General features: G+C 69.0%; 50 protein-coding genes, 1 tRNA gene and 2 pseudogenes (1 of these 53 running past the window's edge). 21 read left to right on the top strand and 32 right to left on the bottom strand.

All coding sequences use genetic code 11. From position 1 onward, the window contains the following. Positions 1–113: 113 nt before the first annotated feature. The 4 genes and pseudogenes from KCH87_RS45105 to KCH87_RS45090 all read right to left on the bottom strand — a co-directional run bounded on the left by KCH87_RS45105 (position 114) and on the right by KCH87_RS45090 (position 4724). Positions 114–2366, bottom strand: coding sequence for a restriction endonuclease (locus tag KCH87_RS45105; protein ID WP_210593766.1), 2253 nt, complete (start codon positions 2364–2366; stop codon positions 114–116). Positions 2367–2844: 478 nt separating this feature from the next. Then, positions 2845–3443: pseudogene (locus KCH87_RS50895) on the bottom strand (hypothetical protein). A gap of 263 nt (positions 3444–3706) precedes the next feature. Then, complete coding sequence (locus KCH87_RS45095; protein WP_247197779.1) at positions 3707–4222, bottom strand: hypothetical protein; 516 nt, start codon at positions 4220–4222, stop codon at positions 3707–3709. 331 nt (positions 4223–4553) lie between these two features. Next, on the bottom strand, positions 4554–4724 hold the full coding sequence (locus KCH87_RS45090) for a hypothetical protein (RefSeq protein WP_210593765.1): 171 nt from the start codon (positions 4722–4724) through the stop codon (positions 4554–4556). A 971-nt stretch (positions 4725–5695) separates the two neighbouring features. Between KCH87_RS45090 and KCH87_RS45085 the strand changes: the two genes are divergently transcribed. Then, entirely contained in the window at positions 5696–6757 is a 1062-nt protein-coding gene (locus KCH87_RS45085) for a class I SAM-dependent methyltransferase (protein ID WP_210593764.1), read from the top strand. An 80-nt stretch (positions 6758–6837) separates the two neighbouring features. Here KCH87_RS45085 and KCH87_RS45080 read toward each other — a convergent pair whose 3' ends face one another. Beyond that, complete coding sequence (locus KCH87_RS45080) at positions 6838–7281, bottom strand: peptidoglycan-binding protein (protein WP_210593763.1); 444 nt, start codon at positions 7279–7281, stop codon at positions 6838–6840. A 333-nt stretch (positions 7282–7614) separates the two neighbouring features. Here KCH87_RS45080 and KCH87_RS45075 point away from each other — a divergent pair, with 333 nt between their 5' ends. Then, complete coding sequence (locus KCH87_RS45075) at positions 7615–8412, top strand: peptidoglycan-binding protein (protein ID WP_210593762.1); 798 nt, start codon at positions 7615–7617, stop codon at positions 8410–8412. Beyond that, positions 8409–9323, top strand: coding sequence for an XRE family transcriptional regulator (locus tag KCH87_RS45070; RefSeq protein WP_210593761.1), 915 nt, complete (start codon positions 8409–8411; stop codon positions 9321–9323). The genes KCH87_RS45075 and KCH87_RS45070 overlap by 4 nt, the downstream gene beginning before the upstream one ends. 2 nt (positions 9324–9325) lie before the next feature. Here KCH87_RS45070 and KCH87_RS45065 read toward each other — a convergent pair whose 3' ends face one another. From KCH87_RS45065 to KCH87_RS45050, 4 genes are all read right to left on the bottom strand, one after another. Then, positions 9326–10672 (bottom strand): NAD(P)/FAD-dependent oxidoreductase, encoded by a 1347-nt coding sequence (locus KCH87_RS45065; protein ID WP_210593760.1) that lies wholly within the window; start codon positions 10670–10672, stop codon positions 9326–9328. Positions 10673–10802: 130 nt separating this feature from the next. Beyond that, a complete protein-coding gene (gene sigJ, locus KCH87_RS45060) occupies positions 10803–11750 on the bottom strand; it encodes an RNA polymerase sigma factor SigJ (protein WP_210593759.1) in 948 nt (315 codons plus the stop codon). A gap of 76 nt (positions 11751–11826) precedes the next feature. Further along, positions 11827–12384 (bottom strand): GtrA family protein, encoded by a 558-nt coding sequence (locus tag KCH87_RS45055; RefSeq protein ID WP_247197778.1) that lies wholly within the window; start codon positions 12382–12384, stop codon positions 11827–11829. A gap of 179 nt (positions 12385–12563) precedes the next feature. Then, positions 12564–13070, bottom strand: a complete 507-nt coding sequence (locus tag KCH87_RS45050; protein WP_210593758.1) for a MarR family transcriptional regulator — start codon at positions 13068–13070, stop codon at positions 12564–12566. Between the two features lie 114 nt (positions 13071–13184). Between KCH87_RS45050 and KCH87_RS45045 the strand changes: the two genes are divergently transcribed. The 8 genes from KCH87_RS45045 to KCH87_RS45010 all read left to right on the top strand — a co-directional run bounded on the left by KCH87_RS45045 (position 13185) and on the right by KCH87_RS45010 (position 23356). After that, a complete protein-coding gene (locus KCH87_RS45045; protein WP_210593757.1) occupies positions 13185–13562 on the top strand; it encodes an HGxxPAAW family protein in 378 nt (125 codons plus the stop codon). A gap of 107 nt (positions 13563–13669) precedes the next feature. Further along, positions 13670–14545, top strand: coding sequence for a DUF2797 domain-containing protein (locus tag KCH87_RS45040; protein ID WP_210593756.1), 876 nt, complete (start codon positions 13670–13672; stop codon positions 14543–14545). Positions 14546–14787: 242 nt separating this feature from the next. Continuing rightward, positions 14788–15528, top strand: a complete 741-nt coding sequence (locus KCH87_RS45035) for a response regulator transcription factor (protein ID WP_199820922.1) — start codon at positions 14788–14790, stop codon at positions 15526–15528. Beyond that, the gene (locus KCH87_RS45030) at positions 15525–17159 is read left to right on the top strand and encodes a HAMP domain-containing sensor histidine kinase (protein WP_210593755.1); all 1635 of its coding nucleotides are present in this window, start codon (positions 15525–15527) and stop codon (positions 17157–17159) included. Before KCH87_RS45035 ends, KCH87_RS45030 begins: the two co-directional genes overlap by 4 nt. 14 nt (positions 17160–17173) lie before the next feature. Continuing rightward, on the top strand, positions 17174–18634 hold the full coding sequence (locus tag KCH87_RS45025) for a bifunctional glycosyltransferase family 2/GtrA family protein (RefSeq protein WP_210593754.1): 1461 nt from the start codon (positions 17174–17176) through the stop codon (positions 18632–18634). Then, positions 18631–20832: a glycosyltransferase family 39 protein gene (locus tag KCH87_RS45020; RefSeq protein WP_210593753.1), complete on the top strand. Its 2202-nt coding sequence runs from the start codon at positions 18631–18633 to the stop codon at positions 20830–20832. Before KCH87_RS45025 ends, KCH87_RS45020 begins: the two co-directional genes overlap by 4 nt. Before the next feature lie 95 nt (positions 20833–20927). Next, on the top strand, positions 20928–22442 hold the full coding sequence (locus tag KCH87_RS45015; RefSeq protein WP_210593752.1) for an MFS transporter: 1515 nt from the start codon (positions 20928–20930) through the stop codon (positions 22440–22442). A gap of 119 nt (positions 22443–22561) precedes the next feature. After that, the gene (locus KCH87_RS45010) at positions 22562–23356 is read left to right on the top strand and encodes a TetR/AcrR family transcriptional regulator (protein WP_210593751.1); all 795 of its coding nucleotides are present in this window, start codon (positions 22562–22564) and stop codon (positions 23354–23356) included. On the opposite strand, the gene KCH87_RS45005 is transcribed toward KCH87_RS45010, so the two are convergent. The 4 genes from KCH87_RS45005 to KCH87_RS44990 all read right to left on the bottom strand — a co-directional run bounded on the left by KCH87_RS45005 (position 23353) and on the right by KCH87_RS44990 (position 27895). After that, entirely contained in the window at positions 23353–23832 is a 480-nt protein-coding gene (locus KCH87_RS45005; RefSeq protein WP_210593750.1) for a PPOX class F420-dependent oxidoreductase, read from the bottom strand. The two genes, KCH87_RS45010 and KCH87_RS45005, sit on opposite strands and share 4 nt — an antisense overlap. A 119-nt stretch (positions 23833–23951) precedes the next feature. Further along, positions 23952–24773 (bottom strand): YceI family protein, encoded by an 822-nt coding sequence (locus KCH87_RS45000; protein ID WP_210593749.1) that lies wholly within the window; start codon positions 24771–24773, stop codon positions 23952–23954. 94 nt (positions 24774–24867) lie between these two features. Continuing rightward, the gene (locus tag KCH87_RS44995; RefSeq protein WP_210593748.1) at positions 24868–27372 is read right to left on the bottom strand and encodes an MFS transporter; all 2505 of its coding nucleotides are present in this window, start codon (positions 27370–27372) and stop codon (positions 24868–24870) included. Between the two features lie 13 nt (positions 27373–27385). Then, positions 27386–27895 (bottom strand): MarR family winged helix-turn-helix transcriptional regulator, encoded by a 510-nt coding sequence (locus KCH87_RS44990; protein WP_210593747.1) that lies wholly within the window; start codon positions 27893–27895, stop codon positions 27386–27388. A 196-nt stretch (positions 27896–28091) separates the two neighbouring features. Here KCH87_RS44990 and KCH87_RS44985 point away from each other — a divergent pair, with 196 nt between their 5' ends. Then, positions 28092–28286: a hypothetical protein gene (locus tag KCH87_RS44985; RefSeq protein ID WP_210593746.1), complete on the top strand. Its 195-nt coding sequence runs from the start codon at positions 28092–28094 to the stop codon at positions 28284–28286. 11 nt (positions 28287–28297) lie between these two features. On the opposite strand, the gene KCH87_RS44980 is transcribed toward KCH87_RS44985, so the two are convergent. From KCH87_RS44980 to KCH87_RS44945, 8 genes are all read right to left on the bottom strand, one after another. Continuing rightward, positions 28298–29005: a hypothetical protein gene (locus KCH87_RS44980; RefSeq protein WP_210593745.1), complete on the bottom strand. Its 708-nt coding sequence runs from the start codon at positions 29003–29005 to the stop codon at positions 28298–28300. A 56-nt stretch (positions 29006–29061) separates the two neighbouring features. Further along, positions 29062–29964 (bottom strand): RNA polymerase sigma factor SigF, encoded by a 903-nt coding sequence (locus tag KCH87_RS44975; protein WP_210593744.1) that lies wholly within the window; start codon positions 29962–29964, stop codon positions 29062–29064. Between the two features lie 267 nt (positions 29965–30231). Then, positions 30232–31104 carry an RNA polymerase sigma factor SigF gene (locus KCH87_RS44970; protein WP_247197777.1) on the bottom strand — a complete coding sequence of 291 codons (873 nt, stop codon included), beginning with the start codon at positions 31102–31104 and terminating at the stop codon, positions 30232–30234. Positions 31105–31330: 226 nt separating this feature from the next. Beyond that, positions 31331–31624 carry a Dabb family protein gene (locus tag KCH87_RS44965; protein ID WP_210593742.1) on the bottom strand — a complete coding sequence of 98 codons (294 nt, stop codon included), beginning with the start codon at positions 31622–31624 and terminating at the stop codon, positions 31331–31333. Further along, positions 31621–31800 (bottom strand): hypothetical protein, encoded by a 180-nt coding sequence (locus tag KCH87_RS44960; RefSeq protein WP_210593741.1) that lies wholly within the window; start codon positions 31798–31800, stop codon positions 31621–31623. Before KCH87_RS44960 ends, KCH87_RS44965 begins: the two co-directional genes overlap by 4 nt. A gap of 490 nt (positions 31801–32290) precedes the next feature. Further along, complete coding sequence (locus tag KCH87_RS44955; protein WP_210593740.1) at positions 32291–33661, bottom strand: amidohydrolase family protein; 1371 nt, start codon at positions 33659–33661, stop codon at positions 32291–32293. Positions 33662–33759: 98 nt separating this feature from the next. Beyond that, complete coding sequence (locus tag KCH87_RS44950; RefSeq protein ID WP_247197776.1) at positions 33760–34797, bottom strand: DMT family transporter; 1038 nt, start codon at positions 34795–34797, stop codon at positions 33760–33762. A gap of 112 nt (positions 34798–34909) precedes the next feature. Continuing rightward, entirely contained in the window at positions 34910–35788 is an 879-nt protein-coding gene (locus KCH87_RS44945) for an NAD-dependent epimerase/dehydratase family protein (RefSeq protein ID WP_247197775.1), read from the bottom strand. 145 nt (positions 35789–35933) lie between these two features. On the opposite strand from KCH87_RS44945, the gene KCH87_RS44940 reads away from it, so the two are divergent. Beyond that, positions 35934–36833 (top strand): LysR family transcriptional regulator, encoded by a 900-nt coding sequence (locus KCH87_RS44940; protein ID WP_210593738.1) that lies wholly within the window; start codon positions 35934–35936, stop codon positions 36831–36833. 221 nt (positions 36834–37054) lie between these two features. On the opposite strand, the gene KCH87_RS44935 is transcribed toward KCH87_RS44940, so the two are convergent. From KCH87_RS44935 to KCH87_RS44920, 4 genes are all read right to left on the bottom strand, one after another. Then, positions 37055–37139 (bottom strand) — tRNA-Ser (locus KCH87_RS44935). A gap of 72 nt (positions 37140–37211) precedes the next feature. Beyond that, complete coding sequence (gene tadA, locus KCH87_RS44930) at positions 37212–37643, bottom strand: tRNA adenosine(34) deaminase TadA (RefSeq protein WP_247197774.1); 432 nt, start codon at positions 37641–37643, stop codon at positions 37212–37214. 65 nt (positions 37644–37708) lie between these two features. Next, positions 37709–38251 (bottom strand): hypothetical protein, encoded by a 543-nt coding sequence (locus KCH87_RS44925; RefSeq protein WP_210593777.1) that lies wholly within the window; start codon positions 38249–38251, stop codon positions 37709–37711. Positions 38252–38481: 230 nt separating this feature from the next. Next, a complete protein-coding gene (locus tag KCH87_RS44920) occupies positions 38482–38652 on the bottom strand; it encodes a hypothetical protein (protein ID WP_210593737.1) in 171 nt (56 codons plus the stop codon). Positions 38653–38754: 102 nt separating this feature from the next. On the opposite strand from KCH87_RS44920, the gene upp reads away from it, so the two are divergent. Further along, positions 38755–39390 (top strand): uracil phosphoribosyltransferase, encoded by a 636-nt coding sequence (upp, locus tag KCH87_RS44915; protein ID WP_210593736.1) that lies wholly within the window; start codon positions 38755–38757, stop codon positions 39388–39390. A gap of 43 nt (positions 39391–39433) precedes the next feature. Here upp and KCH87_RS44910 read toward each other — a convergent pair whose 3' ends face one another. Both KCH87_RS44910 and KCH87_RS44905 read right to left on the bottom strand, forming a co-directional pair. Continuing rightward, entirely contained in the window at positions 39434–40072 is a 639-nt protein-coding gene (locus KCH87_RS44910) for a LytR C-terminal domain-containing protein (RefSeq protein WP_247197771.1), read from the bottom strand. 89 nt (positions 40073–40161) lie between these two features. Next, entirely contained in the window at positions 40162–40458 is a 297-nt protein-coding gene (locus KCH87_RS44905) for a type II toxin-antitoxin system VapB family antitoxin (RefSeq protein ID WP_003999914.1), read from the bottom strand. A 132-nt stretch (positions 40459–40590) separates the two neighbouring features. On the opposite strand from KCH87_RS44905, the gene KCH87_RS50890 reads away from it, so the two are divergent. Both KCH87_RS50890 and KCH87_RS50885 read left to right on the top strand, forming a co-directional pair. Next, positions 40591–41004 (top strand): recombinase family protein, encoded by a 414-nt coding sequence (locus KCH87_RS50890; RefSeq protein ID WP_210593735.1) that lies wholly within the window; start codon positions 40591–40593, stop codon positions 41002–41004. A gap of 359 nt (positions 41005–41363) precedes the next feature. Beyond that, a pseudogene (locus KCH87_RS50885) lies at positions 41364–41636 on the top strand (zinc ribbon domain-containing protein); the annotation flags it as partial. A gap of 260 nt (positions 41637–41896) precedes the next feature. On the opposite strand, the gene KCH87_RS50335 reads toward KCH87_RS50885, so the two are convergent. The 5 genes from KCH87_RS50335 to KCH87_RS44875 all read right to left on the bottom strand — a co-directional run bounded on the left by KCH87_RS50335 (position 41897) and on the right by KCH87_RS44875 (position 44483). Beyond that, entirely contained in the window at positions 41897–42025 is a 129-nt protein-coding gene (locus KCH87_RS50335) for a hypothetical protein (RefSeq protein ID WP_282613079.1), read from the bottom strand. Between the two features lie 56 nt (positions 42026–42081). Beyond that, positions 42082–42372: a hypothetical protein gene (locus KCH87_RS44890; RefSeq protein ID WP_210593734.1), complete on the bottom strand. Its 291-nt coding sequence runs from the start codon at positions 42370–42372 to the stop codon at positions 42082–42084. Positions 42373–42377: 5 nt separating this feature from the next. Beyond that, a complete protein-coding gene (locus KCH87_RS44885) occupies positions 42378–43043 on the bottom strand; it encodes an HdeD family acid-resistance protein (RefSeq protein WP_210593733.1) in 666 nt (221 codons plus the stop codon). Between the two features lie 99 nt (positions 43044–43142). Further along, complete coding sequence (locus KCH87_RS44880; RefSeq protein ID WP_210593732.1) at positions 43143–43736, bottom strand: HhH-GPD-type base excision DNA repair protein; 594 nt, start codon at positions 43734–43736, stop codon at positions 43143–43145. A gap of 24 nt (positions 43737–43760) precedes the next feature. Next, complete coding sequence (locus tag KCH87_RS44875; protein WP_210593775.1) at positions 43761–44483, bottom strand: siderophore-interacting protein; 723 nt, start codon at positions 44481–44483, stop codon at positions 43761–43763. Positions 44484–44562: 79 nt separating this feature from the next. On the opposite strand from KCH87_RS44875, the gene KCH87_RS44870 reads away from it, so the two are divergent. The 5 genes from KCH87_RS44870 to KCH87_RS44850 form a co-directional block, all read left to right on the top strand. Next, positions 44563–46746, top strand: coding sequence for a penicillin acylase family protein (locus tag KCH87_RS44870; protein WP_210593731.1), 2184 nt, complete (start codon positions 44563–44565; stop codon positions 46744–46746). Further along, a complete protein-coding gene (locus KCH87_RS44865; RefSeq protein WP_210593730.1) occupies positions 46739–47350 on the top strand; it encodes a GNAT family N-acetyltransferase in 612 nt (203 codons plus the stop codon). The genes KCH87_RS44870 and KCH87_RS44865 overlap by 8 nt, the downstream gene beginning before the upstream one ends. Then, positions 47347–47826, top strand: a complete 480-nt coding sequence (locus tag KCH87_RS44860; protein WP_210593729.1) for a cupin domain-containing protein — start codon at positions 47347–47349, stop codon at positions 47824–47826. The genes KCH87_RS44865 and KCH87_RS44860 overlap by 4 nt, the downstream gene beginning before the upstream one ends. Beyond that, positions 47823–48584, top strand: a complete 762-nt coding sequence (locus tag KCH87_RS44855; protein WP_210593728.1) for an SDR family NAD(P)-dependent oxidoreductase — start codon at positions 47823–47825, stop codon at positions 48582–48584. Before KCH87_RS44860 ends, KCH87_RS44855 begins: the two co-directional genes overlap by 4 nt. A gap of 106 nt (positions 48585–48690) precedes the next feature. Next, a protein-coding gene (locus KCH87_RS44850) for a copper resistance protein CopC (RefSeq protein WP_210593727.1) crosses the window boundary here: on the top strand, positions 48691–49357 show its beginning. It continues 1040 nt past the right edge of the window; the window shows 667 of its 1707 coding nt (coding positions 1–667); the start codon lies at positions 48691–48693; its stop codon lies beyond the right edge, outside the window.

Genomic DNA, 49357 nt, shown 5'->3' with positions numbered 1-49357 from the left:
AACGCCCAATGGGCCCTGCCCAGCAGCGACCGACCCCAGCCCGCTTGACTGGGCCATTAAGACTCCGCCGCCCTCACGCCTACCGCAGCGGTTCAGCCTTCAAGGCCCGTTTCTTATGGTCGGTCCAGCAACCGCGCGAAGAGGATCGCTTCACCTTCATCCGATGTGCCGCCATCCTGACGCCCCTTAGATTTTCCATAACCCAAGGCGCTTGCCGACTCATTTATCTCCTCTTCGAGCGCTTCATTGATCCTTTCCACGAGATCCGTCAAGCCGAAGCTATCGGCAATCTCCCGCATTTCATCTAGGTCGGGTGGGAAAGGATCCCAACTACTGAACTCGTCATCCATGAAACGGGCGAAGCGCTCACTCATTTCCCCGTCCGCTTCAAACATTTCGTCACCACAGTCGCTCAGGTGGCGAAATAGATGCATCCAGTCTTCAGTTCCTCGCAAGCCGCTTCTAAACCACCGATGAAGGGCACCATGCGCCTCGTCCCACAAGGACTCTTTTAGTCCATAGTGGCGGAGCCTCATCAGCAGAGCATTTGCCTCGCTCTTTCCTCCCTTTCCTTCATTCCACCTACTTACGAGGAACTCAACTCCACTCTCAATGCGTTGACGCTGCGAACCGTAAGAATCCACCTCGTCGAGCTGGTAATAGAATCTGAGCCTACGCTCATACTTCCCGAGAGGTTCACCGTAAGAAGCCCCCTCATCGAAAATCCACCTATTCTCCCGTTGTGGAGAAGGGGAATGAAATGTCTGCGACAACTGCGCGATCACCCTCTCTCGCTCGCTCGAAAAGAGTGAAAGTAGTTGCGATTTTTTCGAGCCTGCTTCAGTCGGCGATGCATACCGATACAACGATGACAACTGCTCAAAGAAGACTGCAGACTCAATCACGGTCCTGAAAAGTTCCGCATCTTCACTCAGTGTGAGAATTCCGAACTCTCGCACTGAAGGGTTAGTGTGCCGAATAGTTGTACCAGCAGTCGAGTCAATCTCGATAGAGATGAAAGTACCTTCCAGAACTTCCAAGCAATCACGGAAGCTGGCGCGTGAAGGTTGGAGACCGCAGAATTCGCATAGCGACTCATGCGCTAGCCAAAGAGGATCCAATTCCACATTTCTAGGCAGGGTGCAGAGAACGAGCACCAGCAGCCGCTGTTCCTGGGTTAGGTGACGCTCGAAGGCAAACCGCCAGATTCTCTCAGGGTGATCCAGGCTGACCACGACTCGTTGAGGGTAACCCGGTGACTCCGTATCAAAGGCCCTACCGGTGCAGTACTCAATCATGCGTGGGCTATAGCCGGCATGGTCTAGGATTTCCCTATACCCACCTTGCGCTACCTCGCGCATACAGTTTGGCGACAGGTCAGAATGCCACAAGTGGTTATACAGGATTTGAGCTCGATCCTTCCTGCTATAACCGTCAAGCTCTAGGATGAATTGAAACTTCCTGTCAAGTCCATGCAACCCTTCATACGCCCTACGAGCATCCCTGAGAATGTACTCACGAGTCGTGAGGACTAGCTTCTTCTCCCCACCTTCTGAAACCCTCTCGATAAGATCAGTCAGGCGACGATCCTCATTCTTGGACATCCTCTCGGAAAATGTAATCTGCCCAAGGAAATCATCATAAATGAAGATTTGCTTGGACTCCCTATGTAGCACATGCCAGGCCTCGTTAATGTCTTGTGAAACTTCAATCGGCGTGTAACCCGCCGAAATGTGCTCAGCCAACAACATCTGCGCCAGGGTTGTTTTACCGATACCAGGAGGGCCCGAAATGAGACAAACATTGTGTTCATCTAGCATTCTTCTAGCGACAGAGTACCCAGCGTTCACGACATACCGAGGCATGGCTTTTTCGATACGCACCCGCAGGGCTTCGGCGCGGTTGGCGATGTCTGAATGCACTGCCCAAAAGAGCTGCATGCCAGTGGATACCCAGAGCTTCGCATGGCGCTGCTCAACTTGTTGATGCTGCGTGAGTAGAGCATCTACATCTCTAGCTCCCAGTACCTCTTCAGGACCCGGCATCCACGCAGAGAAAAGCGAATAGATTTTCCACTTCTGGCCGACGCTCAGGTCGAGACTGGTGATGAATTTGTAATGTGCAGGTTTGAGCTTTTTAACCTTCTCAACTTCCTTAGAAGCAGCCGACAGCAACTGAGAGAAAGATGACTTCTGATAATGCTTGCACTGCGCTACGCCGCGCCCCGCTGGACTCCGCCAACGCAAATCAACTCCTCCATCGCGGCCTGGAGAGAATCGCTCGAAATGAGTTCCCAAGTCTGCCGCGAGAAGGTCACCCACAAGCTCTTCGAACTCGACATCAGAGAGAACAGAGAAGTCACGCATGGTCCCATGATGTCTGAGCCCAGGAGTCCACGAAGCAGGTTCGCCTGAAAAATCCTCGGGCGCTTCGATGAGCGTCTCAACGACCTGCACCGGCTGCCGCGTGCATGGCGTATCACCTCGGCGGTCGAGATCCCTGGACGTCACGGGCCAGCGCACCAATCGCTTGCGAGGTCAGCCCAACTACGTAGTGCAGCACTTGGATCTGTACGTCACTTTCGGACGAGCCGCACCGAGTAGGGCGTTGGCCTGCGAGTCCAGCCCATGAAGCGGGGCCTGTTGAGCGTCGGCAAAGCATGGCGGCGCGCACCACAAGCGCACCAGAACGAGGGGGGAACAGCGGGGAATCACGGTGAAAGCCGCCGAGCCCTACGAGGCAGTACCTTAGGCATTCGCGCAGGTCTGCGCCCAAACAGGTCACGAGTGATCGCAGCTTCCCAAGCTGAGGGCGCCGACCATACGCGCAGGCTCCCCTGAAGAGTCAGAGCAAGTCCTTCCAGAAGGGGACCGTCGCTCGCGGGTTCCAGCTCTCGTCGACCTCGCCCCGAGTCTCGTCGAACTCCTGGTGCATGTAGTCGACCAAGTCCAGGCCGTAATAGATGACGTCGGTCTGCCACATGGAGAGCACTGGGTGTCCGAAGCTTCCCCGGCCGGCAGGTATCGGTGGGCATACACAGGCACCAGTACCGGCGCCTCCGCCAGTTGATGCCGCGCCGTTGCCAGTGCCACCGTCCCGTCGGCTGGACGCTCACCCCAGCTCTCGTGCCAGAACCCGTTGTGCTCAACGTCGAATAGAACCCCCTCGACCGGCCCGTCGAGCTGTCGACGCAAGCTGGCCAGGTCGCCGCCCCGCCACTCAGGCCAGGGCCGGGACCAGGTCTGCCCTTCCTCACGAGGGACGTTGATCGGAAGCCCGGCTGCAAGAAACGCTCGGTGATCGTCCGCGAACTCGAAGCCATACTCTTGCTCAATACGCTCAAACTCGGCGTCCGTGAGCCCGGGCTCAAACTCGAAGAGGCCCGTCTCTGCCAGACGGCGCGCGGCCTCCGCACCCAGATGTGCTCCCCTGCTGCTGATCACTGCGGCACGCTAGCGCCAACGGGGCCCGCAGTCACCCGAGTTGCGCGCGGGCCCCGTCTCAGTTTCCGTCTCATTGAGCACGGTTCACGACCGTTCAGGGGAGACCAGACGCCGATGGCGAGTGAGCGCCCAACCGCCCATGAACCCAGGTGAACGCCTCCGCACACACACCGCCACCCCACCACCACAGTTGGAATGCGTGTTGGGAGTGGGCCGGGCTGGATCCAGTAAGCAGGTTCCGCCGAGCCGTACGTCGAGTTCGGCTACTGGACTTGCTTCGACGCGTAGTCGACGAAGTTTCTGATGGCTGCCTTGGCGACGTCGTCCAACTGGTTCCGCTCGCTGTCGTTCGCAGCGCCCGAAACTGAGCGTGTCTTTTCCAGAGCCGCCTCAGCGTGGGCCACGAGAGTGGCGTCGTTCGTGACCAGCTTGAGACGGTAGAACGCCTGCCACGCGGTCGTGCGCAGGCGGTGACCCTCCTGGTACGCCAATCGGTACGCTTCCCCGCCGGGTTCTCGTTGCTTGCTGAAGTAGCGCTCGGCCTGTCCCCACCGGAAGTCCTCCACGGCAGAGGCGAACGCGGTGTACGCGGCGATCCGCTCGTCGCGCAACGTCTGCTGCTTGGCTGCAAGCCGCTGAAAGGGATAGGTGGCAACGGCGCCCAGCAACGTGCCGGCCACGGCCACAACACTGGTCCATATCGGCTCCATGGCCACAGAGGAGCATAAGCGTACCTCTGGTTCGGAGACCTCGTCCTGATCTTCATCGAACGTCCCCATGCGGAAGACCCGTGATCCAGGATGAGCGTGTAGCCGCTTGTCGCATTTGACGGCTCGTAGGAGACGGACAGTAAGCGAGAGGAGTTGCTGTACAGCAACGAAGTACAGCAGCCCGAGCAATCGACCGTGATCAACAGCCAGTCTCAGGGAGCCAACGGCGGCCTCAATGACCGCTAATGACCGATCTCTGTAGAGCTACGGATCAGAAGGTTGCAGGTTCGAATCCTGCCGAGTACACACAGGTCAAAGGCCCCAGATCGCTCCGGGGCCTTTGGTGTTTCAGGGGCTGCTGGCAGATCTGGGTGGTTTCCGAAGCCCGTCCGGGAGGGTCTCAGGACTTCTTCGGGGCTGCGGTCGTGGTGTGACGGTGGAGGAAGTCGACCTCGGTGCGCAGTACTTCGGCGTGGCCGCCGGCGCCGCGGAACAGTTCGGCCCCGGGTGCCTTGCGGGCGACTTCGAGGGCGGGCGGGACGGCGGGACGGGGCGATGCTGTCTGTCTCAAGGACGACCAGCAGGAGCGGGGACCCGCACGGAGGCGGCGCGTCGCACGGGACGGCGCCAGGAGAAGCTGAGCAGCGGGCGGGCGGCGACGCGGTCGTTCCATGGTGTCCCGTCCTTCGAGGGCATGAGCTTCTCCCCGAACGGTCCGTCCGGCGTGGCCCCGTTGGACAGGTTTCCGGGTTCTGCGTGGCCGGGGAGGTAGATCGGCTTGCGGCCGAACAGTGAGCCGGCGGGGTTGAGCAGGGCCGGCCCGAAGAGTTGAAGCCGACCTTGGGGTCGGACATCCGGGCTGCGGCCAGACCGTCGGTGAGCGGGGCCTGGGCGACCGCCGTGACCAGGCGCGTGTCGGCGACAGCGAGCTCAAGGACGTGCATGCCGGCGAAGGACATGCCCCAGGTGATGACCTGGCGCGGGTCGATGTAGGGGCTGTTCGGCGGCCCAGCCGATGACCGTGCTGTAGTCCTCGCGCTCGCGGCGAACGGAGAGTGGTTCGCGCGGCTGTGCGCTGGAGCCGCCGAAGTTGCGGTAGTCGAGGGCGATCGCCATGAAGCGCTCGTCACGGAATCGCTCGGCGAACGGCGCCAGGCCCCCGCCTTGATGGCACCGATGCCGTGACCCATCACCACGGCGGGGTGAGGGCCGCTGCCAACAATTCGTCCGCTCAGCGCGCTGCCGTGCAGATCCCGACGGCGTCGGGTGACGCGATCGAAGCCTGGGTCTACCAGCCCGAGGGGAGCGTCTGTGTCGCCAGGACCTGCGGATCGGCACCGCCGCCGGCGGCCACGGTACGGCCCTTTACGCCTTCGCCCTCGACCTCCAGAACCTGCCAACCTCCTGGCCGACTTCGGCCCCGACATCGGAGCGCACCACTGGTAGAACACCAGGAACGAACACGAGCCCCTTCCGCACCGACATCCACCAGGCCCTGGGCTCCGGCTATCTGCTGACCCAGCGAAGGACGAGGACGCCGTGATGACCACGCCCAGCACGCGAGCCGCCCTGAGAACCAGCTACCAGGCCGACCTCGCCGACGGAACGGCCCGCTTTCTTGAGCCGCGCCGTCCTGACTGCCCCTGGTGCGGCTCAACGACCCTTCAAGTCCATCTGACCAGCCCCGACTTCATTCAGGCCAAGCCCGGTTCGTTCACGCTGGAACGGTGCCGCGACTGTCGGCACATATTTCAGAACCCCCGACTGAACGCCTCCGGCCTTGAGTTCTACTACCGGGACCTCTACGACGGGCTCGGCGCCAAGAGTGTCGAGTTCGGTTTCAGCTTGATGCGCAAGCTCTACCAGCGGCGCGCCCGCATGCTCCAGCCGTACACCACGCCCCGCGCCTGGCTGGATGTCGGCACGGGCTACGGGCATTTCTGCCGCACCGCCAAGGAGATCTGGCCGGAGACCACGTTCGCGGGCCTGGACCTCGGCGACGGCGTGCGAGAAGCCCAACGCCGTGGCTGGATCGACGACGCCCATCAGGGCTCGTTCCCCGACCTCGCCGACACCCTCACCCACCGCTACGACGTGGTGAGCATGCACCACTACCTCGAGCACACCGTCGACCCGCTCGCTGAGATCCGCGCCGCCGTACGTGTCCTCCCGCCCGGGGGACACCTCCTCATAGAAGTGCCCGACCCTGAATGCATCGGGGCCCGCCTCCTCGGCAAGTACTGGTCACAGTGGGTGCAACCCCAGCACCTGCACATGTTCCCCGTCGACAACCTCAAACAGGCCCTCACCGCCAACGGCCTCTCGGTCCTGGCCGTCGAGCACAGACGAGCCGACCTCGGACTGGACTTCCTGCTGGCCGCCAAGAGGCTTCTTTCCACCCTCGCCCAGGATCCTCGCCGTCCCTGGGTGCCCCGCCCACCCACCACAACCGACCACGCACGATGGGCCGCCGCGTTGCTCCTCGCCCTGCCCGCGCTGCCGGCCGGCTTCCTGCTCGACCTGACCGTCCGCCCGCTGCTGCCACGCCACAGCAACGCCTATCGCATCCTCGCCGCGAAGGCCCCTACCGAGCCCACCCGCTAGTGCCGCCCGTTCGTACGCGGCCCGTCCTCTTCGTCGTACGAGAGGACGGGCCGCGGTGGGTTAGTGGGACGGTGGGTCCGTCAGATTGCGTTGGCGAAACGCTTGAACGCGGCCTTGGTCCCGTCGCCGGCGATGCCGTCGAGCGCGCCGTTGTAGTCGTAGTTCCGCAGCAGGCGCTGCAGTGCCGTGATCGTGTTGGGACCGACGATTCCGTCGATGGCGTCGTTGTAGCCCCAGTACTCGGCCAAGCAGCGCTGGAACGCCTTCCAACTGTCGGTGCCGAGGTACCCGTCGATCGGACCGTTGTAGTTCCAGTGCGTCGTCAGCCAGCGCTGAACGTTCCTGGCCTGCGCCCGGGTCAGCCCCAGGTTGACCACCGCGAGCGGTGTGACGGCCTCGGTGCTCGCCGCCTGCTGATGGGCCGGCGCGGGAGCCGCCATGGCCGTGCCCGCGGTTGTCAGGCCGCCGGCGGCGATGCCGACTGCGGCGGTGGCACTGACGAGTGCCTTCGTGAGAGCTCGCATGTTGTTCCCCTCCGTTGACGTGCAATGTGCGATGTGCGATTGACGTGCGATGTACGGAGCCGACCGCACCGGCCGGCTCCGCAACGAGACTGTGGGGTCGGTGTGATGGCTGGCCACAGTTGACGAGGAAGTGACGTCATCCCGGGACGGATCACTCGCTGACCTGCTGGGACGTCGCCGGCTGAGTCGGTGTGGCGGGACGACCGCGAGCGGGGGTGGCCGAATTTGCACCAGGGCGGGGTCGCCGTTCCGGGAGCGCCGTGACGGCTGATGCAGAATGAGGCCGGGACACGGGGGCCGGACCAGCGGTCCCGAACGCGAGTCGGGGGAGACATGTCGCGTTGGAAAGAGTTGCCCGCTGAACTGCACCCAGATATCCACCAGTTGATCGTGCGACTGCGCAAACTGAAGGACCGCTGCGGACTGAGCACGCGTCAACTGGCCACAAAGACCGGGTACAGCGCGAGGTCGTGGCAGCGGTATCTGAACGGCAGGGCACTGCCGCCCAGGGAGGCCGTCGAGACGATGGCCCGCATCGGCGGTGACGATTTGCCCCGGCTGCTGGTGCTGCACGAGATCGCCGCCGAACGCTGGGCGGAGGGACGTGCGGTCAGCAACGGTGCCCCGCAGAGCGGCCCGGCGACGCCGGCACACACGCCCACGGAGCAGCAGCCGGACGGGCGTTACCTGCGGCCCTTGGTCACGGCGGGAGCGGTGGCCCTGGTGCTGTCCGTCTCCGTGGCGCTTGTGCTGGCCGTGCGGCTCGCCGATGCCCGCGCCGAGCTCGCGGACGTCCGCGCCGGTACGGTCGCGGCGACCCCGGCCATCGTGACGGAGTCCTCGGTACCGGTCATCTACACCTGCCGGCTGGAGCAGGGCGACGGCCGCTGGTACGCGGGCCTGAGCCGCACCACGGACGCCATCCTGGCGTACACCTACATGGGGCCTGAAGTGGCCGAGGCGCAGTGCCTGTTGCGCCGGGCGGGCATCTCGCCCGGGGAGATCGACGGCGTCTTCGGCCCGAAGACGCAACGCGCGGTCGAACGTATTCAGACACGGGACGGGCTGGTCGTGGACGGTGTCATCGGACCGCACACCTGGAAGGCCCTACGTGAGGCGGCGCCCAAGTGACCGCGCAGCACACCCGGCTGGTCGCGGTACTGCGGGAGTTGAGGGCCCGTACGGGGCTGAGCCTGGCGGCGCTGTCGGAGCGTACGGCGTACAGCAAGTCCTCGTGGGAGCGCTATCTCAACGGCAAGAGCCTGCCCCCGCGTCAAGCCGTCCAGGAACTGTGCCGGGTCGCGAACGAACCGGAGGGGCGAGCGCTCCGGGCGCTGGCCCTGTGGGAGATCGCCGAGTCGGACTGGAGCGGACGCGCGGCGGTCCTCGCCCCTGCCGCCGCGGCGGTCCCCGTCCCTGCCACCGACGGGCCGCGACCACGACCAGGGCAGCAGCCGCAGCCGCAGCCGCAGGAACCGCCCCAGCCCCCTGAGACCAGGCGGCCGCGCCGCCGCAGGGGGCGACTCATGGTGGCGCTGGTGTCGGCGTACACCGTGATCGTCGGTGGTGTGGCACTGGTGCTCTTCCTGCTGCCGGACCGGAATGCCCCGGAGGACGAATCGCTGTCGGCCTCCGCCCCGTACTCTCTCGCCCCCCAATGCCACGGAGCCTCCTGTGAGGGCCGCGACCCGATGCGCTTGGTCTGCGGCTTCGCTCCCGACAACCTCACCACGTACCGCACCGCGACCGGAGCCCACGTGGAGCTGCGCCACAGCGAGAAGTGCGGCGCGAGTTGGGCTCGGGTGTGGGGGGCCCGGATCGGCGACCGGGTGGAGGTCACGGCAGGCGGCCCGACCCACGACGTAAGCATCGAGGACAGTGCCGACACGGAAACCTACGTCTACACCGAGATGACCGCCGCCCACCCCGGCAGCACCGTACGGGCCTGCTTCCGGCCCGCCTCGGCCGACGGCGAACGGGAGTGCGTCGAGGCCCGCGTGGGCGGGGCGGCCACCACGACCCGGCCGCCCTCACCCCAGTAGCGTCAGGCCGCCGCCTTGACGGCCGAGCCCGCCTGGGACTGCTCCCGCACGACGCGGCGGCGTCGGGTCGGTACCCCGAGGGACGGGTTGGCAACGCCCCAGGCCGCGCCCTTGCAGACCAGTTCCTTGTAGAGGGCGGCGAGCCGTCCTGTCAGGGCCGCCTTGACGGCGCGGTCGTCGGCGGTGACGTACTGGATCAGACCTTCCTTGCGGCCCAGTGAGATGCACTGGTTGAAGTAGCGGAGCGGTGTGTTCGGGATCTTTCCGCCGGTGAGGCGGGCCGCGATGGCGTCGGCGGCCTGCCATGCCATGGGGGTGCCCGTGGCGCACGACATACGCAGCGGCTTGTCGCCGGGGCCCATCGCCATGGCCGCGTCGCCTACGGCGTACACGTCCGGGTGCGAGACCGAGCGCATGGTCCTGTCGACCACGATCTGACCGGTGGCGGTGGTCTCCAGGGTGGTGGCCTGCGCGATCGGGTGGACCGCGAAGCCGGTGGTCCACACGGTGACTGCGGCCGGGATGGACCTGCCGTCGGCGGTGGCGACGCGGTCGGACTCGACCTCCGTGACGGCGGCGTGTTCGTGCGCCGTGATGCCGAGCCTGGCGAAGACGCTGCGCAGGTGGTCGCGGCCCTTGGGCGCGAGCCAGTCGCCGAGGCCGCCGCGGGCGGCGAGGGCGACGTCGAGGTCCGGGCGGGCCTCGGCGATCTCGGTCGCGGCCTCTAGGCCGGTGAGGCCGCCGCCGATCACGACCACGTGCCGTCCGGCGTCCAGCCGGGCCAGGCGCTCGCGCAGCCGGAGCGCGCCGGGGCGACTGGCGATCTGGTCGGCGAACTCGGCGGTGCCGGGGACACCTTGGCTGTTCCAGCCGCTGCCGAGGGCGTACACGAGGGTGTCGTATTCCAGCTCCTCGGCTACCAACTCCTGGGCCTCCAGGTCCCCGGCCTCCAGGTCCCCGGCCTCCAGGTCCCCGGCCTCCAGCTCCCCGGCCTCCAGGCCCCCGGCCTCCAGGCCCCCGGCCTCCAGCCCCTCGGCCTTCCGTCGCCCGGCCTCCCCTCCCCCGGCGGCGCGCGCGCCGATCACGGTCACGGACCTGCGGTCGACGTCGACAGTGGTCACCCTCGCGAGTTTCAGTTCGACGCCGGTGTCCGCGAACATCTCGCTGAAGGGCCGGGGCCTGAGGTCCTGCCCGACCGCCACCTGGTGCATCCGGACGCGCTCGACGAAGTCGGGCTCGGCGTTGACGAGGGTGATGGCGACGTCCTCGCGGTGCAGCCGCTTGGCGAGGCGCCCGGCGGCGACGGCTCCGGAGTATCCGGCTCCGAGGACGATGATGCGGTGCTGCATGTCCTTGCTCCCTCTTGTCTGCTCTTCCGCCTTGTCTGCTCTTCCGCGGGTTCGCCACTTGAACCGGGCAGCCCGTCGTTTCCTGACAGGAGCAGGATGTGAAGCACCTCACATCAGGGTGGAGCCGACGTCAGAAGGCCTTGAACAGGGGTTCTCCGTGGTCCGCCGCCGCCTCCCACCGCCGGTTCGCGCGGTCGAGCTTGTCGGGGTTGACCTGGTTGCGGAACCCGGCGATGCCCTCGGCGGTGACCGCCAGGCACATGACGCCGATGACCCGGCCCTCGATGACCGCCACGACGGCGGGGTCACCGTTGGCGGTCGTGGCGTAGACCTCGGGTGAGCCGCCGACGATGGCGCGCTTGGCCTTGCTCGGTTTGAACAGGCCCCGCATGAACTTCGCCACCGCAAGGGCGCCTTCGCACGCCTTGGCGCGGGCCGGGACCTTCCCGCCGCCGTCGCCGATCGCGACGGCGTCATCGGTGAGCAGCCGCACGAGAAGTTCGGTCCGACCGCTGGTGGCGGCCGCGAGGAACTCCTCGATGACCCGCCGGGCGGCGGCCTCGTCGATCTCCTTGCGGGCCTTGCCGTCCGCGACGTGCTTCTTGGCGCGGTGGAAGATCTGCTGGCTGGCGGCCTCGGTGAGGTCGAGGATCTCGGCGATCTCCCGGTGCGGGTAGTCGAAGGCCTCCCGCAGCACGTACACCGCCCGCTCGTTGGGGGAGAGACGCTCCAGCAGGGTGAGGACCGCGAACGAGACCGATTCGCGCTGCTCGGCGGTGTCGGCCGGGCCGAGCATCGGGTCTCCGGTGAGCAGCGGCTCGGGGAGCCATTGGCCCACATAGGTCTCGCGCCGGGCGCGGGCCGAGGTGAGCTGGTTGAGGCACAGGTTGGTGAGGGCCTTCGTCAGCCAGGCCTCGGGGACCTCGATGTGGCCGATGTCGGCGGCCTGCCAGCGCAGAAACGTCTCCTGCACGGCGTCCTCCGCCTCGCTCGCGGAGCCGAGCAGGCGGTAGGCGATGGCCTCCAAGCGGGGCCTGGAGGCCTCGAACCGGTCCACGTCGTTCACGGTCGGCGACATGCCCCGGATCCTAGCTTTCGCGGCGCTCGACGGCCGCTGCGTCGCAGCTCTGCGGGACGGGCAGGGCCGGCCAGGGTCAGGCTGCCGTGCAGTACGGACGCGGAGCGATACGCCGGCTCGTCGCCGGGACCAGTTGCTGAGCCTGCCCCGCGTTCCCCCGGGCGGCGTTGAAGACGAACAGGCGCAGCACCAGGAAGCGGCCGATTCCGGCGAGACCGGCGGCTGTCAGATAGACGGTCTGTTCCCAGAGCAGCGTCGGCGACGGCTGGATCGTGTGGAGGACGAGTATCGCGGCGGACGTCACCGCGTACGCGGCCGTCGCCGAGCCCGCCGACTGAAGGTGGCGGCGCAGGCCGGCGCGGCGTCCGGTGCCGAAGGTGAACAGGGAGTGCAGCTCGGTGCAGAGGAGGGTCGAGGCGACCGTGATCAGCGCGTTCGCCAGCGCCCAGGGCATGACCGTCGCCACCAGCGGTACGGCCGCGCTGGAGAGGACGCCGATGCCGCCCCCGCACACCACGAAACGGACGAAGGATGCGAGCGGGCCGGGAGCCTCAGTGTCCGAACCGGTCGACGGCGGCTCGGCCCGGTGCGCCTCGTACGCCGGCTCCTGCTTCGGCGAGAGCAGCGACTTCATGGGAAGTTCCTTCCGGGCGAGGACCGTTGACCTTCGGCGATCAGCTGATGGTCGGTTGTGATCAGCTGCGTCAACGATCCCGTCACCGGCTCCTCGATACGAGGAGACAGCCTCCCGTATCGAGGGTGTAGCCAGCCCTACCAACGAGGTCGGGCCTGTCGTACGAAGTGCGCGTCAGGTCATGCCCGCGGGCGCTGCCGCGGCTCCGGCCCGTGGAGTTCGCGCAACTCCTCGATGTACTCCAGCGCCAGACCGGTCGTGCGCGTGAACCAGTCGGTCAGTACGGCGACTTCGGCGGCGGAGTAGTCGGCGAAGAGGTTGTTCAGGCGGGCGTAGTAGGGGCCGTAGAGGGCCTCGACGCGGGTCACGGCCGAGGGGACCGCGGCCAGGCGGACGCGGCGGCGGTCGGTGGGGTCGGGGCGGCGGGTGATGAAGCCGGCGCGCTCCAGCCGGTTGATGATGCCGGTGGCTGCTCCGGTCGTGACGTGGGCGTGTTCTGCCAGGTCACCGGCGGTGAGCAGGTTGTCGCCCGCCTTGAGGACACAGGCGAAGCAGAGGAGATCGGTGACGTTCAGGTCCAGCCGCTGGGCCATCTCCTGCTGGCCCAGCAGGTGGGTGGCGATCAGGGAGTCCATCGCTGACAGGGCCTGGGCCGGGGTGGCGGCCGGGCGCGGCTTGGCAGGCATTGCGGTTCCCTGTTCCCTTAGTTCGTGAGAGATTTAGATAGTAACTTCTTACGTGGTGAGGGATTCTGGCCTCGCCCACAGCGGACGTCCGCTGCCCAAGAGGGAGGCAGGTACGTGAGCGCACATCAGTATGACGAGGGCCATACGGTCGCGGGGTGGACCGGATTCGGCATCGCATCCGTCGGGTCCGTCGTGCTTGGGGTGGGGGTGTGTACGGTGTCGGCCGCGTTCTTGGCCGTCGGGCTCGCGATCGGGGTCGTGAGCGTCCTCGTGACCTGGGCGCTGCATCTCGCCGGGTGGGGCAAGCCGCCCGGGCGGAGACCCCGGGAGCAGTGGGGGATGCGGGAGCGGGATCTCGCGGCGCGTCAAGGGCACCCCGGGTGCGTGGGGTGCCGGCTGGCGGGGCGGGGACCGCGTACGGCCGAGGTGCCCACGCACGTTCCGGTGGTCGGGGAGCCGGAGCCTGCCGCGGCTGCCGATTCCGTGGGCTGAGCAGGGGGTGATTCCGGCGGACCGGCGCCCCTCGCGATTCCGTCGGTCGAGCGGGCCGAACTCGCCGGACCGGCATTGTCAGTGGTGGCCTCTACTCTCGAAGAGCGATGGCACAGGCATGGAGATGCTCGGGGCTGCGGTGGTCGGCCGACGGCCCTGAGCTGGTGTGGGACGGTGGTCGGCGCTCCGCGCTGACCTGGGGGAAACGGGTGGCCTTCGAGGTCGCGGACGGGGGTGTGCGGCAGTGTGTGGGAGCGCGGGGGCATCCGTGTCCGGTGCGGGCGGGCGTGTCGGGGCGGAGTACGGGGGCGCGGTGCGAGGAGTGTGCGCGGCTGGACCGGGCGCACTCCGTGGCCGCCGACACGATGGCCGACGACCCGCGGCCGTATCACGTGTATCTGGCGTGGTTCGGGCCAGGGATGGTGAAGGTCGGCATCACCGCCGAAGAGCGGGGGTCCGCTCGGCTGCTGGAGCAGGGGGCCGTCTGCTTCAGCTGGCTGGGGCTCGGGCCGCTCATGGCCGCGCGGCGCACCGAGGAACTGCTGCGCGCCGCACTCCGGGTGCCTGATCGGATTCCGTACGGCGACAAGCGGGCCGTGCGGTCCGGCCTGCCGGCGACGGCGGTGGAGCGGGCGGCTGAACTCGGTGAGCTGCATGCGCGGGCCGTGGCGCTGGGCGGGTGGCCGGAGTCGCTGGCCCGCGAGCCGTATCGGCCCGTCGATCACACCGAGGTGTTCGGGCTTCCGGGGCTTGCCCCGGCCGTCGGCGTGGTGAGCGAACTCGTCGCGGGCGGCGTGGTCAGCGGGCGGTTGGTCGCGGCCGCCGGGCCCGATCTGCATCTGGAGAACGGCGACCGGGTCGTCGTGTTGGATACGCGGGTGATGACCGGGTGGCAGCTGCTTCCGGTGGCGAGCGGGGAACTCACGGTGCCCGTGCGGGAGTTCAAGAGGGTGGAGGTGAGTGTCCAGGACGGGCTGTTCTGAGGGGCGGCGGGTGTTCCCGCCGGGTGTCGGTCAGTGGGCGGGCGGGTGTCTGTCCGGGGCATGCTCAGTGGGGCGGGCGGCGCCTCCGGCGGGGTGACGCTCAGTAGTCGCCGGTGTTCCCGTGGGTCGCCGGTGTCTCGTGGAGCTTCCAAGGCACCCCCTGAGAGGTACCTGTGAGTTTCTCAGGAAAATCACAGGTTCCAGAAAGCGTGCTCTCAGAGGGCCTCGTCAAGGTGTCTGCTATGACCACGACCTCGCCCCAGGGGCGCACCGAACTGCTGAGGCCGGACGGGAGCCCCGTCCGAGTGCTTGTGGTGGACGACGAGCTGTCGATCACCGAGCTGTTGTCCATGGCCCTTCGCTATGAAGGCTGGCAGATCCGCAGCGCGGGGGACGGCCAGGGTGCCGTCCAGACCGCGCGGGAGTTCCGGCCGGACGCCGTCGTTCTCGACATGATGCTGCCCGACATGGACGGGCTCGCCGTGCTCGGGCGGCTGCGGCGGGATCTGCCCGACGTTCCCGTCCTCTTCCTCACCGCCAAGGACGCCGTCGAGGACCGTATCGCCGGTCTCACCGCCGGCGGTGACGACTACGTCACCAAGCCCTTCAGCCTTGAGGAGGTCGTCGCCCGGCTGCGCGGCCTCATCCGGCGCTCCGGTGCCGCCGACCGCCGCTCCGACTCCGTGCTCGTCGTCGGTGACCTCACCCTCGATGAGGACAGCCACGAGGTCAGCCGGGCCGGGGAGGGCATCCACCTCACCGCCACCGAGTTCGAACTGCTCCGGTTCCTCATGCGCAATCCCCGGCGTGTGCTCAGCAAGGCGCAGATCCTTGACCGCGTCTGGTCCTACGACTTCGGCGGCCAGGCCAACGTCGTCGAGCTGTACATCTCGTACCTTCGGCGGAAGATAGACGCCGGACGCGAGCCGATGATCCACACCCGGCGCGGTGCCGGTTACCTGATCAAGCCCGCCGCCTCATGAGCGGACGACGACGGCCGCGTCCGCAGAAGCGACGAGCAGGACAGCCGCGCACCCTGCGGACCCGGCTCGTCGTCGCGTCGGTGGTGCTGATCGCGGTGGTGTGCGCGGTGATCGGAACCGTGACGACGCTCGCGCTGCGTTCGCACCTGTACCAGGAGCTGGACGGGCAGGTCGACGAGGCCAGCAAGCGCATCTCGGGGCCCAGGAAGCCCGGTGAGGAGCCGGGCGAGTCCGAGCAGGGGGCCATCCGCGCCTCGGTGACGGACCGGCTCGCGGAGTTCGTCACCAAGGGGCCGACGCAGGTGAACACCGTCGCCGCCCAGGTCGGCAGCAATGGCGCGGTCACCCGAGCGGTCATCGCCGAGCAGGTTTCGAGCAACGACGGCGACCAACTCAAGGACATGGACGACGTCGCGCTGAGCGACGACCAGGAGACCGTGCTCAACGGGGTCTCCCAGGACGGCAAGCCGCACACCGTGAGCCTTCCTGATCTCGGTGACTACCGTGTGCAGTACGTCAATGTCGGCAGCGGCTCGTCCGGCTACTACGTAGCCCTGCCGACCGAGACCGTCACCAGCACCGTCAACACCCTCATCCTCGTTGAGGTGAGCGTCACCGGCGCCGGCCTCGTCGCCGCCGGTATCGCGAGCTCGGTCCTCGTCGGCGTGGCCACCCGCCCCCTCCGCAGGGTCGCCGCCACCGCCACCCGGGTCTCCGAACTCCCCCTGCACACCGGCGAGGTCAACCTCAGCGAACGTGTCCCCGAGTCGGAGACCGATCCGCACACCGAGGTCGGCCGGGTCGGCGCCGCGCTGAACCGGATGCTGAACCACGTCCACGGCGCCCTGCACTCACGCCAGCAGAGCGAGATGCGGGTACGGCAGTTCGTGGCGGACGCCAGCCATGAGCTCAGAACGCCGCTCGCCTCCATCCGGGGGTACGCCGAGCTGACCAGACGCGGCAGGGAAGAGGTCGGGCCGGACACCCGGCACGCCCTCGGACGCATCGAGTCCGAGGCCGGCCGTATGACCCTGCTCGTCGAAGACCTGCTGCTGCTCGCGCGCCTGGACGCCGGACGGCCGCTCCAGTTCGAGCAGACCGACCTCATCCCGCTGGTCGTCGACACCATCAGCGACGCCCGCGCGGCCGGCATGGACCACAACTGGCGCCTCGACCTGCCCGACGAGCCCGCCCTCGTCTCCGGCGACGCTGCCCGGCTCCAGCAGGTGCTCATCAACCTGCTCGGCAACGCGCGCAAGCACACCCCACCGGGTACGACCGTCACCGCAAGGGTGCAGCGGCGCGGGCCCTGGATGTGCGTGGACGTCGAGGACAACGGCCAGGGCATCCCGCCCGATCTGCTGCCCCATGTCTTCGAACGGTTTGCGCGCGGCGATTCGTCGCGCTCCCGTGCCTCCGGTTCGACCGGACTGGGGCTTGCGATCGTGCAGGCCGTGGCGACCGCGCACGGCGGTGCCGTAACCGTCGACAGCGTTTCCGGACGCACAGTCTTCACCGTGCACTTGCCTGCCCTCGCTCCGCAGACACCCCGCCCGGCGCCAGAAACAAACTGGCAATCGCACTCACAGGCACAGCACAGTGCCACCACACGGATGCAACAGCGCGCTTGAGGAGAGTCGGTTCCATGCGAACCGACTCTTCTCCCGGCTCCCTGCCGGCGCGGGAGCACCTCCCGGCCGGAGACGCCGGTACGCCTGTCCTGGACGTAGTGATCCCCGTCTACAACGAGGAGAAGGACCTCCAGCCGTGTGTGCTGAGACTCCATCAGCACCTCAAGCGGACCTTCCCGTACGCCTTCCGCATCACGATCGCCGACAACGCGTCGATCGACGCCACACCGCACGTGGCGTCCCGGCTGGAGGCCGAGATTCCGGAGGTGCGGTCCTTCCGGCTGGAGCAGAAGGGCCGCGGCCGGGCCCTGAGGACCGTGTGGTCCGCCTCGGACGCGCCGATCCTCGCGTACATGGACGTCGACCTGTCCACCGATCTCAACGCGCTGCTGCCGCTGGTGGCGCCGCTGATCTCGGGTCACTCGGACCTGGCGATCGGCTCCCGGCTCAGCCGGAGTTCCCGTGTCGTACGCGGCGCCAAGCGTGAGTTCATCAGCCGCACGTACAACCTCATCCTGCGCGGCTCGCTCCAGGCCCGCTTCTCCGACGCCCAGTGCGGGTTCAAGGCGATCCGCCGGGATGTGGCCCAGGTGCTGCTGCCCCTCGTCGAGGACACCGGCTGGTTCTTCGACACCGAGATGCTGGTGCTCGCCGAGCGCGCGGGCCTGCGTATCCACGAAGTGCCCGTCGACTGGGTCGACGACCCCGACTCCACCGTCCACATCGTGAAGACGGCCACCGACGACCTCAAGGGCGTGTGGCGGGTGGGCAAGGCCCTGGCCAGCGGTTCGCTGCCGCTGGACCGGCTCGCCCGGCCGTTCGGCGACGACCCGCGCGACCGCGACATCCAGGACGTACCCAAGGGGCTGGCCCGCCAGCTCGTCGGCTTCTGCGTCGTAGGCGGTCTGTCGACTCTCTTCTACCTCCTCCTCTACACCGTTTTCCGGCAGTTCGGCGGCTCGCAGATCGCCAACGCGCTCGCCCTGCTGGTCTCCGCGATCGCCAACACGGCGGCCAACCGGCGCCTGACCTTCGGGGTGCGCGGCCGTGGCGGTGCCGTCAAGCACCAGGCGCAGGGCCTGGTCGTCTTCGGCATCGGCCTGATCCTCACCAGCGGTTCGCTCGTCGCGCTGAACGCGGCGTCCAGCGACCCCGGCCACACCACCGAGCTGGCGGTCCTCGTCGCCGCCAACCTCGCGGCGACGGTGCTGCGCTTCCTGCTCTTCCGCGCCTGGGTGTTCCCGGACCGGCGCGACGACGACCAGCCCTCGACCGTGGTCGCCTCGCACACCCCGTCCTCGCCCACCTACCGGACGGCCCCGCTGCCCACGCAGCACCAGGTGACTCCCCAGAACTCCCCGTACGACACTGCCCAGTTCCGCGCCGGTGAAGCCGCGGACCGTTCCTGGCGGGACGCGACGATTCAGCTACAGCCTGTGCGTCCCGCCGACACCGATCCGAGGGACCGACGATGACCGCGTACTACTCAGCCGATACGGCCGTCTCGGAGCCCATGGCTCCGCCGACGCCGGCGCCCGCGGCGGGTGAGCCGAGGCAGCCGTTCGTACGGAGACTGTGGCGTGGCCGCCCCGAGGACCCCCGCTGGGCGCGCCCGGCCTTCCTCGGTCTGCTGCTCGTCACCACCGTGCTCTACCTCTACAACCTGAGCGCCTCCGGCTGGGCCAACTCCTTCTACTCCGCGGCCGTCCAGGCCGGCAGTGAGAGCTGGAAGGCCTTCTTCTTCGGCTCGCTGGACTCGGCCAACGCCATCACCGTCGACAAGCCCCCGGCCTCGCTGTGGCCGATGGAGCTGTCGGTCCGCATCTTCGGCCTCAACTCATGGGCGATCCTGGCCCCCGAGGTCCTCATGGGCGTCGGCACGGTCGCCGTCGTCTACGCGTCCGTACGCCGCCGGTTCAGCCCCGCGGCCGGTCTGATCGCGGGCGCCGTGCTCGCGCTCACCCCCGTCGCGGCGCTGATGTTCCGGTTCAACAACCCGGACGCGATGCTGGCGCTGCTGATGGCGGTCGCCTGCTACTTCGTCGCGCGAGCGCTGGAGGACGGCCGCACCAAGTGGCTGATGTGGGCCGGAGTCGCGATCGGATTCGCGTTCCTGGCCAAGACGCTCCAGGCCTTCCTGATCCTGCCGCCGCTCGCGATCGTGTACGCGGTCTGCGCGCCGGTGAAGGTGAAGAAGCGGTTCGTGCAGCTGGCACTGGCGACGGTCGCGATCGTCGTCTCCGGCGGCTGGTGGGTCGCGATCGTCGAGCTGTGGCCGGCGTCCTCCCGCCCGTACATCGGCGGTTCGCAGAACAACTCCTTCCTTGAGCTGACCTTCGGCTACAACGGGCTCGGCCGGCTGAACGGCGAGGAGACCGGCAGCGTCGGAGGCGGCGGTGGTGGCGGTGGCGGCGGTAGCCAGTGGGGCGAGACCGGCTGGGACCGTATGTTCAACTCCGAGATCGGCAGCCAGATCTCCTGGCTGCTCCCGGCGGCCCTGATCCTGCTGATCGCCGGCCTGGTGGCCACGCGCAAGCTCAAGCGGACGTCTGTGACCCGTGGTTCGTTCCTGGTCTGGGGCGGCTCACTGCTGATCACCATGGTCGTCTTCAGCTACATGGCGGGCATCTTCCACCAGTACTACACGGTGGCCCTCGCCCCCTACATGGCAGCCGTGATCGGCATGGGCGCGGCGACCCTGTGGGAGAAGCGCAGTGAGATGTGGGCGTCGCTCGCCCTCGCGGCCGCGGTCGTGGCGAGTGCCGCCTGGGGTTACGTCCTGCTCAACCGCACCCCGGACTACCTCCCCTGGCTGAAGTGGCTGGTCCTGGTCGGCGGCCTGGCCGGCGCCCTCGGACTGATCTTCGTCGCCAAGCTGGGCCGTCAACTGGCCCTCGCGGCAGCCGGGCTGAGCTTTGTCGCGGCCGTCGCCGGTCCGACGGCGTACACCATCAGCACGCTTCAGGAGGGCCACACCGGCTCCATCGTCACGGCCGGTCCGGCCGGGGCGAGCATGATGGGCGGCCGGGGCGGCGGTCCCGGTGGCGGCGGTGGCGGCTTCCCGGGCGGTGGCCAGAACCAGCAGAACGGCAATGGCAACACGCAGGGCCAGGGTCAGCAGGGCGGCGGCATGGGCCAGCCCCCGACCGGTGGCACCGGCGGCTTCCCGGGCGGCGGTATGCCGGGGCAGAACGGCAACACCCAGGGCCAGAACCAGCAGGGCGGCATGGCCGGCGGGCGGATGGGCGAGGGCGGCGGTATGGGCGGTGGCGGCGCGGCCGGCCTGCTCAACGGCGCCACAGTCTCCGACGAGGCCAAGAAGCTGCTGGAGACCAACGCCGGGGACTACACCTGGGCCGCCGCCGCCATCGGCGCCCAGAACGCGGCGAGCTACCAGCTCTCCACCGGCGACCCGGTGATGGCGATCGGCGGCTTCAACGGCACCGACCCGTCCCCGACGCTGGCCCAGTTCAAGGAGTACGTGGCCGACGGCAAGATTCACTACTTCATCTCCAGCGGCTCCGGCGGCGGCGGTGGTGGCATGGGCGGCAGCAGCGACAGCGGCACGTCCTCGCAGATCACCGAGTGGATCGAGGCCAACTTCAAGAAGGTGACGGTCGGTTCGGCGACGTTCTACGACCTGACGCAGAAGGCGAGCACCAGCAGTAGCTGACGGTTCGCCGATCGGGAGAGGGCGGTGGCGCCGGCCACCGCCCTCTGTCGTATCGCTGTTGTACGCCGTATAGGAACTGTTCTACGGTGTACAGCATGACCACGTCCCCCCAGGGCCATCCCCAGCGTTGGCTGATCCTCGGCGTCATCTGCCTCGCCCAGCTCACCGTGCTGCTCGACAACACCGTGCTGAACGTGGCGATCCCCTCGCTCACCGAGGAGCTGGACGCCGCCACCTCCGACATCCAGTGGATGATCAACGCGTACTCGCTGGTGCAGTCGGGCCTGCTGCTGACCGCGGGCAGCGTGGCCGACCGCTACGGCCGCAAGAAGATGCTGATCGCGGGTCTGGTTCTGTTCGGCATCGGCTCGCTGGCGGCCGGACTCGCCGATTCCACCGGGCAGTTGATCGCGGCGCGGGCCGGAATGGGCGTGGGCGGTGCGCTGCTGCTGACCACGACGCTCGCCGTGGCCATGCAGATCTTCGCGCCGGAGGAGCACCCCAAGGCGATCGGCATCTGGAGCGCCGTCAACGCGCTCGGCTTCGCCGTGGGGCCGCTGCTGGGCGGGTTCATGCTGAACCACTTCTGGTGGGGCGCGATCTTCCTGATCAACCTGCCGGTCGCGGCGCTGGGCCTGGTGGCCGTGATCGCTCTGGTCCCCGAGTCCAAGGCTGTATTTTCCCGGGGGACACCCCCCGGACCCCCGGGCCGGGGAGACCGCCCCGACCTGCTGGGCGCGCTGCTGTCCACGATCGGCATGTCCTCGCTGGTGTTCGCCATCATCTCCGGGCCCGAGCACGGATGGACGTCGGGGCGGGTGCTCGGCACGGGCGCGCTCGCGGTGGTCGTGCTGGGGGTGTTCGCGTACTGGGAGAGCCGGATTCCGTATCCGATGCTCGACATGCACTTCTTCCGGGACCAGCGCTTCACCGGTGCGGTCGCGGGGGCGGTGCTGATCACCTTCGGTATGGGCGGGGCGCTGTTCCTGCTGACGCAGCATCTCCAGTTCGTGCTGGGTTACGACGCGTTGGAGGCCGGCCTTCGTACGGCGCCGCTCGCGCTGTCCGTGGTGGCGCTGAACTTCTCCGGGCTGTCGGCGAAGTGGACGACGAAGCTGGGGACGCCGGTGTCCGTCCTGCTGGGCATGGTGCTGATGTCGGCGGGGCTGGTGTCCATCGCCACGCTGGCCTCCGGCGGTTATGCCGGGACGTTGCTGGGGTTGCTGCTGATCGGGGCGGGGTGTGCTGTGGCCAACCCCGCGATGGCGCACGCCATCATGAGTGCGATTCCTCGGGAGAAGGCGGGAGTCGGTGCGGGGATCAACGGCACGCTCGCGGAGTTCGGGAACGGGCTGGGGGTGGCTGTGCTCGGGGCCGTGCTCAACTCGCGGTTCGCTGCGTTGATTCCGGTGGCGGCGGCGTCTTTGCCTGCGGCGTTGGCTTCGGCGGGGTCCGGGGAGGAGAGGGAACGTATTACGGATGCGTTTTCTTCTGGGCTGGAGACCAGTCAGTTGGTCGGGGCCTTGGCTGTGTTGCTGGGTGGGGTGGTCGCGGCGGCGTTGTTGCGCAGGGCGGAGCGGGCAGACTCGGAGGTGGTGGTCGCCCACTAGCTCGGGAGGTTCTGGCGTCTTGCGGCTGCGGGTTCGTTGTGGTTGATCGCGCAGTTCCCCGCGCCCCTGAAGGGGCGCCTAGCATCACCGGCACTAAGGAACGTCTAGGAAGGTGCGCCATGGTCAGGGCAGCCCAGCGTGCGGCGCGGACCAGTGTCTGGCTGGAAGGGAAAGCGCGCCGTGGCGGGCGGGGCGGCGGGCAGCCGTCGGGGCTCGACCGGGAGCGGATCACTGCTGTCACTGTTCGGCTGCTGGATGCCGAAGGGCTGGGCAAGTTCTCCATGCGGCGGCTGGCCGGGGAGCTGAATGTCACGGCGATGTCCGTGTACTGGTACGTCGACACCAAGGACGACCTCCTCGAACTCGCCCTGGACGCCGCCTTCGGTGAGCTGCGGCTGCCCGACCCGGAGGCCGAGGGCGAGGACTGGCGCGACCAGCTGCGGACGCTGGCCCGGGAGTACCGGGGACTGCTGGTGCGTCACCCTTGGCTGTCGCCGCTCGCCGGGACATTCCTGAACATCGGCCCCAACTCGCTGTCCTTCTCCCGCGTCGTCCAGCGTGTCATCCGCCGGACCGGGCTGCCGACGCAGGGACTGACCGGGGCCATCTCGGCCGTCTTCCAGTTCGTGTACGGCTACGGCACGATCGAGGGCCACTTCATCGCCCGCTGCGCGGATGCCGGCATGACCCAGGACGACTACTTCCGGCACGCGATGAGCGCGGTCACACAGGCCCCGGAGGCCGCCGAGGTGATCCAGGAGTCCGAGGACATCATGGCGGCCCGTGGCGGTGACACCGTCGAGGAGATGCGGGAGCGGGACTTCGACTTCGCGCTGGAGCTGCTGATCGCGGGGATCGAGGCGATGGTGAAGAACGCGGGGCACACACAACCACCGGATGTCCCGAGCAATTAGGCGTCAGGGTCCGGCGAAGCCAATCGCGCCGGAAAACCGCCGGTGGCAACCGGCCCCCACCGCTCCGGTGTGACCCGGATGATCGACTTGCCCTGCTTGACCATGGCCTGCCGGTACTCGTCCCAGTCCGGGTGCTCACCGGCGATGTTGCGGTAGTACTCGACGAGCGGCTCGACGGATTCGGGGGAGTCGATCACCTCGGCGGTGCCGTCGACCTGGACCCAGGGCCCGTTCCAGTCGTCGCTCAGCACGAGCAGGCTGACCCGCGTGTCCCGCTTGGCGTTGCGGGTCTTGGCTCGCTCGGGGTAGGTGGAGACGACGATCCTGCCCGAGTCGTCGACGCCGCAGGCCAGCGGGGAGGCCTGGGGGCTGCCGTCGGCCCGGCGGGTCAGCAGGATGGCGCGGTGGCGGGGTCGTACGAACTCGAGGAGGTCTGCCAGAGATACGGCGGTGTTGGTCGCGATGTTCGGTGCCATGACGCCAGCGTAGGCGCTCCGCTGGTCGGCAGGTGCTTCGGCTGCGGGTCCGTCGTGGCTGGTCGCGCAGTTCCCCGCGCCCCTTTGGGGCGCTGCCGAACCGTGCCCCTTCGGGGTGCTTACGCCTGGGGGAGGAACTCGCCCTGTACTGCCTGGATGTCCAGTTCCACCTTCAGCGTTGTGCCGACCGCTGCGATGCCCGCCTGGAGTACCTCGTTGTAGTACATGGCGAAGTCCTCGCGCTGTAGCCGTGTTGTGGCCCGGAAGGCCGCGCGGGTGCCGCCCCAGGGGTCCGCGCCGGTGCCGAGGTAGGCGAGGTCGAGGTCGACGGGGCGTACGACACCGTGCAGGCGCAGCTCGCCGTGGACCGTCCAGCGGTCGGAACCGGCGATGGACAGGCCCGTCGAACGGTAGGTGATCTCGGGGTACGTCTCCACGTCCAGGAAGTCCGCGGACTTCAGATGCCCGTCCCGCATGGCGTTCCCCGTGTCGATGGAGGCGGCCCGGATCACCGCCTCCACCCGGGACTTGGTGACGTCGTCGGGCGCGAGCTCGATCGTGCCCGCGAACTGGGTGAACCGGCCGTGCACGCTGGAGATCCCCAGGTGCTGGGCGACGGCGCCGATGGAGGAGTGCGCCGGGTCGATGGTCCACGGGCCGGGCGGCGGCAGCTCGGTGCCGCCCTGCCTCGCCAGCGTCACCGTGCCGACCTCGGCCCGGCCGCTCGCCGTGACGATGGCGCTCGAAGCGGTGGGGGCGTAGCCGACGGCCGTGACGATGACGGTGTACGCACCCGGCGCCAGCGCCGTCGTGTCCCGGACGACGCCCTCACTGTCCGCCTCCGCGCGCACCACCTGCGCACCGGTCATGTCGGTCACCGTGACGACCGCGTGCGACACGGCCCATCCGTCCCGCGTACGGATCTTCGCGGTCAGTCCCATCCCGTGATCTCCCAAACTGGTTGTGCAGACAACCGGCCCGTGACGAACGCGCACCTCCGCTCAGAGCGTGCGCCCGTCACGGGCCGGGGTTCACCTACTCGCCCGGGTGGGCGAGTTCGATGTCGTGGGCGTCGGCTCCGCGCCCGGTGACGGTCAGCGCGGTCGCCACCGGCGGGTAGCCCGTCGCGATGACGGTGTACTCGCCGCCGTCGAGGTCGGTGAAGGCGTACGCCCCGTCCGCGCCGGTCGTGGCCGTGCCGACCACGTTGCCGGCCGCGTCGACCAGCGTCACCCGGGCGTCGGCCAGCGGACCGTGCGGCGCCCGTACGACACCCTGGACCTGGGCGCCCGAGTCGAGGTCGACCTCGATCCGGGTGACCCCGGTGCCGCCCACCTCGACGGGCAGGGCGCGCGGCCGGTATCCGGCGGCGTTCACCGCGACGGTCACGGCACCCGGCACCAGCTCGGCGAAGGCGAACTCGCCCTGCTCACCGGTGGCCTGGGTGGCCAGCAGATCCCCGCGCACATCGGTGACGATCACCATGGCGTCCTTGACGGGCAGCGTGGTCCCGGCGGCCCGCACCACACCGTTCAGTCCGCTGGTGCCGCTGAGCAGGATGTCGTACGACAGCGGCTCGCCGTTCACCACGATCGTGGACGCCTGCGGCTGGAACCCGTCGGCGGAGGCGATCAGGACGTACGAACCCGTGCCCGGCGCGTCCACCGCGTAGGAGCCGTCGCCCTGCGCGACCGAGCGGCCCAGCTGGCGCCCGGCGAGGGAGATCAGCGTGACGGCGGCCTGCGGGACGGGCGCGCTCTCGGTGCCGCGGACGTGGCCGCGGACCGGGATGCCGCCGGAACCCTCCTGGGGAGGAGCCACCGTGGCGACGGCCGCGAGCTTCTGGGTGCCCTCGGGACCGGCCTCGGTGTCCGCGGCGACGGCCCAGCTCGGGGCCTTCTCTCCAACCGGTGCCGCCGCCGCGGCCGGGGTCTCCTCCGTGTCGGCCGACTGCGCCATCGCGCCCTTGGTCTTCAGCGGGACCTCCTTGATGAACAGGGTGATGAGGAAGGCGAGCAGGGCCATGGCGGCGGCGATCAGGAAGACGTCCGCGATGCCGTGGCCGTACGCGCTCTCCAGGACCGTGCGCAGCGGCGCGGGCAGCGCGTCCATGTCCGGGATGGAGTCGGTGGAGGCCGAACCCGCCGCGGAGGCGTACTTGGGGCCGAGGTCGGCGAGGCCGTCCTGGCTGTAGTCGGTGATCCGGTTGGCCAGGACGGCGCCGAGCGCCGAGACGCCCATCGCACCGCCGAGGGACCGGAAGAAGGTGACCGTGGAGCTGGCCGCGCCGAGGTCCTTTGGGTCGACCTGGTTCTGCGTGGAGAGCACCAGGTTCTGCATCATCATGCCGATGCCGAGACCCAGCAGCGCCATGAAGACGGCGGTCTTCCAGTAGTCCGTGTCGTAGCGGATGGTGCTCAGCAGGCCCAGGCCCGCGGTGATCAGCACACCGCCGCCGACCAGCCAGGCCTTCCAGCGGCCGGTCTTGGTGATGAGCTGCCCGGAGACGGTGGAGGAGACGAACAGGCCGCCGATCATCGGGATCGTCAGGACACCCGACATGGTGGGGGACTCGTCGCGGGCCAGCTGGAAGTACTGGGCGAAGAACACCGTGCCGGAGAACATCGCGACACCGACGAACATCGAGGCGAGCGACGACAGCGTGATCGTCCGGTTGCGGAACAGCCGCAGCGGGATGATCGGCTCGCTGGCCTTGGTCTCGACGAAGACGAAGATCAGCGCGAGGAGGACGGAACCGCCCACCATCGCGTACGACTGCCAGGACAGCCACTCGTACTTGTCACCGGCGAAGGTGACCCAGACCAGCAGCAGCGAGACCGCGGCGGAGATGAAGAACGCGCCGGCCCAGTCGACCTTGACGTCCCGCTTCACGACGGGCAGCTTCAGGGTCTTCTGGAGCACGATCAGCGCGATCACGGCGAAGGGCACGCCGACGTAGAAGCACCAGCGCCAGCCCAGGAAGGAGGTGTCGGTGATGACGCCGCCGAGCAGCGGGCCGCCGACGGTCGCGACCGCGAACGTGGCCCCGAGGTAGCCGGAGTACCGCCCGCGCTCACGCGGGGAGATCATCGCGGCCATCACGATCTGGGCAAGGGCGGACAGACCGCCCACGCCTATGCCCTGCACGACCCGGCAGGCGATCAGCATGGCGGGGTTCTGCGACAGCCCGGCGGCGGCCGATCCCAACACGTAGATGACGAGCGCCAGCTGGACGAGCGCCTTCTTGTTGTAGAGGTCGGCGAGCTTGCCCCACAGGGGAGTGGCCGCCGTCATGGCCAGCAGCGTGGAGGTGACGACCCAGGTGTAGGCGGACTGGCCGCCGCCGAGGTCGCCGATGATCTCCGGGAGGGCGTTCGACACGATCGTGGACGACAGGATCGCCACGAACATGCCGAGCAGCAGCCCGGAGAGCGCCTCCATGATCTGCCGGTGTGTCATCTGGACGCCGTCGGCGGAGCCTTGGGAGCCTCCCCCGTGCTTGGCGTGAGCCCGCACACCGGCTGGTGTGGTCGTTGCCATGGGCTTCCTTTTCTTATGTGCTTGCGGGTGTACGGGTGGTCTCTTCGAGCGTGGTCTCTTCGAGCACGGGCGGGGCCGGCGGCCGGTGGACGGGCCGGCAGTCGCCGAAGCTGTCCCTGAGCCGGGCCATCAGCCGGACGAGCTGGCCGACCTCGTCGTCGGACCAGTCGTGCAGACGGTCGGCGAGCAGCTCGGTGGTCCGCCGGGACAGCTCGTCGAGCTGTGCCTGGCCGGCCGGGGTGAGGCGCAGGATGCGGGAGCGCTTGTCCGCCGGGTCCGGGGAGCGCTCGATCCAGCCGCGCTCGGCTACGTGCGCGACATGGCGGCTGGTCACCGACATGTCCACGGCGAGCAGCTCCGCGAGCCTGCTCATGCGCATGTCGCCGTGGCGTCCGAGCAGTGTCAGTACGGCGGCGGAACCGCCGGGACACTCGGACGGCAGAATCCGCCCCATCTCCCGCTTCACGGCCCCGAAGGCACTGAACTGGCGCACCAGCTCCTCGTACTGCGCCTGCTCGGCCATCACACCTCCCGTATTCGTTGCTTAGGGCAACCATAGAGATGATGGTTGTTGCAGGCAAATAAAATGGCGTAGGTCCGGCATAAAAACTTGGCAAAGGCAAGGGTTGCGGCTGTAAATGTGCAGGTGGAAAAGGTTCCGTGCGGGGAGCGCGGCCCCCACTTGGGCGGTCACCCTCGATTCGCTAGTGTCTCGGGACATGGCTAACACCCAGGGCCCCCAGGGCAACCAGGACCCCGCAGGCAACACCCAGATGTTCCGCGCGTTCGTCGACGAGGCCCCGCAGGGCCGGCAGCAGGCGGCGGCCTCCTCGGGCCCCCGTCTCGGCCTGATCATCGGCGTCGTCGTCGCGGTGGTCGTCGTGGCCGCCGTCGCGTGGCTCGCGCTCAAGTAATCAGGACACGACTACTTCCACTGGACGGACACGTCCCGCGTCTCGATGTGCATGCCCAGCGGCACCCGCCACGCGTCGACGCACACCGTCCAGCTCTTCTCCTTCCGCGCCCCGGCTCTGACCGGCGCCGGAAGCTCCTCGGCCGACTCGACGGTCCCCCAGTCGATCCCGAGTGCCCCGATGATGTGCGTCCCGAAGGTCACCGTGCCCGAACGCACCGCGGTTCCGCCGGAGTTGTGGAAGCCGACCGTCACCTTCTCGCACCAGCGCTCGTCCGCGGCCTCCCGCTCCGGCTCGGACCAGGCGAGCGCGGCGGGGGCGGTCGTACGAGTGCCGCCGCTGGATGACGGTGGTGAGGTCGAAGGGGTACGGGGGGACGTGGCGCCCCGGTTCTCGGTCTCGGTGGACGGGGTCGGGCTGTCCGGCGTAGGCCTTTCCCGGGACGAGGGGGTGCTCGAACCTCCGTCTGCGTCCTGCGAGTCGGCCGGCATCGAGGGTGGTGCCGATGACCCGACGTCGAGCGGCACCAGGCTCACCTCCCCGGTCGGCTGCACCGCCGTACCGGAGGCCTGAGGCGCCGAACCGGTCGCCACGTACCCGTCGCCGCCCCCGGCCCCGCATGCGGCCAGGACCCCGCCCAGACAGACGACGGCCGCCGACGCGCCGATCGCGGCGCACCGGCGGCCATGTGTCCATGTCGCCCTCGTCGATCGAAGCATCGCGCCATGGTGGCTGACACTCCGTCAAATAGGAAGCCTCGCGACGCCCTTGGGCGTCAGTCGGCGATGAGGCCCTCGCGCAGCTGTGCCAGCGTCCTCGTCAGCAGCCGGGAGACGTGCATCTGGGAGATGCCGACCTCCTCGCCGATCTGCGACTGGGTCATGTTGGCGAAGAAGCGCAGCATGATGATCTGCCGCTCGCGGGGCGGCAGCTTGGCGAGCAGGGGCTTGAGGGACTCGCGGTACTCGACGCCCTCCAGGGCGGTGTCCTCGTAGCCGAGGCGGTCCGCCAGGGAGCCCTCGCCGCCGTCGTCCTCGGGGGCCGGGGAGTCGAGGGAGGAGGCCGTGTAGGCGTTGCCGACCGCGAGGCCGTCGACGACGTCCTCCTCGGAGACGCCGAGGACCACGGCGAGTTCGGCGACCGTCGGGGAGCGGTCGAGCTTCTGGGAGAGCTCGTCGCTGGCCTTGGTGAGGGCGAGCCGCAGCTCCTGAAGACGCCTCGGGACCCGGACCGACCAGGACGTGTCGCGGAAGAACCGCTTGATCTCGCCGACGACCGTCGGCATCGCGAACGTCGGGAATTCCACGCCCCGTTCGCAGTCGAAGCGGTCGATCGCCTTGATCAGGCCGATGGTGCCGACCTGGACGATGTCCTCCATCGGCTCGTTGCGGGAGCGGAAGCGGGCCGCCGCGTACCGCACGAGCGGGAGGTTGAGCTCGATCAGGGTGTCCCGGACGTATGCGCGCTCGGGGCTGTTCTCGTCCAGTGCGGCGAGCCGCAGGAAAAGGGAGCGGGACAGGGTGCGGGTGTCGATGGTCTCCGAGGAGGTGGTCACCGGGGCCGGTGTGGCCTCCAGGACCTCAACCTCGACGATGGGGCCGAGCGCAGCGTGCGCCTCGGGCACTGCCTCGCTCTTTGTGAGCGTGAGCACCTTAGAGCTGCCCTTGTCTGCGGACATGCCACCCCCTTTGGGTCGCGGGACGGTCGTGGCGAACGCTCCATCGAGGAACGTCGGCCTTCACCTGAATACCGGAGCCGCAGCCCCGGCAAACGCGCTTCCCGCAGAATGTCACATGTCGGCAACACGCTGTAGTGACATGTCGACATGTGAGACTTGAATCCGCCCTGGATAAAGGGGGTCTGACGGTTTTTTGGCGCAGAACTGTCGGGATCCGCCCTGGTGAGCGATTCGCTCTCGCCGGTTACGGATCGATCCTGTATGCGGTTACGCGTCGATCCTGTTCGCCGAGCGAAGTCGCTGAAAGCTACGTGCGAGTAGCCGCGAGACATGCATCTGGGAGACGCCGAGTTCCGCACTGATTTGCGACTGCGTGAGATTGCTGTAGTAGCGCAGCAGCAGGATGCGCTGTTCCCGTTCGGGGAGTTGGACCAGCAGATGCCGGACGAGATCGCGATGCTCGACGCCGTCCAGGGCCGGGTCCTCGTAGCCGAGCCGGTCGAGGAGTCCGGGGAGTCCGTCGCCCTCCTGGGCCGCCTCCAGGGAGGTGGCGTGGTACGACCGACCCGCCTCGATGCAGGAGAGCACCTCCTCCTCCGTGATGCGCAGCCGCTCGGCGATCTCGGCGGTGCTCGGGGTGCGCCCGAAGGCGGTCGTCAGGTCCTCGGTCGCACTGTTGACCTGCACCCACAGCTCGTGCAGCCGGCGCGGTACGTGGACCGTGCGGACGTTGTCGCGGAAGTACCGCTTGATCTCGCCGACGACCGTCGGCATCGCGAACGTCGGGAACTGCACGCCCCGGTCCGGGTCGAAGCGGTCGATGGCGTTGATGAGCCCGATGGTGCCGACCTGGACGACGTCCTCCATGGGCTCGTTGCGGGAGCGGAAACGGGCGGCCGCGTAGCGCACGAGCGGGAGGTTGGCCTCGATGAGCGCCCCGCGCACCCGGTTGTGCTCCGGTGTGCCCGGCTCCAGCACCTTGAGCTCGCCGAAGAGCACCTGGGTGAGCGCCCGGGTGTCGGCGCCACGGCGCTTCTCCGGGGCGGGGGGCTCGGCCTCGGCCTGAGGGGCGGGAGCGGGCGTCTCGGCCTGAGCGGGAGCCTCGTCCTGGGGCGGCGCAGTACTGGCCGACACGGTCAACGCCACCTCTTTCTCGGTCCACGCAGGTCAACTCATCCGTCAAAAGCTGTCATAGCATCACAAGACATGTGCATTGCATGCAAGCACCGCATAACCACGTGTTGACGACAAAAGGGTGCATAAGACGCACTGAAGCCCTCCGCCGGAACGGCGGAGGGCTCCTGAAGACGGTGGTTCCGAACGGACGGCGGTTCAGAACGGGGTGTGGCTCAGAACTGCCGGTGCCTCAGAATTCGTAGTCGGCGATCACCCACGTGGCGAACTCGCCCCACAGGGCGACGCCCGCCTGATGCTCCGGGTGCATGGCGTACGCCCGCAGAGCCTCGCGGTCCTCGAACGCCGAGTTGATCGCGAAGTCGTACGCGATGGGCCGGTCGCTCAGGTTCCAGCCCAGCTCCCAGGAGCGGATCTCGGGGATCTTGCCGTCGAGCGCGCGGAAGATCTCCGCGCCCTTCACCACGCGCGGGTCATCGCGCTCGACGCCCTCGTTGAGCTTGAAGAGGACCAGGTGGCGGATCATGACTCTCCTCCGTTGGCGACCCACGACGCGAAGTCGCCGAGGGCCTGCGCGGCGTCCGATATGCCCTCAAAGCCTATCTGGACATAGTCCGCGGCCTTCTCCGGGTCCGTGATGATCACGTAGGACACGAAGACCACGAGGACATAGACGGCGATCTTCTTCGAATTCACCGCCACGGCGGCCTCCTCTGTGCCTGCTTGTGCCCTGAGGGCCCCCTGCTGCCGGCGGCGAGTGTAACCTTCACGCCATTCTCAGGGACCAACGGCCCGTAGGTGAGGGTCTCCTACGGACTCCGGGGCCTTGGCCAGCGGCGCGGCGTTGCTCGGCGACCAGGATGGATGACGTACCCCGATGGATCTGGCAGGAATCCACCGGGTCGGGACGGACTCACTGCGGGGTCCGCACCGGACGCACGAAGGGCCCCGTCTCTCGACGGGGCCATTCTTCAGCCTGTTTCTTGCGAGGAACCCGGGGCGTCCTCGCTCGGGAGGAATCGCATCCTTGGCCAGGCGGCGGCACTCGAGGCAACCCTGCACGCTTGCAACGAGGCCGCCACTTGGGTGAGCGAGGTGGCCTTCGAGCGCGGGGAGTTCAAGAACTTCGCCTTGCGCAAGCATGTCTACGACACCGACTTCGACTTGATCGAGCCGGTCGCCCGACAGCCGCTCAGACGGGGAGCGGTAGGCCGACGGCGTGGAACAGCCGGTCACGGGAGGCCGCGGCCTCGTCGAAGACGGCGCCCCCGGCCTTCAGCACACCGTTCTCCTTGAGGACATCACCGGCCACCACGACCAGGTCGACGTTGCCGGCGTGGCCGCCCGCGACGATCGTGGCGGCGACATCCGTGGCGGGCAGCATGTTGGCGTGGTCGAGGCGGATCATGATCAGGTCGGCCTCCTTGCCGGGCGTCAGGCTGCCGGTGCGATTGTCGATGCCTGCGGCCCGTGCGCCCTCGATGGTCGCGAAGGACAGCAGGTCGGCGGCGTCGAAGGTCGGCAGGCCGGGGATCCGGTCCAGGGGTCCGGCCGCGCCCGCGAGGATCAGCTGCTGGTAGGCGAGCGTTGCCCGCATGACGCCGAACATGTCACCGCTCACGATTGTCTCGGTGTCCACGCTGAGGCTCGGGCGGACACCGGCGGCCAGCAGCCGGTTGGTGGCCGGCTGACCGAGGCCGGGCATGAAGACCTCCAGGGCGCCGGCCACGGACGCGGTGGCCCCGTGCGCGGCAAGCATCCTCAGCTCCTCGTCGGTCGACGTGCAGCAGTGGATGAACGTCATGTCGGAGGCCAGCAGCCCCGTCTCGGCGAGCTGCCGGATGGCCTGCTGATCCGCCCCCCACTCACCGAGGCCCACGTGCATGCTGATCCGCAGGCCCAGCTCCCGGGCGAGTCGGATGTCCTGCGCGGACACGTCGCGGGTGGACAGCTCCGGTCCGCGGAGCATCGCGTTCAGCGTGACCCGCGCCGAGTCGTCGGACAGCACCTCGTTGCGGATGCGCCGGATGTCGGCGGGATGTGTGCGGTTGCTGCCGAACTGCCACTGCTCGGCCTCCGTCGACGGCCAGCCGTGGTCGAAGACGGCGCGGATGCCCGAATCCCAGTGTGCCGCGATCGCCGCGTCCGAATGCTCGGAGCTGTTGCTGATGTGGGACTCGTCCCGCACGGTCGTCACCCCGGAGTCGAGAGACATCAGGTCCGCCGCCAGGTTGCCGACGTGGACATCCCGAGGTTCGAAGTGCTGGCCGAGGCCGATCTGTACGTTGCTGCGGTACTCCTCATAGGTCCAGGCGGGGCCCAGGTTGCGCAGCGCCCCCTGCCAGTTGTGGCGGTGGGTGTCGATGAAGCCGGGCAGCACGGCGTTCCCCGTGCCGTCGACGACCCGGGCCCGGTCGTCGGACAGGTCCCGGCCGACTTCGACGATCCTGCCGTCGGTGACGAGGATGTCGCCCACGAAGTTGCCGAGCTTGTCGTCCTGCGTCATCAGGTACGCGCCCTTGATCAGGATGCGTTCCTTGTTCTGCGGCTGACTGTGGGACATCTGTTGTTCCTTTCGTGCCGTGGGCGGCACTGTGTCGCTTGTCCGTTGAGAAAAAGACGGTGGGTCAGGTCCGCGCCCGGTCCGGGCACAGACGTGGATCACTTGTCGGTGGTGCCACGTGGGCGCCGGGAGGCGATCCAGACGGCGGCGAAGGTGAGCAACGCGCCGAAAATGGTGAGGACGGAGGGGGACTGACCGCCGGAGGGGACCAGGAAGTCCAGGGCGATCGAACAGGCGAGCTGTCCCGCGATCGAGGCCATGCTCAGCAGCAGGACACCGATCCGGCGCACGAGGAATGCCGAGACGCCGATGAACACCATGCCGCACAGGCCGCCGAGGTAGACCCACCAGCTGGTGGGCAGCGGGTGCCCCGACGTTCCCTGGACGAGTGTCCTCACGCCCCAGGCGGCGGTGAGAAACACCGCTCCGACGCAGAAGTTGAGCCAGGTCGCGGCGAGCGGCGAGCCCGACGCGGCGGTCGACGCCCCGTTCAGGGCCTGCTGCACGCCGAGCAGGAAGCCGGCGGCGATCGCGGCGAGAGCGGGCAGGACGATGGTGGCGGGCGCGGGGGTGTCGGCGAAGCGGGGCAGCGCGGACACGACTGCGGCCACCAGGATGACGGCCGCTCCCGTGAGCCGGGCGGCGCCCGGGCGTTGCCTCAAGCCGCCGCCGATGCCCCGGGCGTCCACGATCAGACCGCCGAGGGTCTGACCGGCGATGGCTGACACGGTGAACACGGCGATGCCGGTGATCAGCGCGGCGGTGGACTGGGCCAGCGCGAACGTGCCCCCGAGTACACCGGCCAGGAGGTACCGGCGGGGGAGGCGACCGTCCCGGGCGGCCCCGGCCAGTCGGCGCAGCGCGCCACGCAGCCCGGAGGAGAAGAGGGCGAGGAGGGACAGCAGGACGAATCCGCCCGAGAAGCTGATCGCTGCCGCAGCGATGCCGTCATCGAGGCGATGACTCAGTTCGCCGTTGAGCCGGGCCTGTACCGGTACCACCATTCCGGCGGCGATGGCCGCCGCGACGGCCAGGAATCCGCCGCGGGACCCGGACGGGCGGGAGTGCCTCGGTGACTGCGAGCCGGGCCTGGCAGGACGGCGGTCTGACGCAGGCGGTGCGGTGGGAATGGTCATGTCGAAGCCCTTCAGGAAGGCAGGAAGGGGTGCGGCCGGACAGGGCCTTGTTGTCCCGGCCACTGGTGTCCGGTCGGGCACCAGTGGCCGCGAAGTCGGGGGCGGTTCTCGCTCAGAAGTCCGTACGTGCGATGTCGTCGAGGATCGACGGCCCCTGCGGCGACCAGCCGAGTACGCGCCGGGCGGTGTCGCCCGAGGCCCGCTGGTCGAGCAGGAGGGCTTCGCCGAGCAGGCCGAGCCGGTCGAGTGTCTGCACGACGGGCTCGGGCTCGACGCGTCCGGCCAGACCGACGGAACGGCTCACCGCTTCGGTGATCTCCCGTACGGTCGGGTTCACGCCGCCGACGCCGAGGAAGTACGAACCGGCCGGGGCCTTCTCCAGCGCGAGCACGTACAGCTCGGCCAGGTCGTCCACGTGCACGGTGCTCCAGTGCTGGTCACCGGGCCCGACCATGGTGAGGGCCGGGGCGTTCCCCGCTGTTCGCGGGCCGGCGGCGACGAGGTTCAGCAGGCCGCCGCCGTGCCCGTACACCACCGCCGGTGCGATGACCGAGGTCCGGACGCCTGGCGCCTCGCGTACTTGTTTGGCAAGCGGCACCCGCCAGGCGGTCAGGCGCGGGGCGTTCATGGCGCTCGACTCGGTGATCGCGGCACCGCTGCCGTGCAGCCAGACGCCGGTGGTGTGCACAAAGGGCCGGTCCGTGTCCCGCAACGCGCGCAGGAAGCTGGTGACGGCCACCTCGTCGACGGTCGCACTGGTCTCGTCACCCGGTGACGCCACGTGGACCACACCGTCGCTCGCGGCCGCAAGCTCCCGGAGAGCGTCACCGTCGGACAGGTTGGCAATCGCCGGCTCCGCGCCCCTGGCCCGCACGAGTTCGGCATTCTCGGCGGAGCGGACCACAGCGGTCACCTGGTGGCCGCCGGAGATGAGCCGGTCGAGCACCGAGGCTCCGATGTAGCCGGTGCCTCCGGTGAGCAGTACGCGCATGGTCATCCTCTTTCACTGACGTCTGACTTTTCCTGGACGGGGCGGTAGTCCGCACGACAACGGTCACTCTGACTGGCTATCGTGTCCAACGAATGTTTCCGAATATCCAATCGGACACGTCGATAAATGAGAGACCGGTGGATCAGTGGATCAGAGGAGACTGGAGTACTTCCTCACGGTCGCCGAGGAACTGAACTTCACACGGGCGGCCCAGCAACTGCACGTAACACAGTCCACGCTCTCGGCGGGCATCAAGGCACTGGAGCAGGACCTGAAGGCCGAACTGCTCATCCGCTCCACACGGTCGGTCAGACTGACAGAGGCCGGTTCGGCGTTCCTGCCCGAGGCGCGTACCGCGATCGAGGCACTCGACCGGGCCAGGGCCGCGGTGGAGCCGCTCTCCACGGGGCTGCGCGGCAGCCTCACCGTGGGCGTTCTCAGCGGACTGACCGTTATCGACGTGCCCGCACTGGCGGGCGACTTCCACCGGCGCCATCCGGAGGTCCGGTTGCGTACCGAGACCTCCCAGCGGGGGACCTCCGGGCTGGTCGAAAAAATCAAGGAAGGCCACGTCGACGTGGCCTTTGTGGGAGCCGATATCACGGACGCACACCTCAGAGTGAGGGCCGTCAAGAGGTACCACGTCCAGTTGCTGGTTCCCGACGGTCACCCTCTGGCTCTCCGGAAGAGCGTGCGGCTCAGGGACGTTGCCGGGGAACCCTTCGTCGACATGCCAATAGGGTTCGGGCAACGCCAGATCGTGGACGACGCGTTCGCGAGGGCGGCGCTGTCCCGGCGCGTCCTGATCGAGGTGTCGGACATCACCACGATCGCGGAGTACGTGGCGCACGGTCTGGGCGTGGCGCTGCTGCCCCCGGACTTCGCGGAGACGGCCGGGGACGCGGTGCGTCCAGTCCCCCTCGCGGACGCACCTCTGTCCTGGACGCTCAGCGTGGTTGCCTCGGCGACGCGCCCGCCGACGCGGGCGCTGCACGCCTTCCTCGACCTCATCCCGCACCACATCCGGCGCGACCGCGTGTTCTAGGCAGACGTACGCGACCACGTACGAATCACTGCCCGGGAAACGCCGGACTCGCGCGGACAGGGCGTTTACTCATGACCGAGACACGGTTGAAGGCGTTCATGATGATCGCCACCTGGCCAGTTGTTCTGCTGTCGTCCCCCATGCCGCACGGTCGTGCGGTACGTGCCGCACGCAAAACACCCTCCTGACCACGTTTCCGCAGGTCAGGAGGGTGATGAGAGCGGTAGCGGAGGGATTTGAACCCTCGGTGACTTGCGCCACACTCGCTTTCGAGGCGAGCTCCTTCGGCCGCTCGGACACGCTACCGAGGGAGACCTTACAGCACGGCGGTGCGTGGTTTGAAATCGGTATTCGCCGGTCCGGGCGGTGCGATCGGCCTCAGCGGTCGCGGAAGAAGTCGGTGAGGATCCGGGCGCACTCCTCGGCGAGCACGCCCTCGATCACCTCGGGCCGGTGGTTGAGCCGGCGGTCGCGTACGACGTCCCAGAGGGAGCCGGCGGCGCCCGCCTTGTCGTCGCGGGCGCCATAGACGACGCGGTCCACGCGGGACTGGACGATCGCGCCCGCGCACATCGTGCAGGGCTCGAGGGTCACGACGAGCGTGCAGCCCGCCAGCCGCCACTCTCCCAGCCTGGCCGCCGCCCGCCGGAGGGCGAGGACCTCGGCGTGAGCCGTCGGATCGCCCGTGGCCTCGCGTTCGTTGTGCCCGGTCGCGAGCACGGTCGTACCGTCCGGGGACAGCACCACCGCGCCGACAGGGACGTCCCCGCCCCGGACGGCGTGTGCTGCCTCGTCCAGGGCGAGCCGCATCGCGTCCCGCCAGCGGTCGCGTACCGGGTCCGGCGGACCCGGGGTCAGTTCCCCGGTCCCACCGGTCAGCGGACGGCTTCCAGGATGTCCGAGGCGCCGAGCGCGTCGGCGATCTCGGTGAGCGCGTCGTCCGACAGGGTCAGCAGCTCCTTCTCGCCGACGCCCAGGTCGTCGAGGATTCTGATGTCACCGACCGGGCCGTGCGGCACGGCCTCGGCGGAAGGGCTGTCGTCCTCGCCGTCGCCCTCGGTGTCGTCCTCGGCTTCACCGTCCTCGGTGCCGTCGAGGTCGAGGGAGTCCAGGTCGGCGACGTCGTCGTCACCCGGATCCCGGCCGAGCAGTTCGTCGGTGAGCAGGATCTCGCCGTAGCTGCTGCGGGCAGCGGCGGCGGCGTCCGAGACGTAGATGCGAGGGTCCTCCTCGCCGTCAACGCGAACGACGCCGAACCAGGCGTCCTCCTGCTCGATGAGTACGAGCACCGTGCTCTCGTCGGACGAGGATTCCCGAGCCAGGTCGGCCAGATCCGACAGGGTCTCCACATCGTCGAGCTCTGTGTCGCTCGCTTCCCACCCGTCTTCGGTGCGCGCGAGCAGTGCGGCGAAGTACACCGTGACTCTCCCACTGGTCATAGGCGTGCCGGTTGGGGGTCCCCCCGGCGGAGGTTGGCGGGCGGGGAGCGCGGAGCTCCGAGCCCCGCCCACTCGGAATCGTGGCAGAAACAAGGCGTTCAGGGGACGTCTTCGGCACCCTGTGTCCGCCCGGTTTGATCGTCCACCAGCGGGATCGTACGCGGCTCGGGCACCGTCGAGGTACGCGGGCGGGTTTGAGGCGGGTCGCACTACCAGCGGAATGTGCGCATGCGCATGGCGTGACGCAGGCGTGCCGCCTTGGCGCGCCGGGGCTGGACGCGGTCACGCAGTTCACGGGCCTCGGCGAGTTCGCGCAGGAAGACCGCGCGGCGCCGCCTGCGCTCGGCCTCGGTCTCCCGCTGTGCCTCACGGTCAGTCATGGCTCACCACCCCGTACCCACCCGTACGTCCCTCCCACTTTCCCTCTGACGGGCGGTTTGATGCCAGCACGAGGGTGACCTGGACCCGGTTACTGTTAGGGCATGCGTCTCCACGTCGTCGACCACCCCCTGGTCGCCCACAAGCTCACCACGCTGCGCGACCAGCGCACCGACTCCGCGACCTTCCGGCGGCTCGCCGACGAGCTGGTCACCCTGCTCGCCTACGAGGCCACGCGCGACGTGCGCACCGAGCAGGTCGACATCACGACGCCGGTCGCCTCGACCACCGGCGTCAAGCTGTCCTACCCGCGTCCGCTGGTCGTCCCGATCCTGCGCGCCGGCCTCGGCATGCTGGACGGCATGGTCCGGCTGCTGCCGACCGCCGAGGTGGGCTTCCTGGGCATGATCCGCGACGAGGAGACGCTCCAGGCCTCCACGTATGCCACCCGTATGCCTGAGGACCTCTCCGGGCGTCAGGTGTACGTCCTCGATCCGATGCTCGCCACCGGCGGCACCCTGGTCGCGGCGATCCAGGAGCTGATCAAGCGCGGCGCCGACGACGTGACCGCCGTGGTCCTGCTCGCCGCCCCGGAGGGCGTGGAGCTCATGGAGCGCGAGCTCGCGGGCACGCCGGTGACGGTGGTGACGGCATCGGTCGACGAGCGCCTCAACGAGCACGGCTACATCGTCCCCGGCCTGGGAGACGCGGGGGACCGGATGTACGGGGCCGCCGAGTAGGCCTCTTTACGAGGTACGAGGTACGAGGTACGAAGTACGAGGTTCAGCAGTCCTTCTTCGACGAAGTGGGCGTCGGCTGCGGCCCGGCCAGTGCGGCCAGGGCCTTGTCGGCGTCCTTCTTCGTTGTCAGCGCCTTGAAACCGGTGCCGATGATCAGGTCGACGTCGGTGCCCTTGCGGGTGGCTGCCGTGCGGCGCTCGGCGGTGCTGAGCTGGGTGGCGAGCACCGGCAGTGAGGTGTTCAGGGAGGCGGCGGGGCCGAGCAGTATCCCGGTGCCCGTGACCTTCTTGTCGAAGGCCGCAGTCGCGTTGCCCACGCTGCCGATCTTGAAGCCGCGCTTCTTCAGCTCGTCCGCCGTCTGCTTGGCCAGCCCGCTGCGGGTCGTGGCGTTCAGCACGTTGACGGTGATCTGGCCGGGCTCGGGTACGTCGGCCGCGCTCGGTGAGGGGCTCGCCTTGGACGAGCAGTCCGACTTGGAGCCGACCGCCGAAGCATGCTCGCCACCGCCCGTGAAGACGTCGATGAGCTGCAGCGTGCCCCAGCCGATCAGTCCGAGGGCGGCGACCGAGGCCACGACCCCGACCGCGATCCTGCCGCGTCGCCGAGGTCGCCGCATGCGGGGGTATTTGTCCCCCTTGATCCGGTACTGGCCGCCCATGCCGGGGGGAGTCAGCATGCTCATGGGCGCAGCGTAGTGCGCGCGGGCGGTGATTCCTACTAGATGATCATTACCGGCGTGCAGTTCAACCCGTTAGGGCCACCAGTTGGCCATTAGTCCAGTTCGAGGACGCGTGCGTGCAGCACTTGGCGCTGCTGGAGTGCCGCGCGGACCGCGCGGTGCAGGCCGTCCTCCAGGTACAGGTCGCCCTGCCACTTGACGACGTGCGCGAACAGATCGCCGTAGAAGGTCGAGTCCTCGGCCAGGAGCGTCTCCAGGTCGAGCTGGCCCTTCGTCGTCACGAGCTGATCGAGGCGGACCGGGCGCGGTGCGACGTCCGCCCACTGCCGGGTGCTTTCCCGGCCGTGGTCGGGGTACGGCCGGCCGTTTCCGATGCGCTTGAAGATCACACGGAAAGCCTACCGGTCAAGCCTCTCTGGGCGCAGCCTCCCGGCCCGGGCCGCACGAGCAAGTACATACAGATTATGGCCGATATCGGTCAAAGGGGGTGGGTGTGATCTCGTTGCTGCCACATTCCCCCCATGGATGATCGAAAGACAGCTGTCGGGTATGCGCGGCAGAGCCTGGGCCGACCGGACGGGTCGGCCGGCTCCGTTCGAGCGCAGTTGGCCGCATGCCGTGCCGAGGCGACAAGGCGTGACTTCCGGTACGAGGGTGCGTACGTGGATGAGGCCGCGTCGGCCTACAGATCGGGATTCGCCCGCCCGGAGTTCGAGCGAATGCTGACCGATGTGCGGCACGGGAATGTCGACGTGGTCGTTGTGAACTACCTGAGCCGTCTGTCCCGGCAGGACGTGGGTGCGGTGCGGTGCGGTCCCTTGCGGGGTCCTGCGCGAAGCAGGTTCTTGGGTGGGTGGTCTGCCGCCGTTCGGATACGCGGTGACCGAGGCGCGCAGGGACGGTCTCACGATTCGGCAGTTGGTCGTGGCGCCTGAGGAGGCCGAGGTCATCCGCGATGTCGTACGCAGAATTCTCACTCACAAGGGGGAGGAGGCATCGGCGGGACGACGTCACCCCGGGTCGCTCTCCGGCATCTGCGCGGAGTTGAACGCAAAGGGAGTTCCGACGAAGACCGCACGGCTCGCCGACAAGTGGCGGGGCTGCCGGATCCGCCGATGCGAAGGGGCGACGCGCACCGTCCTTGTGGGAGGTGTCAACGCTCAAGAGGATTCTGCGGGATCCGCGGTTGGTTGGTCACGCGGTGGAACCGGTCTACGGCCCGGAGCCGACGGGCGGACCCGGTGTCCGGCGCTCCGTCGTCGGGTACCGGAGCGTTGTGGACCCACGGACGCTGATGCCGGTGATGAGCCATGAGCCCGTCCTCGGAATTGCCGAGTGGGAGGAGCTACAGACATGGCTGGACACCCGTGGGCCAGGGAAAGGCGGGCCACGGGCCGGTTCGCTCCTGAGCGGTCGGGGAGTGCTTCGCTGTGAGTGCGGAGCGACCATGTTCAGCAATGGCACGATCGGCGCCACTGCTTCGTACCGCTGCTCCCGGCCGAAGGGGGCGACAGGTGGGCATGACGGCGGGAACAGCATCAAGCGAGAGCACCTCGATGAGTACGTGGTCCAACGGATCTTCACCGAGGTCTCCTGTGCCGACCAGGGACGACGGAGCTCGGTGGAGCTTCTTGCCGAGGCCGGCACTCGCTTCGGCTCGGCAGCGGACCTTGTGAGCGGCGTTGTCGCGAGGCAACAAGTGGGAGCCCTCCGACGCCGGTCGTCGAACGACCGTCGTCTGGGCCGCGCGGCGCTCCGGCCAGCGATGGGCCCGATTGCGGGGGAGGCGCGCCAGGCGGGAGTCCCGCTTGGCGCGCCACCTGTGGATCAACCCCGCTTCAGGCTCTTCGGGGCGCGACGCTGGGGATTCGGTTCTTTCACCTGTGGTTTCGGATTGTTGCGTACGGCCTCCGCGCGCAGCAGGGCGCGCAGGACCGCGTACGGGTCGTTGGGCATGGCTGTGTCGTCCTTGCTGTAGGGGTGCTGATGGGCCGGGGAGTTCACGGCTCGTGTCAGCAGCGCAGGACCACCGTGCGGAGGGTGTGCAGGACGGGCCGGATGCGTGACGGCACCGGAAGCTGCGGGGCGGGCGGCGGTGGGGTGAGCCGGGTGCGCGGGCGGGGTGCCGGGCGCAGCGGTACGACGTGCGGCCGTCCGGCACGGGCCGGTGACCGTACGACGGTGTCGTCGCATTCGACGACCGCCGCGCCGGCCTCCGCCGTGACCGTCACCGCATGCGCGGTGTGCTCGCCCGGCACCAGCAGGGCGAGCAGCAGGACCAGGACCCGCGACCAGACGCGCACGGCGTTCACAGTTCGCGTGGCACCCGACTCGCGCGACCGCGGATACCGATCGCCGTGACGATCTCGACGACACCGACCACGACCAGCCACCAGCCGCCGACCAGCGTGAGGACGGCGACCGACTCGAAAGGGGAGACGATCAGCACGACGCCGGCGACGAAGGTGAGGACGCCGAGGAAGATCTGCCAACCGCGGGCGGGGATCGAGGAGTCGTGGGCGGCGGCCAGGGTCTGGGTGATGCCGCGGATCAGCCAGCCGATGCCGATCCACAGGGCGAGCAGCAGGATCGACTGCATGGGGCCGCGGAAGCAGAACAGGCCGAGCAGGATCGACAGGGCGCCGCTGATGAAGGCCAGGACGCGCAGTGACGTCGTCCGGTGCGTGCCGAAGGCGGCGGCGAGCTGGAGTACGCCGCTGACCAGGAGGTAGAGGCCGAACAGGATTCCGGCGGCCCGCAGGGACTGGCCCGGCCAGACCAGGACCAGGATGCCGAGGACCAGGGAGACGGTTCCGGTGAGCAGTACGGCCTGCCAGGCAGTGCGTGACAGGACGTGCAGGGGGCCTTCGAGCGGCGGTTCGGCGCCACCGGGGTGGGGCTCGCGCACGGCGGCATGCACCCGGCGGTCGTCGTACTCCGGACCCCAGGGGGAACCGCTCGGTGCCTCGGTCATGTTTCATGCTTTGACCGAACGGGACCCGAATGCCACCTGGCGTGGGCCAACCGGCTTAATTTCCGGAGGACTTCCCAAGGGCTCCGGAAGGCGGGTGCCCTACTTGCCCGCGGCCTTCGCCGCCTTCGCCGCCGCCTTCATCTCCTGCTTGTGCGCGCGGACCTTGGCCAGTGACTCCGGGCCGGTGATGTCGGCGACGGAGCGGAAGGACTCCACCTCGCCGTAGGCCCCCGCGGCCTCCCGCCATCCCTTCGGCGCCACCCCGAGCTGCTTGCCCAGCAGGGCGAGGAAGATCTGGGCCTTCTGCTTGCCGAACCCGGGCAGGTCCTGGAGCCGCTTGAGCAGCTCGGTCCCGCTGTCGACGCCCTTCCAGACGGCCTCGGCGTCACCGTCGTAGTGCTCGACGAGGTACTGGCACAGCTGCTGGATGCGCTTGGCCATCGACCCCGGGTAGCGGTGCACCGCCGGCTTCTCGGACAGCAGCGCGGCGAAGGCCTCGGGGTCGCGCGCGGCGATGTCGTGTGCGTCGAGGTCGTCGGCGCCCATGCGCTGGGCGATCGTCGCCGGGCCCTTGAACGCCCACTCCATCGGCACCTGCTGGTCGAGCAGCATGCCGGTGAGCGCGGCGAGCGGGCTGCGGCCGAGGAGCGCGTCGGCCTCGGGGTCCTGGGCGAGGTGCAGGGTGACGTCCATGGGTCGATGATGCCGGGTGCGCGCTCAGGACGCGCGCCAGTACCCCAGTGCGTGCATCCGCTCCTTGGGCACGCCGAGTTCCTTGCGGACGTATGCGCTCAGCCTGCGCGTCGTCGCCGTGTCGCACGCGATCCAGACATACGGGTCGGCAGTGCCCTTGATCAGTTCGGGCAGGTCCGCCTTCACCCGCTCGACCAGATGCGTGCCGGAGTCCAGCCGCAGCACCTGGCGCAGCTCGTGACGGGACGGGTCGGTGCGGCAGGGCAGGTCGTCGACGCCGCCCTCGAACCAGATGGTCGCCGGGGCCGAACCCAGGGCGCCGAGCAGGGAGTTGAGGGCGGGCAGCGAGGCCGGGTCGCCGATCGCGAAGACATGGGTCGGAGTCGGGGTCGGTTCGTCGAACCCGGTGCCGTGGACGGTCGCCTCGACGGTGTCGCCGGGCTTGGCGGACCGCGCCCAGTCGCTGGCGGTGCCCTCGTGCAGGGCGAACTCCAGGCTGAAGGTGCCGGCCGCGGCGTCCGGGTCGACGAGGGTGTACGCCCGCTGGTGCGGCTTGCCCCCGTTGTCGAACCACAGGCGGACCCACATCGTGGGGTGGACGCCGGTCGTGGCGAGCATGCCGCCGTCGGTGAGGTGGAGACGCCGGTAGTGCGGGGTGACGTCCTCGGCTCCCGTCACCGTGAACACGAAGTCCTTCGCGCGCAGCAGTTTGAGGACCGCACCTTCCCAGCCGTGCCCCTGCCCCATCGTCTCTTCACCCCTCACGTACGATTCCACCACGATCTTACTTAGGTAAGCCTAACCTAAAGCCGAGAAGGGGCACAGCGTGACCGCCGAGATCTACCGCGACGCCTGGGGAATCCCGCATCTGCGAGCGGACGGCGTGCGCGAACTCGCCCGTGCCCAGGGCCGCGTCACCGCACTCGACCGGGCCTGGCAGCTGGAGGTCGAACGGCACCGTGCTCAGGGCACCTCCGCGTCCTTCCTCGGCGCCGGCGCCCTGCCCTGGGACCTGTTGGCGAGACGGGCCCGTCTGGACGACACCGCGAGACGGTGCTTCGACGCGCTGGACTCGGAGACGGCGGACTGGGTGCGGGCGTACGTCGACGGAGTCAACGAGGGTCTCGCCGAAGGAGCCCGACGCGCCCCGGAGTTCGCCCGCGCCGGCGTGAGCGCAGCGCCCCGAAGGGGCGCGGGCAGTATCGATATGCGGCTCCGCCGCGCGGGCGCGAGCAGCCACGACGGCGCCGCAGCGGACCGACGGCCTGTCCCGGCGACTTCAGCGGAGCGTATGGCTCCTGGCCGCTGGGAGCCCTGGACGCCCCTCGCCGTCTGGCTCGCCGTCCATATCCTGTTCGCCGGGTTCCCGGCCAAGCTCTGGCGCGAGCAGGTCGTCCGGCATCTCGGCGAGGACGCGGTCGGGCTGTTCGCCGCGGACGGGCCCGGCACCTCCGGCAGCAACGGCTGGCTGGTGAGCGGCGGGCGGACCACGACCGGTGCCGCCGTCATCGCCGGCGACCCGCACCGCTTCATCGAGGATCCCGGCATCTACCAGCAGATCCATCTCTCCTGCCCCGAGTTCGACGTCGTCGGCCTCGCCGTCCCCGGCGTCCCCGGCATCGCCCACTTCGGCCACACCGGCACGGTCGCCTGGGCCATCACCAACGCGATGGCCGACTATCACGACCTCTACCGGGAGCGGCTGCGGCGGACGGGCGCGGGCGTGGAGGCGCTCGGCCCGGACGGCAACTGGACGCGGGCTCCCATGCACACGGAGGTCATCGAGGTCGCGGGCGAGGAGCCGGTCCGGGTCGAGGTGATCGAGACCGAGCGCGGACCGGTGATCATCGGCGGCCCCGAGGGTCTCGACGACGGGACGCTCGAAGCTGTCAGCCTCCGCTACCCGCCCCGCATCGCCGGCGACCTCGGCTTCGACGCCCTCCTCCCCCTCCTCCGTGCCCGCCGGGTCGACGACGTGGACCGGGCCTTCGACCGCTGGGCCGAGCCCGTGAACGTCGTGCTGGCCGCCGACACCGAGGGCGGCCTGCTGCACCGGGTGGCCGGGAAGGTGCCGCTGCGCGACACCGCCAACCGCACCCGCCTCGTGCCCGCCTGGGAGCCCGGTCACGAGTGGCAGGGCTGGCACGAGATGCCGTACGGAGAACTCACCGACGGCACGGCGGTGATGGCGAACCAGCGCGGCCCGTCCACGCCTCTCGGTGTCGAGTTCGCCCCGCCGCACCGCGCCGACCGCATCACCGCCCTCCTCGGGGAGAAGAAGGAGTGGGCGGCGGGGGACATGTCCGCGATCCACATGGACACCCGTCTCGGCTCCGCCGCACCCCTGCTGGACCACCTCGCCGCCCTCGACGACCTGACCCCCGAGGCCGCCGCGCTGCGGGACCGTCTGCTGGGCTGGGACCGGCGGATGGACGCGGGCAGCACGGAGGCGGCCGTCTTTGCGGCGGTGCGCGCGGCCGTCGTACGGCATCTCGCCGAGCACCCCGCGTTCGCCGCACTCGCCGTCCCGCCGGCCTATCCGGAGGTCTTCCTCCCCTGGCTGGCCCTCGTCCCGCGTATCGGCTTCGCCCTCGAACACCTGCTGCGCGCCGAGGAGTTGTACGGCATCGACCGCCCCGCGACCGTACGCGCGGCCGTCGAGGAAGTCGCCGCGGAGCCGCCGGGCAGCTGGGGGGAGTCCCATCGGCTGGCTCCTTGGCGGGCGCTGCCCGACACGTCGTACGACGAACCGGGCCTGTCCGGCGATCACGACTGTGTGCTGTGCACCTCCGCCGTGCCCGGCGTCACCGATCTGGCCGCGCGGGGGCCGGCCGCCCGCTATGTGTGGGATCTGGCCCGCCGAGAGGACAGCCGCTGGGTCGTGCCGTTCGGTGCCTGGGGGATGCCGGGCTCGGCCCACCACCGTGACCAGCTCCCGCTGTGGACCAGGGGCGATCTCGTCCCGGTCGTCACCGACTTCGACCGACTCACCAGGGAAACCGATGTCTGACACCTACGCCCCCACCCGTGCGGCCGTCCACGAGCAGCCGGTCGACGGCCTCGGAACCATCCGCGTGCTGCCGCTGGACGCGCAGGCCGACGCCGGGGTGGTGCACGGCTGGGTGAGCGAGGAGCGGGCCTCCTTCTGGGGCATGAACGGCCTCACCCGGAACCAGGTGGCCGAGACCTACGCCCACATGGACACGCTCGACACCCATCACGCCTTCCTGGTGGTCTGCGACGCGGAACCGGTCGCGCTGCTCCAGACGTACGAGCCGGAGGCGGACCGGGTCAGCGAGTGCTACCGGGCCGAGCCCGGCGACATCGGCGTGCATCTGCTGCTCGCGCCCGCCGGAACGCACGGCGCGCGGCCCGGCTGGAGCGCGGCGCTGCTCGGCGCCCTCGTCTCGTACGTGCTGCTCGGTCTGGACCGGCACCGGGTCGTGGTCGATCCCGACGTGCGCAACGAGAAGGCGGTCGCCCGCTTCTTCAAGCAGGGGTTCACGGCCGGACCCGTCGTCGTGCTGCCCGAGATCGACCTCCCTGACGTGTATCTGCCCGAGAAGCATGCCCAACTGGCCTTCCTCACCCGGGAGGTAGCCTTCCGCGAGTGACCCCTGACGACCTCATCGCCCACTACGGACTGGAGCCCATACCGCGTGAGGGCGGGCTGTACCGGCAGACCTGGGCCGGGCCCGAGCGGGCGGACGGGCGGCCCGACGGCACGGCCATAGTCGCCCTGCTGACGGCCGCACCGGACGGCTTCTCGGCCCTGCACCGGCTGCCCACCGACGAGGTCTGGCACTTCTATCGGGGCGATCCACTCCAGTTGCTGCTGCTCGCCCCGGACGGCACCTCGCGGACGGTCGTCATGGGGCCGGACATACTCGGCGGGCAGCATCCGCAGTTCACCGTCCCGGCCCGTACGTGGATGGGCGCGCGCGTGGCCGCGGGCGGCGCGTGGGCCCTCTTCGGCTGCACCATGGCGCCCGGCTTCACCTACGAGGGCTACGAACACGGGGACGTGGCCGACCTCACGGCGCGCTACCCGGCCGAGGCCGCCCGGATCGTGGAACTGTGCCGTCCATGACTCTGCTGGAGGGACAGACCGCCCTTGTCACGGGCGCGGGCGGCGGCATCGGACGCGGGATCGCGCTGCGCTTCGCCGAGGAGGGAGCGGCGGTCGCGCTGCACTGCCGTACGGCGGTGGAGGAGGCGCGTGCGGTGGCGTACCGGATCGAGGAGCTGGGCCGGCGGGCCGTCGTACTGCAAGGCGACCTGTCCGACGCGGACGAGTGCCGGCGGGTCGTGCGCGAGGCCGCCGAGTGGGCCGGCGGGGTGCTGACCGCGCTGGTCAACAACGCGGGCGTACAGCCGACGCAGCCGCTGCCAGGGATGACGGCGGAGGAGTGGCGGGCGGTCGTGGACACCAATCTGTCGAGTGTGTTCGCGTGTACGCAGGCGGCCGCGGAGATCATGCGGGAGGCCGGGGGCGGGAGCGTGACGCACATCGCCTCCATCGAGGCCCACCGGCCGGCTCCGCTGCACGCGCACTACTCCGTGTCCAAGGCGGGTGTCGTCATGCACGCACGGGCCGCGGCCCTGGAGTACGGGCCGTTCGGGATCCGCGTCAACACCGTCTCGCCCGGGCTGATCGACCGGGAAGGGCTCGCGGAGGACTGGCCGGAGGGGGTGGGGCGATGGGAACGCGCGGCGCCCGCCGGACGGCTCGGGCGGCCGGAGGACGTCGGCGACGCCTGCGTGTTCCTGGCGTCCCCCCTCGCGTCCTGGATCACCGGGCACGACCTCGTCGTGGACGGAGGAGTGTCCGCTCGGCCGACCTGGTGAGCATCGAGCCCTTCGTATACGTACGTATCGGAGTGGCCGAGAAGTTAGCGGAAGACGCGGAAGACGGAGATCCGAATTGGTCCGAAGGCGAGGAGTTCAAGGGCTGGTGCTGCTATGCACCGTGCTGGTCCTGCTCGTCCTCGGCGGCGCGGGAACGGCGTCGGCGCATGCCGCACTCCGCTCCACCGACCCAGCCGACGGAACCGTCCTCAAGTCAGCCCCCGGTGAACTCACCCTGACCTTCACGGAGTCCGTGGGCCTGCTCGACGACTCCGTTCGCATCCTGGACCCCACCGGCCACCGGCTGCGCCTCGACGAGGCGGAGCATGTGCCGGGCGGTTCGGACGCGGTACGGGTGAGCCTGCCCGCGAAGCTCGACACCGGGACGTTCACGGTGGCGTGGCGGGTGGTGTCGGCGGACAGCCACCCGGTGTCCGGCGCCTTCACCTTCTCCGTGGGCAAGCCCTCCGCGACGACCGGGACGGTGGACACCGGCCCGGTCGAGGACCCGGCGACCGGCACCCTCTGGGACATCGCCCGCTACCTCGCCTATCTCGCCGGTGTCCTGCTCATCGGCACGGCGGTGTTCGTCGCGGTCTGCCGCCCGCCGCACCCCGAGCGCCTGGACAAGCTCCTGTGGGCGGCATGGTGGACCCTGCTCGGCGCCACCCTTGTCCTGCTGGTGCTGCGCGCCCCGTACGAGGCGGGCACAGGACCGGCGACCGCCTTCGACGCCGCCGCGCTGGGCGAGACGATGACCGGCCGGCCGGGTG

It is taken from the genome of Streptomyces sp. GESEQ-35, assembly GCF_017948485.1.
GTDB lineage: Bacteria > Actinomycetota > Actinomycetes > Streptomycetales > Streptomycetaceae > Streptomyces.
This window is presented reverse-complemented; position numbering and strand designations above follow the sequence as displayed.

Coding starts and splice junctions, on each gene's coding strand:
- KCH87_RS45105 (WP_210593766.1), bottom strand. CDS start 2,366: ATGCGTGACTTCTCTGTTCTCTCTGATGTCGAGTTCGAAGAGCTTGTG.
- KCH87_RS45095 (WP_247197779.1), bottom strand. CDS start 4,222: ATGGGGACGTTCGATGAAGATCAGGACGAGGTCTCCGAACCAGAGGTA.
- KCH87_RS45085 (WP_210593764.1), top strand. CDS start 5,696: ATGACCACGCCCAGCACGCGAGCCGCCCTGAGAACCAGCTACCAGGCC.
- KCH87_RS45080 (WP_210593763.1), bottom strand. CDS start 7,281: ATGCGAGCTCTCACGAAGGCACTCGTCAGTGCCACCGCCGCAGTCGGC.
- KCH87_RS45075 (WP_210593762.1), top strand. CDS start 7,615: ATGTCGCGTTGGAAAGAGTTGCCCGCTGAACTGCACCCAGATATCCAC.
- KCH87_RS45065 (WP_210593760.1), bottom strand. CDS start 10,672: ATGCAGCACCGCATCATCGTCCTCGGAGCCGGATACTCCGGAGCCGTC.
- sigJ (WP_210593759.1), bottom strand. CDS start 11,750: ATGTCGCCGACCGTGAACGACGTGGACCGGTTCGAGGCCTCCAGGCCC.
- KCH87_RS45055 (WP_247197778.1), bottom strand. CDS start 12,384: ATGAAGTCGCTGCTCTCGCCGAAGCAGGAGCCGGCGTACGAGGCGCAC.
- KCH87_RS45050 (WP_210593758.1), bottom strand. CDS start 13,070: ATGCCTGCCAAGCCGCGCCCGGCCGCCACCCCGGCCCAGGCCCTGTCA.
- KCH87_RS45040 (WP_210593756.1), top strand. CDS start 13,670: ATGGCACAGGCATGGAGATGCTCGGGGCTGCGGTGGTCGGCCGACGGC.
- KCH87_RS45035 (WP_199820922.1), top strand. CDS start 14,788: ATGACCACGACCTCGCCCCAGGGGCGCACCGAACTGCTGAGGCCGGAC.
- KCH87_RS45030 (WP_210593755.1), top strand. CDS start 15,525: ATGAGCGGACGACGACGGCCGCGTCCGCAGAAGCGACGAGCAGGACAG.
- KCH87_RS45025 (WP_210593754.1), top strand. CDS start 17,174: ATGCGAACCGACTCTTCTCCCGGCTCCCTGCCGGCGCGGGAGCACCTC.
- KCH87_RS45020 (WP_210593753.1), top strand. CDS start 18,631: ATGACCGCGTACTACTCAGCCGATACGGCCGTCTCGGAGCCCATGGCT.
- KCH87_RS45015 (WP_210593752.1), top strand. CDS start 20,928: ATGACCACGTCCCCCCAGGGCCATCCCCAGCGTTGGCTGATCCTCGGC.
- KCH87_RS45010 (WP_210593751.1), top strand. CDS start 22,562: ATGGTCAGGGCAGCCCAGCGTGCGGCGCGGACCAGTGTCTGGCTGGAA.
- KCH87_RS45005 (WP_210593750.1), bottom strand. CDS start 23,832: ATGGCACCGAACATCGCGACCAACACCGCCGTATCTCTGGCAGACCTC.
- KCH87_RS45000 (WP_210593749.1), bottom strand. CDS start 24,773: ATGGGACTGACCGCGAAGATCCGTACGCGGGACGGATGGGCCGTGTCG.
- KCH87_RS44995 (WP_210593748.1), bottom strand. CDS start 27,372: ATGGCAACGACCACACCAGCCGGTGTGCGGGCTCACGCCAAGCACGGG.
- KCH87_RS44990 (WP_210593747.1), bottom strand. CDS start 27,895: ATGGCCGAGCAGGCGCAGTACGAGGAGCTGGTGCGCCAGTTCAGTGCC.
- KCH87_RS44985 (WP_210593746.1), top strand. CDS start 28,092: ATGGCTAACACCCAGGGCCCCCAGGGCAACCAGGACCCCGCAGGCAAC.
- KCH87_RS44980 (WP_210593745.1), bottom strand. CDS start 29,005: ATGCTTCGATCGACGAGGGCGACATGGACACATGGCCGCCGGTGCGCC.
- KCH87_RS44975 (WP_210593744.1), bottom strand. CDS start 29,964: ATGTCCGCAGACAAGGGCAGCTCTAAGGTGCTCACGCTCACAAAGAGC.
- KCH87_RS44965 (WP_210593742.1), bottom strand. CDS start 31,624: ATGATCCGCCACCTGGTCCTCTTCAAGCTCAACGAGGGCGTCGAGCGC.
- KCH87_RS44955 (WP_210593740.1), bottom strand. CDS start 33,661: ATGTCCCACAGTCAGCCGCAGAACAAGGAACGCATCCTGATCAAGGGC.
- KCH87_RS44950 (WP_247197776.1), bottom strand. CDS start 34,797: ATGACCATTCCCACCGCACCGCCTGCGTCAGACCGCCGTCCTGCCAGG.
- KCH87_RS44945 (WP_247197775.1), bottom strand. CDS start 35,788: ATGCGCGTACTGCTCACCGGAGGCACCGGCTACATCGGAGCCTCGGTG.
- tadA (WP_247197774.1), bottom strand. CDS start 37,643: ATGCGGCTCGCCCTGGACGAGGCAGCACACGCCGTCCGGGGCGGGGAC.
- KCH87_RS44920 (WP_210593737.1), bottom strand. CDS start 38,652: ATGACTGACCGTGAGGCACAGCGGGAGACCGAGGCCGAGCGCAGGCGG.
- upp (WP_210593736.1), top strand. CDS start 38,755: ATGCGTCTCCACGTCGTCGACCACCCCCTGGTCGCCCACAAGCTCACC.
- KCH87_RS44910 (WP_247197771.1), bottom strand. CDS start 40,072: ATGAGCATGCTGACTCCCCCCGGCATGGGCGGCCAGTACCGGATCAAG.
- KCH87_RS50890 (WP_210593735.1), top strand. CDS start 40,591: ATGGATGATCGAAAGACAGCTGTCGGGTATGCGCGGCAGAGCCTGGGC.
- KCH87_RS50335 (WP_282613079.1), bottom strand. CDS start 42,025: ATGCCCAACGACCCGTACGCGGTCCTGCGCGCCCTGCTGCGCGCGGAG.
- KCH87_RS44885 (WP_210593733.1), bottom strand. CDS start 43,043: ATGACCGAGGCACCGAGCGGTTCCCCCTGGGGTCCGGAGTACGACGAC.
- KCH87_RS44880 (WP_210593732.1), bottom strand. CDS start 43,736: ATGGACGTCACCCTGCACCTCGCCCAGGACCCCGAGGCCGACGCGCTC.
- KCH87_RS44875 (WP_210593775.1), bottom strand. CDS start 44,483: ATGGGGCAGGGGCACGGCTGGGAAGGTGCGGTCCTCAAACTGCTGCGC.
- KCH87_RS44865 (WP_210593730.1), top strand. CDS start 46,739: ATGTCTGACACCTACGCCCCCACCCGTGCGGCCGTCCACGAGCAGCCG.
- KCH87_RS44855 (WP_210593728.1), top strand. CDS start 47,823: ATGACTCTGCTGGAGGGACAGACCGCCCTTGTCACGGGCGCGGGCGGC.